Origin of the sequence: Pseudomonas sp. TMW22090 (genome assembly GCF_022496665.1) — a bacterium.
GTDB classification, from domain to species: Bacteria; Pseudomonadota; Gammaproteobacteria; order Pseudomonadales; family Pseudomonadaceae; genus Aquipseudomonas; species Aquipseudomonas gregormendelii.
Map to the genome: position 1 here is coordinate 283,039 of NZ_SCFH01000006.1, position 57,671 is coordinate 340,709.

41 protein-coding genes (2 of these 41 only partly in view) are annotated in these 57,671 nt (G+C 59.8%); 17 read left to right on the forward strand and 24 right to left on the reverse strand.

Annotated features, from left to right (window positions below):
• Positions 1-5,016, forward strand: partial view of an NEL-type E3 ubiquitin ligase domain-containing protein gene (locus EQV97_RS18640; protein ID WP_240889467.1) — the 3' portion only. The gene continues 2,292 nt to the left of window position 1, outside the view; 5,016 of the gene's 7,308 nt are visible here — the last part of the coding sequence; the start codon falls outside the window, past its left edge; its stop codon occupies positions 5,014-5,016.
• Between the two features lie 132 nt (positions 5,017-5,148).
• Here the strand turns inward: EQV97_RS18640 and EQV97_RS18645 are convergent, their stop codons facing one another.
• The 3 genes from EQV97_RS18645 to EQV97_RS18655 form a co-directional block, all read right to left on the reverse strand.
• Positions 5,149-6,369 (reverse strand): hypothetical protein, encoded by a 1,221-nt coding sequence (locus tag EQV97_RS18645; RefSeq protein WP_240889470.1) that lies wholly within the window; start codon positions 6,367-6,369, stop codon positions 5,149-5,151.
• Between the two features lie 270 nt (positions 6,370-6,639).
• Positions 6,640-7,257: a Pr6Pr family membrane protein gene (locus EQV97_RS18650; RefSeq protein WP_240889472.1), complete on the reverse strand. Its 618-nt coding sequence runs from the start codon at positions 7,255-7,257 to the stop codon at positions 6,640-6,642.
• A gap of 17 nt (positions 7,258-7,274) precedes the next feature.
• Positions 7,275-7,505, reverse strand: coding sequence for a VF530 family protein (locus tag EQV97_RS18655; protein ID WP_045058041.1), 231 nt, complete (start codon positions 7,503-7,505; stop codon positions 7,275-7,277).
• 384 nt (positions 7,506-7,889) lie between these two features.
• Between EQV97_RS18655 and EQV97_RS18660 the strand changes: the two genes are divergently transcribed.
• The 7 genes from EQV97_RS18660 to cmoB all read left to right on the forward strand — a co-directional run bounded on the left by EQV97_RS18660 (position 7,890) and on the right by cmoB (position 17,725).
• The gene (locus EQV97_RS18660) at positions 7,890-9,272 is read left to right on the forward strand and encodes a carbohydrate porin (RefSeq protein ID WP_276614316.1); all 1,383 of its coding nucleotides are present in this window, start codon (positions 7,890-7,892) and stop codon (positions 9,270-9,272) included.
• Between the two features lie 212 nt (positions 9,273-9,484).
• Positions 9,485-11,896 (forward strand): glucose/quinate/shikimate family membrane-bound PQQ-dependent dehydrogenase, encoded by a 2,412-nt coding sequence (locus EQV97_RS18665; protein WP_240889473.1) that lies wholly within the window; start codon positions 9,485-9,487, stop codon positions 11,894-11,896.
• A 300-nt stretch (positions 11,897-12,196) separates the two neighbouring features.
• On the forward strand, positions 12,197-14,614 hold the full coding sequence (lon, locus tag EQV97_RS18670) for an endopeptidase La (protein ID WP_240889475.1): 2,418 nt from the start codon (positions 12,197-12,199) through the stop codon (positions 14,612-14,614).
• 203 nt (positions 14,615-14,817) lie between these two features.
• Positions 14,818-15,210, forward strand: a complete 393-nt coding sequence (locus EQV97_RS18675; protein ID WP_122840715.1) for a protease inhibitor I42 family protein — start codon at positions 14,818-14,820, stop codon at positions 15,208-15,210.
• 2 nt (positions 15,211-15,212) lie between these two features.
• A complete protein-coding gene (locus EQV97_RS18680) occupies positions 15,213-15,854 on the forward strand; it encodes a lysoplasmalogenase (RefSeq protein WP_240889478.1) in 642 nt (213 codons plus the stop codon).
• A 138-nt stretch (positions 15,855-15,992) separates the two neighbouring features.
• Positions 15,993-16,772, forward strand: coding sequence for a carboxy-S-adenosyl-L-methionine synthase CmoA (gene cmoA / locus EQV97_RS18685; protein WP_177328525.1), 780 nt, complete (start codon positions 15,993-15,995; stop codon positions 16,770-16,772).
• The gene (gene cmoB / locus EQV97_RS18690) at positions 16,769-17,725 is read left to right on the forward strand and encodes a tRNA 5-methoxyuridine(34)/uridine 5-oxyacetic acid(34) synthase CmoB (RefSeq protein WP_225569509.1); all 957 of its coding nucleotides are present in this window, start codon (positions 16,769-16,771) and stop codon (positions 17,723-17,725) included. Before cmoA ends, cmoB begins: the two co-directional genes overlap by 4 nt.
• A gap of 133 nt (positions 17,726-17,858) precedes the next feature.
• On the opposite strand, the gene tadA is transcribed toward cmoB, so the two are convergent.
• The 6 genes from tadA to EQV97_RS18720 form a co-directional block, all read right to left on the reverse strand.
• On the reverse strand, positions 17,859-18,356 hold the full coding sequence (gene tadA, locus EQV97_RS18695; RefSeq protein WP_122840712.1) for a tRNA adenosine(34) deaminase TadA: 498 nt from the start codon (positions 18,354-18,356) through the stop codon (positions 17,859-17,861).
• A complete protein-coding gene (locus tag EQV97_RS18700; RefSeq protein WP_122840711.1) occupies positions 18,356-19,732 on the reverse strand; it encodes a multicopper oxidase family protein in 1,377 nt (458 codons plus the stop codon). Before EQV97_RS18700 ends, tadA begins: the two co-directional genes overlap by 1 nt.
• Before the next feature lie 283 nt (positions 19,733-20,015).
• The gene (guaA, locus tag EQV97_RS18705; RefSeq protein WP_045062146.1) at positions 20,016-21,593 is read right to left on the reverse strand and encodes a glutamine-hydrolyzing GMP synthase; all 1,578 of its coding nucleotides are present in this window, start codon (positions 21,591-21,593) and stop codon (positions 20,016-20,018) included.
• Positions 21,594-21,692: 99 nt separating this feature from the next.
• The gene (gene guaB, locus EQV97_RS18710; protein ID WP_045062144.1) at positions 21,693-23,162 is read right to left on the reverse strand and encodes an IMP dehydrogenase; all 1,470 of its coding nucleotides are present in this window, start codon (positions 23,160-23,162) and stop codon (positions 21,693-21,695) included.
• Between the two features lie 217 nt (positions 23,163-23,379).
• Entirely contained in the window at positions 23,380-23,928 is a 549-nt protein-coding gene (locus tag EQV97_RS18715) for a hypothetical protein (RefSeq protein WP_045062141.1), read from the reverse strand.
• A 162-nt stretch (positions 23,929-24,090) separates the two neighbouring features.
• A complete protein-coding gene (locus EQV97_RS18720; RefSeq protein WP_122840710.1) occupies positions 24,091-24,858 on the reverse strand; it encodes a sulfite exporter TauE/SafE family protein in 768 nt (255 codons plus the stop codon).
• 100 nt (positions 24,859-24,958) lie between these two features.
• Between EQV97_RS18720 and EQV97_RS18725 the strand changes: the two genes are divergently transcribed.
• From EQV97_RS18725 to EQV97_RS18735, 3 genes are all read left to right on the forward strand, one after another.
• A complete protein-coding gene (locus tag EQV97_RS18725) occupies positions 24,959-25,882 on the forward strand; it encodes a LysR family transcriptional regulator (protein ID WP_240889480.1) in 924 nt (307 codons plus the stop codon).
• 109 nt (positions 25,883-25,991) lie between these two features.
• A complete protein-coding gene (gene xseA / locus EQV97_RS18730; protein ID WP_122840722.1) occupies positions 25,992-27,371 on the forward strand; it encodes an exodeoxyribonuclease VII large subunit in 1,380 nt (459 codons plus the stop codon).
• A 3-nt stretch (positions 27,372-27,374) separates the two neighbouring features.
• Positions 27,375-28,196: a peptidoglycan DD-metalloendopeptidase family protein gene (locus EQV97_RS18735; RefSeq protein WP_122840708.1), complete on the forward strand. Its 822-nt coding sequence runs from the start codon at positions 27,375-27,377 to the stop codon at positions 28,194-28,196.
• Between the two features lie 15 nt (positions 28,197-28,211).
• On the opposite strand, the gene EQV97_RS18740 is transcribed toward EQV97_RS18735, so the two are convergent.
• The 7 genes from EQV97_RS18740 to purL form a co-directional block, all read right to left on the reverse strand.
• Positions 28,212-28,481, reverse strand: a complete 270-nt coding sequence (locus tag EQV97_RS18740) for a PAAR domain-containing protein (RefSeq protein ID WP_240889482.1) — start codon at positions 28,479-28,481, stop codon at positions 28,212-28,214.
• Positions 28,478-30,154 (reverse strand): DUF2875 family protein, encoded by a 1,677-nt coding sequence (locus EQV97_RS18745; protein ID WP_240889484.1) that lies wholly within the window; start codon positions 30,152-30,154, stop codon positions 28,478-28,480. The genes EQV97_RS18740 and EQV97_RS18745 overlap by 4 nt, the downstream gene beginning before the upstream one ends.
• Before the next feature lie 300 nt (positions 30,155-30,454).
• The gene (locus EQV97_RS18750) at positions 30,455-32,131 is read right to left on the reverse strand and encodes a DUF2875 family protein (protein WP_240889486.1); all 1,677 of its coding nucleotides are present in this window, start codon (positions 32,129-32,131) and stop codon (positions 30,455-30,457) included.
• On the reverse strand, positions 32,128-34,158 hold the full coding sequence (locus tag EQV97_RS18755) for a DUF3274 domain-containing protein (protein WP_240889488.1): 2,031 nt from the start codon (positions 34,156-34,158) through the stop codon (positions 32,128-32,130). Before EQV97_RS18755 ends, EQV97_RS18750 begins: the two co-directional genes overlap by 4 nt.
• Positions 34,155-36,716 (reverse strand): type VI secretion system Vgr family protein, encoded by a 2,562-nt coding sequence (tssI, locus tag EQV97_RS18760; protein ID WP_240889490.1) that lies wholly within the window; start codon positions 36,714-36,716, stop codon positions 34,155-34,157. Before tssI ends, EQV97_RS18755 begins: the two co-directional genes overlap by 4 nt.
• Positions 36,717-37,057: 341 nt before the next feature.
• Positions 37,058-37,369, reverse strand: coding sequence for a YqfO family protein (locus tag EQV97_RS18765; RefSeq protein ID WP_122838828.1), 312 nt, complete (start codon positions 37,367-37,369; stop codon positions 37,058-37,060).
• A 5-nt stretch (positions 37,370-37,374) separates the two neighbouring features.
• Entirely contained in the window at positions 37,375-41,271 is a 3,897-nt protein-coding gene (gene purL / locus EQV97_RS18770) for a phosphoribosylformylglycinamidine synthase (protein WP_225569514.1), read from the reverse strand.
• 274 nt (positions 41,272-41,545) lie between these two features.
• On the opposite strand from purL, the gene mltF reads away from it, so the two are divergent.
• Positions 41,546-43,006, forward strand: a complete 1,461-nt coding sequence (gene mltF / locus EQV97_RS18775; RefSeq protein ID WP_122838826.1) for a membrane-bound lytic murein transglycosylase MltF — start codon at positions 41,546-41,548, stop codon at positions 43,004-43,006.
• Positions 43,007-43,104: 98 nt separating this feature from the next.
• Here mltF and pdxJ read toward each other — a convergent pair whose 3' ends face one another.
• The 8 genes from pdxJ to lptF form a co-directional block, all read right to left on the reverse strand.
• Positions 43,105-43,851, reverse strand: coding sequence for a pyridoxine 5'-phosphate synthase (gene pdxJ, locus EQV97_RS18780; RefSeq protein WP_240889492.1), 747 nt, complete (start codon positions 43,849-43,851; stop codon positions 43,105-43,107).
• A gap of 51 nt (positions 43,852-43,902) precedes the next feature.
• The gene (gene recO / locus EQV97_RS18785) at positions 43,903-44,592 is read right to left on the reverse strand and encodes a DNA repair protein RecO (RefSeq protein ID WP_045062136.1); all 690 of its coding nucleotides are present in this window, start codon (positions 44,590-44,592) and stop codon (positions 43,903-43,905) included.
• A 170-nt stretch (positions 44,593-44,762) separates the two neighbouring features.
• On the reverse strand, positions 44,763-45,665 hold the full coding sequence (gene era / locus EQV97_RS18790) for a GTPase Era (RefSeq protein WP_059403406.1): 903 nt from the start codon (positions 45,663-45,665) through the stop codon (positions 44,763-44,765).
• The gene (gene rnc / locus EQV97_RS18795; protein WP_010463056.1) at positions 45,658-46,347 is read right to left on the reverse strand and encodes a ribonuclease III; all 690 of its coding nucleotides are present in this window, start codon (positions 46,345-46,347) and stop codon (positions 45,658-45,660) included. Before rnc ends, era begins: the two co-directional genes overlap by 8 nt.
• Before the next feature lie 184 nt (positions 46,348-46,531).
• Positions 46,532-47,386 (reverse strand): signal peptidase I, encoded by an 855-nt coding sequence (gene lepB / locus EQV97_RS18800; protein ID WP_225569515.1) that lies wholly within the window; start codon positions 47,384-47,386, stop codon positions 46,532-46,534.
• 5 nt (positions 47,387-47,391) lie between these two features.
• Complete coding sequence (gene lepA, locus EQV97_RS18805; protein WP_045062133.1) at positions 47,392-49,191, reverse strand: translation elongation factor 4; 1,800 nt, start codon at positions 49,189-49,191, stop codon at positions 47,392-47,394.
• A 171-nt stretch (positions 49,192-49,362) separates the two neighbouring features.
• On the reverse strand, positions 49,363-50,424 hold the full coding sequence (lptG, locus tag EQV97_RS18810) for an LPS export ABC transporter permease LptG (protein ID WP_122838823.1): 1,062 nt from the start codon (positions 50,422-50,424) through the stop codon (positions 49,363-49,365).
• Positions 50,417-51,535, reverse strand: a complete 1,119-nt coding sequence (gene lptF / locus EQV97_RS18815; RefSeq protein ID WP_122838822.1) for an LPS export ABC transporter permease LptF — start codon at positions 51,533-51,535, stop codon at positions 50,417-50,419. The genes lptG and lptF overlap by 8 nt, the downstream gene beginning before the upstream one ends.
• 400 nt (positions 51,536-51,935) lie before the next feature.
• On the opposite strand from lptF, the gene EQV97_RS18820 reads away from it, so the two are divergent.
• The 5 genes from EQV97_RS18820 to rlmF form a co-directional block, all read left to right on the forward strand.
• Complete coding sequence (locus tag EQV97_RS18820; RefSeq protein ID WP_240889493.1) at positions 51,936-53,426, forward strand: leucyl aminopeptidase; 1,491 nt, start codon at positions 51,936-51,938, stop codon at positions 53,424-53,426.
• A 149-nt stretch (positions 53,427-53,575) separates the two neighbouring features.
• Positions 53,576-54,004 carry a DNA polymerase III subunit chi gene (locus EQV97_RS18825; protein WP_122838820.1) on the forward strand — a complete coding sequence of 143 codons (429 nt, stop codon included), beginning with the start codon at positions 53,576-53,578 and terminating at the stop codon, positions 54,002-54,004.
• 8 nt (positions 54,005-54,012) lie between these two features.
• On the forward strand, positions 54,013-54,378 hold the full coding sequence (locus tag EQV97_RS18830) for a DNA polymerase III subunit chi (RefSeq protein ID WP_122838819.1): 366 nt from the start codon (positions 54,013-54,015) through the stop codon (positions 54,376-54,378).
• A 226-nt stretch (positions 54,379-54,604) separates the two neighbouring features.
• The gene (locus EQV97_RS18835) at positions 54,605-57,451 is read left to right on the forward strand and encodes a valine--tRNA ligase (protein ID WP_240889495.1); all 2,847 of its coding nucleotides are present in this window, start codon (positions 54,605-54,607) and stop codon (positions 57,449-57,451) included.
• A 154-nt stretch (positions 57,452-57,605) separates the two neighbouring features.
• Positions 57,606-57,671, forward strand: partial view of a 23S rRNA (adenine(1618)-N(6))-methyltransferase RlmF gene (gene rlmF / locus EQV97_RS18840; RefSeq protein ID WP_045062125.1) — the 5' end (the start) only. Its footprint extends 951 nt past the window's final position; only the first 66 of its 1,017 coding nucleotides appear in the window; it begins with the start codon at positions 57,606-57,608; the stop codon falls past the right edge of the window.

The window sequence follows — 57,671 nt, forward strand, 5'->3', positions numbered from 1 at the left end:
TTCGAGACGCAACGCCAGCCCTTGCAGCCAGCCTTGGCCGAAGCCTTTAAAATCGAGCTGCAACGGGCCGTGCTGGAAAGCAAGTTCAAGGGCTACTTGAGTGGCGATTCGTATATTCCGGGACTGCAGGTGATGACGGCGGCGCTTAACGACGACCCGCAGGTCGAGGTCGGCAGCCTGCAGCTGTCTGTCGGCGAGGGCGCGGATGCTGTCCTGCTGACCTTGCCGCAATTGCTGGTGTTTACCTTGCGTGATGCCCGCGGCGCGGAGGCCGGCGTGGTGTTGTACCGCCCTGAAGAGCGGCGGGTGCAGCCGTTCAGTTCGCAGCAGGAGATGTTCCAGCACCTGGATCACAAGCGCATGCGCCAGTCCCTGCATGCCGAGGTCCAGCCACCGGCAACGCCAGGCCCCGCTGCCAGTCGCCCAGCCTCACAGGCCGCGCCCGATCCTGCCCTCAAACCATTGCCCGAACTGGCCCTGGAGGCCGCATTACCCTCACAGCGGGCCGTGTTACGGCGAGCCTTCGCTGAACTCGGGCAACGCCCGGATGCCTGGACACCTGAACACTTGCCGGTCCGCACCTACCCCGGCGCCAGCCTGCAGGCAAAGCTTGAAGACCACGCCGCAGTGTGGCTGGACAGGGAGCAGGCACGGTTGCAAAGGCTGGACGCAAACCCTGAGCTCGCCCGCCTGAGCGCCGACGCCGCACACAGCGAACAGCAAACAGCAGCCTTCATCGACGAGTACCTGCCCACGTTGCGCGCGTTCACCTGGCGCAACGAAACCCGGCAATTGACCAAGGTCCTGCGCAAGCAGGGCGGGCTGGCGAGCAATGCCACCGTCGATGCCGACGCCGTCCTGATCACCTTCAATCACCAGACCCTGAGCTGGACCGATTGGGTCCTGGAAGGCTACCGCAAACACGGCGATAACCCGTTTGCGTCCAGCAACAACTTCCTCGCCGATGCCCGCTTCAAGCACGAGGATCCGGCCGTGGTCCAGGCACTGGGCAGCCCCGGCGTCAAGCAGAGCGTCCAGCAGCATCTGCGCGCCAGCTACGCGGGCGATCAGTACGTCAAATACCTGGAGCAATGGCGCGAGCCCAACGACCTGCGCGGGAAGAAATTCGGCGAACTGAAAACGGCCTTGATCGAGCAGCAACTGCGGGGGACGCTGGAGCAGGCGCGAGTCGATGGGATGATCGACTCGTACACCGCCGCAGAGTTCAAGACCCTGTTGGACGGCCTGCCCACGGTCACGGTCACGGGAACGGCCAGCCTGCAGACATTCCAGGTCGACGGGCGGCGGATTCCCGAGGTGCTGGTGTTGTCGTTGCGCCAGCGTGCTACGGGACTGCGCACCGCTGAAGCACGACGCAGCGATTACGTGTTTTTACAGGGGCCTTACGGCCTGGAACTGCTGAAGCTCTCGGACTACCAGCGACTGATAACAACCCCTGGCGCGTACTACGACGATTTGCTGGCACGCACCTTGATAAGGGACAAGACGATCATCGACGCGGTCCAACGCGGCCAACGCGACACCGGGGTGGCCAGCGCCCCGATCACCGACTTTACCCAACTCGTCGGCGACCAGTGGTTGCAGGACGGTATCGACAATATCCGCGAGGCCACCACCAGCCGCCACGAGGTGATAGCCGAGCAAATGGTCAAAGGCCTGCGGGGCGCGGCCGGCGGGGTCTGCATCGCGGGCAGCCTGGGAACCGCAGTGGTGAGCTGCGGGGCACTGACCTTGGGGTTGAGCGGCTATGACATTAGCAATGCGGTGCACCACTTCAAGCGTGGCCAGCTTAACGAAGGCTTGGAGCAGTTGATGTTCCTGGGACTGGATGGGCTGGATGTTGCCCCGGCCTTGCGCATAGGCGGGCGCGCACTCATGCGTAGCGGGTTGTTGCGTGCGGTCGACAAGTGGCGCCCCAACAGTCCCTCCGAAGTCCTGCGACACAGCACAGCCTTCACTCCGCTGGGCCTGCTCAACGACGCCCTGGCGTGCAGCGATGTGCCCCTGGACCAGTTGCAGAAACTCCCCTCACCTCCGGGCAAGGCCGCTGACGGCACCTTCTATAACCATGAAGGCAAGGTCTATATCACGAGTCTTTTCCAAAACCAGCGCCTGGTGTACGAAGTGAAATCCGACAATGCCTGGGCGACGGTGCGCGTGCGCGATCCGCTACAGCCGCATGGGCCGGGCGAGCCGGTGCATTATCGCGACGATCACTGGCGGGCCGACAAAGGGGGCTTGCGGGGCGGGGGCGTGGGGGCGTCGAGTCCCAGGAGCCCGGAGCAATTGCAGGAGTTTTTGCAACTATTCAACCTTATTGACCATCAAGGCAATCTTAATGCTGGAATCCATAATACGTTGAAGAAGGCGTTTCTTGAAAAAACCATGATTCCGCGACACTTTAACCTTTTTTTAAGAGATAGGCAGAATGTCTCGCAAGTATTTGGATTGCTGGGTGTGTTACCTCCCACCGGAAAAAAAATAGATAGCACTACCGGCAAAACATTGCTCAAGTCGTTTGATTTCTCGACGGCGCCCAAAGGACATACCTTGGGGCAATGGTTGGCTTACGACTGGCGGAAAAGCGCTGAGTTGGAACGTCGAAGGGCTTGGCCGATCTGGGCTGTCAAGTACAGCAGGTCCGAAGCCAAACTCGACCTGTACTCCGCATTGCAATTGCTGAGTGTCGAGAAGGAAGCGTTTCCCAGCGAGGACATTGCACGTGCTTACCTGAGGCAATTTGATGTCCTGGACCCGATGTCGCGTAATCGCCTGATTGCGAATCGGGTCCATGGCCACGATGGCCCTGACTTTATTGAGCAATTTCCCGAGCGCGCAAGGGTTCGCGCAAAGATCCAGATACTCGCCAGGACTGCCGACTTTGCTGACGAAAAAGCTGCGCGCAACTACCTGAGAAAATTCTCATTCCCGAACACGAATGACGGCCAGATATTGAAAATGGCATTGCTGTCAGATCGAATAGAGGGCGGCAGGACACCCGTATGGGCCGGTGAATTTTTGGAACATCAGGGCTGGAAGCGATACAAGGTTGCTCCCAGGGATACTAACATTGGGCGTGAGAGGGACTTGCATATTGTGCTAAATAACGAAGGCATGTTTTCCCATCCATCGCAAGTTTACGCCTATATGTATTCATTCAAAACCATAGATGACAACGGGGATATATTGTGGGATCTGCGAGAAGAACTGGTCCTTGACAAACTATTGGAACGAGACCGCCGCCCGGTATGGGCGTTCATGCATGCAGTGCCCTCAGCGGTGATGACGCTCTACAAGAGTGAAGATATCCCTGCGAATCTGAAGACTCTCAAAGTAATACTTGGTGAAGGATGTGAGACACATGTTCGCTTGCCCGAGGATATGCCCACCGTGCTAAACATTGATATTCAGGCCCTCCGGGGTGCGGCAAGCGGAACTGAGTTTACGGTGACCCTCCCGCAAAGAGCACGGCAGCTGAACGAACTGAAATTCAACAATGTTCGGTTCCGGCTTCCGTCAGTGCAGCTAAATGCGAAGGATATGCCTGAATTAAAAAAACTCACCATTACGGCTTGCAGTGAAACAAAAAGCATCGACTTGCGCGAAATGTCCAATCTGCAACGCATAGACATTAGCTCAAATGCGCAGTTATCCGACTTTCACACACCCGAGGTTTGGTCAAATGTAAGGCATCTGAGAATTTCAGGTAATCCGAGGCTGTCCTTGGGCGCGCGACATATTCCACGGCAACTACCAGAATTACGGACACTGCTTCTCGAAAACAATAACCTGAGAGAAGACTTGTCCGTGATGGAAACGTTGCATGCGCAAAATCTGCAACATCTGGATCTTAGAGGCAATCATTTACACGATCTTACTCCATTATCGGGGTTCGAACATTTGGACAGTCTGGAGCTGGCATCGAACGACTTCACGACGATTCCGGCATCTATTATGGACCTGAGCCCTCGCGTCAATGTCAACTTGCTCAACAACCGCTTCAGTGATCGTATTCAGCGGCAATACGAAGACGCCATGGCGGCTCCGGGTTATTCCGGTCCGAGACTGCGCTTCGTTCAAGACGATGACTCCGCGGTGGGGCTGGCGCGGCCAACCAGCGATGCAGTGTCGGCTTGGTACTCACCGGGCGAGGGGGAAAACGAGAAAGCCCTGTGGCTTGCCCATGACCATGAAGTACATGCGCAGCAATTCTCCGCCTATCTGGATAGATTGCACAGGTCGCGCAGCTCCGACATTGAGGTATTCAAAGAAGAGGTGCCGGCATTGCTAAAAAAACTGAGAACCGATGATGATTTGCGCGAGCGGATGTTTCTACTGGCGGATCAAGCCACTGCAACTTGCGATGACAGAGTTTCCTTGATATACAATAAAATGCAGGAACTGGAGCTATTATCCGACGTCACCAAGGGCAACTTCGACAATACACCCGACACACTTAAGTTGAAGTTACTCAACCTGTTTCGACTGCAGAAACTTGATAAATTTGCACAGATATTTATCAACAAAGCAATCCATAAAAATGAGTATATCGACGAGATCGAGGTTTACCTGGCATTGAGGGAGCAACTGCATCAGGATCTTGACTTGCCTGGAAAAACCTCCCACATGCTTTATCTTCCATCTTCCCGTTTGCAACCGGCAGACTTTGCCGACGCTAAAGCTTACGTATTGGACAACGAGAAAAAGACGAACGGCGGGTTTGATTCCTACTTGCTCAATTCAGAAGCGATGCGTGAGGTTCTGAAACGTCAGTTCCCGCAGGAGTATGAACAGGCCAGTGAGCACTTGAATGAGCTGATACTGGACACCGAGACCGGGGACTATGCGAAGGTTAGAGCCGCGATGCTCGCAGACAGAGGATTATCGGTAGAGGATGCGGATGCAGTGCGTAACGTTGAACCTGCTGTCATGGAATCGTTTTACAAAAAGTTTTACGGACCGCTGATGGACAGGTTTTTCAAGCCTGCCCGGTAACCTCGAACTCGCCGGCGTCGCTACGACGTCGGCGACCTGGGTCAAGCGCGCTCACTTGCAACGGGCGACCTTTAAAGGTTTGGTTCATGGTGCGTTGGCAAACCAGTCACTCTACGGTGGCTGGTTCTGCGTTCAAACCTGCGAATCCCAGATAACCGTGACAGTGCCGGAATACGTCGTTCCGGTCTGCATCGACGGGAATGCACTGGCCGGGATTTCAAAAGACAGGCTCCCCATCGCTCCTGAAACGTATTTGGAGACGCTAAATTTTCTGGGTTTCCACGCGGAGAGCCTATAACTGAATTCCGAGCCTCCGGCTTCATCCATAACGCCTTCAGGAGGGTAGAAAAAAGTACCGAGTTTTATAATTTTGCCTGTGCTACTTTTCAAACCGCAGTCACCTATCAAGGGCACCTCGCATTGCAATTTCACGGTGAACGGTGAAGAAGCATCGAGAAGGAATTCAGTTTTACCATGCAACAATGTTGGCGGTCGCCCAGTGCTCTCCCAGTGATCCCAGCCACCTGGAGGGAGAAGCACCACTTTATTGCCACCCACAATAAAAACCCGCAACACGTGGGTGACTCTCAGCGAGACCTTCACCTCGATCAAGGCCTTATAGGGTTTTAAAAAATAACCAGGATCAAACTCAGATGCTACATTATAAAAAATGACCCCCTCATAAAGACCTGCATCCATTTCATAAGGGTTGGGTGTATCGATCTCATAAATAAAATTCATCGAATCGAGAAGCAGCCTGGGAAGGCTGAACATTGTTTTTTTGCCACAGACCGAACCCTCCGGGCCGTACCAGAAAAAACTGTAAAAACCCATCGACATTCCCGAGTCAAGGCCAGGGATAGCGCGACATGGCGCATTGACAGCCTCAAACCATCCACCTGCCCACAGAGCCTTATGCCCCTCAGGGGGGGGTTTACCCGTGAGCGACAATACGGTCGCAGGACTAAGGTCATATCGGGCACCTACCCCGCGTATATGAAGTGTGACCGAGTATTCTTTTCCGTTAGCGCCTTTTACCCAGAACTTATTGGGTGACGGCATCCTGAACTGGATCGTATTTGCGCGAAAGTCATAGATGGGCCCACTGTCAAAGCGAACATTGACTTGCGAGCTTCCTGTATTCGGTGCGGCGCACTTATCCGGTTGCTGCGCGCAGATCCCAGTGATAGCCGATTTGTTAGTGAACATTTTATTGTTGGGGTTGCCAGCGTCTGGAACAAACTCAAAATCAAGATCAACATCAGCCGCACAGGCTGTCCCTGCAGCGCCCGCAAGGACAGCTACCAGTAACCCTCGAAGAAGTATTGAAGTAGAAACACGCGACAGGTCCATTTATCTTGCTTTCCTTTAAGTATTAAATACGACACCGACCGCCATTAATCAGTGCTTTCTTAGGGATGCAATTCTGACTGCAAAGTTAATGAGCAATCGGAAATCCGCCTGTGCATCTGCAATGAACGAACGACACTTATAAATAGACACGCCGCCCAATCAAGCGACATAGGAATACTCCCATTTTTTCAAAGCGAATCCGCACGCACCGTCATTATGGGCTGTTACGTAGCAACCTATTCAGGAGTTTTCATGTTGCCAAAGGTGCTGTCAGCGACGCCGATCCAACCACAATACGGCCAACGCGCTCGCCACGAACCCGGCCAATACTCCACTGGCGTTGATCAGCACTTGTGGGTAACCCAACGTGTCCACATTGATGAACGGATAGGGGTACACCGCCAACGCGTGTCCGCGAAACAGCACATACACGAAGTAAATGATCGGGTAAATCACCCACAGGCCAATGTGCCGCAGGCACAACGTGCCCTTGGGTACGCATAACCACCAATAGGCCAGGTACAGCAACGGCATCACGTCGTGCATCAGTTCGTCGGCCAGGAACTGCCAGCCTTCGGGGTGCCACAGATGTCGCAGCAACAGGCTGTACGCCACCCCGACCACGATGATGCTTACCATCACCCCGCTGCTCACCCACGGTTGCAGGAACCAGCGTCGCGTGGCTGATTCACGGGAAGTCAGCTCACAGGTCAGGACCGTGGCCACCAAGGTGTTGCTCAGCACGGTGAAATAACTGAAGAAGCTCACCAGCCCACCCATCAGACTGGCCTCGAGGGTGAAGCGCGAATAGAGAATCAGGTACAGCTGAATGCTCAGCCCCGACCAGCCAAGCACGGCTGCCACGGCGACGAAACGTCGCCTTGCCACGGCTTGGCCAAGCCTGTTCAAAGCGGTCGCTTGGTGCGCATCAGCCTGATGTACAACTGCTCGACTTTTTCCCGCGCCCAGGGGGTTTTGCGCAGGAACGTCAGGCTCGACTTGATGCTTGGATCGCTCTTGAAGCAGCGAATGTCGATACGCTCGGCCAGCCCCGACCATTCATAGTGCTCGACCAGGGCATTGAGGATCTGTTCCAGGGTCACGCCGTGCAGCGGGTTGTTGTTCTGTTCGGTCATGCCGGGCCTTTGCGCGAAGAAAGAATAAAAAGAAGCCGCGCACCTTAGCCGACGGCTTCAATGGGTGAAAGGGTTGAGTTAACTGTAGGCCAAGCAGAAAAGATCGCAGCCTTCGGCAGCTCCTGCGGTTTGCCGTACTCGCCTGACTCGCGATGCGCCGGGTGACTGCTCCCACAGGGTTGCTTTTGCCTGTTAAACCTCTGCGGCGAGAGGTCGCACACGACTGTTACCAAATCCGAAAGGATGCATCTCAGCGAAAGCCCTTTCTCTATTTGTAACAGAACATTATCCTTACGCCCTTCCCGGCTGAAACGCTTCTGCTGCCTGCTCCACCCTTGCGCCTTTCAGTTCACCCCCCAGAAAAAGATCAAAGAAATTTTTCCCATGCCCTATTTGCACGTTTCGCAAGACAGCGCTGTCTGCGCACCTGTCGCCCGCCTGAAAATGCTCCACCTGATCGGCGGCTTCACCGCGATGAGCCTGGTTACCTGTGCCCAGGCCGCTCCAGCCTTCGATAGCGAATCGCCCTGGATGCTGGGTGACTGGAACGGCAGCCGCACCGAGCTTGCGGAAAAAGGCTATGACTTCAAGGTCGATTACACTGGTGAAATGGGCAGCAACCTGCACGGTGGCTACGACCACGATCGCACCGCGCGCTACAGCGACCAGTTCGGGCTCGGCACGCACCTGGACTTGCAGAAGATTCTGGGTTGGAACGACGCCGAGTTCCAACTGACTATTACCGAACGCAGTGGCAACAACATCAGCAACGACCGCATCAATGACCCGCGCGTCGGTGGTTTCACTTCAGCCCAGGAAGTCTGGGGACGTGGACAGACCTGGCGCCTCACGCAGATGTGGTACCAGCAGAAATTCTTCGACCAGAAGCTCGACATCAAGGCCGGCCGCTTCGGCGAAGGCGAGGACTTCAACAGCTTCCCGTGCGACTTCCAGAACCTGGCGTTCTGCGGCTCCCAGGTCGGCAACTGGGTCGGTGGCATCTGGTACAACTGGCCGGTCAGCCAGTGGGCCCTGCGCGTCAAATATCACCTGACGCCAGAGTTGTACGCGCAGGTCGGGGCGTACGAGCAGAACCCGTCCAACCTGGACCGCAACAATGGCTTCAAGCTCAGTGGCAGCGGCACCCAGGGTGCGATCCTGCCGGTGGAGCTGGTGTGGTCACCCAAGGTCAATGGCCTGCCAGGCGAATACCGCGTCGGCTATTACTACAGCAACGCCAAGGCCACCGATGCCTACAAGGACAGCAATGGCCAGCCGGCAGCCCTGAGCGGCGAGGCCTACCGCAGTGCTTCGAGCAAACATGGCCTGTGGCTTGGCGTGCAGCAGCAACTGACCAGCCGTGCCAGTGACAACTCCCGGGGGCTGAGCGTGTTCGCCAACGGCACGATGCACGACAAGAAAACCAATGCCATCGACAACTATGTCCAGGCCGGAGTCGTCTACAAGGGCCTGTTCGATGCACGGGCCAAGGACGATATCGGTTTCGCCATGGCGCGGGTGCACGTCAACCCGGCTTATCGCAAGAACGCCGAGGCGACCAACCAGGCTCGCGCCGTGTCCGACTTCGACGATCCGTCCTACCTGCCGCCGCAGGACACCGAATACAGCGCCGAACTCTATTACGGCGTGCACGTCACCCACTGGCTGACCGTGCGCCCGAACCTGCAGTACATCCGCCACCCGGGTGGAGTGGACCAGGTCGATGACGCACTGATTGGCGGGATCAAGATCCAGTCTTCGTTCTGAACGACACCCTAACCCCACTGTAGGAGCGAACTTGCTCGCGATGGACCCGAGAACACCGCAGGGCACCAGGCACCCAGCGTCATCGTTAACGACCATCACGAGCAAGCTCGCTCCCACACAGGGCAGTTTTTTATCTGAACCATGCCCACGCCAGATCGTCATCTACAGTGAACTTGCGCGGGACTACTTAAAACGTCACGGAGAACCACACTATGAGCACTGATGGTGCTTTGAGTCGAAGCCGTCTATTGCCGACTCTGCTCGGCATTCTGCTTTTGCTAATGGGCCTGGCCATGCTGGCCGGGGGAATCAAGCTGAGCATGCTGGGCGGCTCGCTTTACTACCTGCTGGCCGGTATCGGCCTGACGCTGACCGGCGCACTGCTGATCGCTGCACGACGTGCTGCGCTGAGCCTGTACGCACTGGTGCTGTTCGCCAGCACCGTCTGGTCGCTGTGGGAAGTGGGCCTGGACTGGTGGCAACTGGTGCCACGCCTGGCGCTGCTGTTTGCCCTGGGCATCGTGATGTTGCTGCCGTGGTTCCGCCGTCCGATGTTGCGCGAAGGCACGGGCCCCATGACCACCGGCGTTCTGGCCGTGGCCGTGGTGATCGCCGGTGCAACCGCACTGGCCAGCCAGTTTACCAACCCGGGTGAAATCAAGGGCCAACTGGACCGCGACAGCGTGCCGGGCCTGGCCAACACCGCCCCGGCCATGCCAGACGGTGACTGGAACTCCTACGGCCGTAGCGCCCACGGTGATCGTTATTCGCCACTGGCGCAGATCACCCCGGAAAACGCCCACAAACTGGTTCCGGCCTGGGAATACCGTACGGGTGACATCCCGGGGCCGAACGATCCAGGCGAGACCACTGCGGAAAACACCCCGCTGAAAGTCAACGGCATGCTGTATGTGTGCACGCCACACAGCCAAGTGATCGCTCTGGATCCGGACACGGGCAAGGAAATCTGGCGTTTCGATCCGAAGCTCTCCACGCAGAACGCGGCGAACTTCAAGGGTTGGGCGCACATGACCTGCCGTGGCGTGTCGTATCACGACGACGCCGTCTACGCGTCCGAGCAAAGCCCGACCGGTACTGCCAGCCCGGCGCCGGCCAGCAACGCCTGCCCGCGTCGCATCTTCCTGCCAACTGCCGACACCCGCCTGATCGCCCTGAACGCCGACACCGGCAAGATGTGCGAAGACTTCGGTAACGGTGGCCAGGTCGACCTGAGCGCCAACATCGGCGGCTTCAATGCCGGCGGTTACTACTCCACCTCGCCACCCGCGGTCACCAAAGACCTGGTGGTGATTGGTGGTCACGTCACCGACAACGTTTCCACCGACGAGCCAAGCGGCGTGATCCGCGCGTTCGACGTGCACACCGGCAAGCTGGTGTGGAACTGGGACAGCGGCAAACCGGACGACACCACACCAATTGCCGAGGGCCAGGTCTACACCCGTAACTCGCCAAACATGTGGTCGATGTTCGCGGTCGACGAAAAACTCGGCATGCTCTACCTGCCAATGGGCAACCAGACCCCGGACCAATTCGGTGGCGATCGTACTCCTGAGTCGGAACTGCACGCTGCCGGCCTGACCGCACTGGATATCGCCACTGGCCAGGTGCGCTGGCACATGCAGTTCACCCACCATGACCTGTGGGACATGGACGTCGGTGGCCAGCCTACCCTGATGGACCTGAAAACCGCTGACGGCGTCAAGCCAGCGGTGCTCGCCTCCACCAAGCAGGGCAGCATCTACGTACTGGACCGCACCAACGGCAAGCCGATCGTGCCGATCAACGAAGTGCCGGTACCGCAAGGCGCTGTTGCGGGCGACCATACCTCGCCGACGCAGCCAAAATCCGACCTGAACCTCATGCCACCACCGCTTCAGGAACGTGACATGTGGGGCGTGACCCCGTTCGATCAACTGATCTGCCGGATCGACTTCAAATCCATGCGCTACGACGGCCCGTTCACGCCGCCTTCGCTGCAGGGTTCGATCGTCTATCCAGGCAACTTCGGCGTGTTCGACTGGGGCGGTATCTCGGTGGACCCGGTGCGCCAGATCGCCTTCGTGAACCCAAGCTACATGGCGTTCAAATCGAAAATGATCCCGGCCGCCGAAATCGCTGCCCAAGGCCCGCGTAAAAGCGAAACCGAAGGCGTGCAGCCAAACAAAGGTGCGCCATACGGCGTCGTCCTGGAAGCCTTGCTGTCGCCAATGGGCCTGCCGTGCCAGGCACCGGCCTGGGGCTATGTGGCAGCGATCGACCTGACCACCTCGAAAGTCCTGTGGAAGCACAAGAACGGCACCGTGCGTGACAGCTCGCCAGTACCGATCCCGCTGAGCATGGGCGTTCCGAGCCTGGGCGGGACCTTCGTCACCGCCGGTGGCGTGGGCTTCCTGAGCGGCACCCTCGACCAGTACCTGCGTGCCTACGACGTGAAGAACGGCAAGCAGCTGTGGGAAGGCCGCCTGCCTGCCGGCGCGCAAACCACGCCGATGACCTACACCGGCAAGGACGGCAAGCAGTACGTGCTGGTCATGGCCGGCGGTCATGGCTCGCTGGGCACCCGGCAGGGTGACTACGTCATTGCTTATAAACTGTCCGAGTAAGTATTAGCGGCGGTTAAACGAAAGGCGACCCCTGTGAGGGGGTCGCCTTTTTTGTGCCCCGGTAGCCATGTGAGGCCACTGAAGTTCTACTGTAGGAGCTGCCGAAGGCTGCGATCTTTTGACCTTAAAAATCAAGATCAAAAGATCGCAGCCTTCGGCAGCTCCTACGGGGGGTTCGTCCGGCATTCGAAGATTCCATGCTGGCAAAACAATGAACACATACCCTGAAATATCCCTCGCCATTGAAACCACCCCCTACCTGCCCCATCTAAGACCCATATCCCATTGCGCAGGTGCCCCATGAGCGACCAGCAAGAATTCCCTGAAGACCCGAGCGAGTACGCGGACCCCGAGAACGCCGAGCACCACTCCACCGGCAAAGGCCTCGCACTCCCCGGCCAGAACCTGCCGGACAAGGTCTACATCATCCCGATCCACAACCGCCCCTTCTTCCCGGCCCAGGTACTCCCGGTCATCGTCAATGAAGAACCCTGGGCTGAAACCCTGGATCTGGTCAGCAAATCCGAGCACCACTCCCTGGCCCTGTTCTACATGGACACGCCCCAGGAAGACCCGCGCCATTTCGACACCTCGGCCCTGCCGCTCTACGGCACGCTGGTCAAGGTGCATCACGCCAGCCGCGAAAACGGCAAACTGCAGTTCGTCGCCCAGGGCCTGACCCGCGTGCGCATTCGCACCTGGCTCAAGCACCACCGCCCGCCTTATCTGGTGGAAGTCGAATACCCGCACCAGCCCACCGAGCCGACCGACGAGGTCAAGGCCTATGGGATGGCGCTGATCAACGCGATCAAGGAACTGTTGCCGCTCAACCCGCTGTACAGCGAAGAGCTGAAGAACTACCTCAATCGCTTCAGCCCCAACGATCCATCCCCCCTGACCGACTTCGCCGCCGCCCTCACTTCCGCCACCGGCAACGAGCTGCAGGAAGTGCTCGACTGTGTGCCGATGCTCAAGCGCATGGAAAAAGTCCTGCCCATGCTGCGCAAGGAAGTCGAAGTCGCGCGCCTGCAGAAAGAAATCTCCGCCGAGGTGAACCGCAAGATTGGCGAACACCAGCGCGAGTTCTTCCTCAAGGAGCAGTTGAAGGTCATCCAGCAGGAGCTGGGCCTGACCAAGGACGACCGTAGCGCCGACATCGAACAGTTCGAACAGCGCCTGGAAGGCAAAGTGCTCTCGGCTCAGGCGCAGAAGCGCATTGCCGAAGAAATCAACAAGCTGTCGATTCTCGAAACCGGCTCGCCGGAATATGCGGTCACCCGCAACTACCTCGACTGGGCGACTTCGGTACCTTGGGGCGTCTACGGCAAGGACAAACTGGACCTCAGGCACGCCCGCAAGGTGCTGGACAAACACCACGCCGGCCTGGACGACATCAAGGACCGCATCCTCGAATTCCTCGCCGTGGGTGCCTATAAAGGCGAGATCAGTGGCTCCATTGTGCTGCTGGTCGGCCCGCCCGGTGTGGGCAAGACCAGTGTCGGCAAATCCATCGCCGAGTCCCTGGGTCGTCCGTTCTATCGCTTCAGCCTCGGCGGCATGCGTGACGAAGCCGAGATCAAGGGCCATCGGCGCACCTACATCGGCGCGCAACCGGGCAAGCTGGTGCAGGCGCTCAAAGACGTCGAAGTGATGAACCCGGTGATCATGCTCGACGAGATCGACAAGATGGGCCAGAGCTACCAGGGCGACCCGGCCTCGGCGCTGCTGGAAACCCTGGACCCGGAACAGAATGTCGAATTCCTCGACCATTACCTGGACTTGCGCATGGACCTGTCCAAAGTCCTGTTCGTGTGCACCGCCAACACCCTGGATTCAATTCCCGGCCCGCTGCTGGACCGGATGGAAGTGATTCGCCTGTCGGGCTACATCACCGAAGAAAAGATCGCCATCGCCAAGCGTCACCTGTGGCCCAAGCAGCTGGAAAAAGCCGGCGTCTCCAAGGGCAGCCTTTCCATCAGCGACAGCGCGCTGAAAGCGTTGATTGATGGCTACGCCCGTGAAGCCGGGGTGCGCCAGTTGGAAAAACAACTGGGCAAACTGGTGCGCAAGGCGGTGGTGAAGCTGATCGACGAACCCAAAGCGGTGATCAAGCTCGGCCCGAAAGACCTCGAAGCCTCCCTCGGTCACCCGGTGTTCCGCAACGAGCAAGTGCTATCCGGTACGGGTGTCATCACCGGCCTTGCCTGGACCAGCATGGGCGGTGCGACCTTGCCGATCGAGGCGACCCGCATCCATACGCTCAACCGTGGCTTCAAGCTCACCGGGCAACTGGGCGATGTGATGAAAGAATCGGCTGAGATTGCCTACAGCTACGTCAGCTCGAACCTGGAGTCTTTCGGCGGCGATCCGAAGTTCTTCGACGAAGCCTTTGTGCACCTGCATGTTCCAGAGGGCGCCACGCCCAAGGACGGCCCGAGCGCGGGTGTAACCATGGCCAGCGCCCTGCTGTCCCTGGCGCGCAACCAGCCGCCGAAAAAAGGCGTGGCAATGACCGGTGAACTGACCTTGACCGGGCACGTGCTGCCCATTGGCGGGGTGCGCGAGAAAGTGATTGCGGCGCGTCGGCAGAAGATTTTCGAATTGATCTTGCCGGAACCTAACCGTGGGAGTTTTGAAGAGTTGCCGGACTATCTCAAAGACGGGATCACCGTGCACTTTGCCAAGCGTTTTGCGGATGTGGCGAAGATATTGTTCTGATCATCCAGTAACGCCTGCAACACCGTCATCGCGAGCAAGCTCGCTCCCACAGGGATTGCAACCAACCAGTGGGAGCGAGCTTGCCGGCGATAGCGTCGGCAGCGACGCCGCCCTCTTCCTGGTCGCCTCCGAGCGACTGTCACACTTTGTCTCATCTTCAGTTATGCTCGCCGTTCGTCGTCACCGCCGGAGCCGCTGAGCCCATGTCCCCGATTCGCCTGCTTGTTCCCATGACCCTCGCTCTGCTTGCCGCCTGCTCCTCGCAACCGGGCCAGAACCTGACCGTGGAAAAACAGAGCCAATGCCCGGCCAAGCTGCATAACGGGCAGAACCTGATTGTGACGCTGCCCAGCAACCCGACCACGGGCTACCGCTGGGCGATTCAGGACTCGGCTGGCGGCGTGCTGCACGCCCTCGGCCCCGAGGTGTACAGCAACCCTGAAGACGCCGGCATCGTAGGCTCCGCCGGGATTTCGACCTGGCGCTTCCAGGCCTTCGCCACCGGCACCGGACGCCTGCGCCTGACCTCCCAGCAACCCTGGGCACCTGAAGTGTTGCCGGTAGACACCTTCGACTGCGCGATCTCGGTGAACTGACCGTGGGCTGGCTGATTCTGGCGCTGATGGGTGCGGTGACGTTCCTGTACGGCCTCAGCGTGCATGCCACGCTGCTGTGTCTGCTGGTCAAGCCAATGCCAATACTGGCCCTGCTGGGTTGGTTGCATGATGCGCCGCCCAGTGAGTATCGCCGCTGGATCAGCCTCGGCCTGATTTTCTCGCTGCTGGGCGATGTGTTGCTGGCATGGCCGATGGATTTGTTCGTTTTTGGTCTCGGGGCCTTTCTGGTCGCGCATCTGGCGTACCTGAAGGCGTATCTGAGTGATTGCCGCCGGTGGGCGGTGATGCCACTGATCCTGGCCCTGGTTGTCGGTGCCCTGTTGTTGGGGATTCTGATTGCCAGTGGTTTGGGGCCTTTGCTGATCCCGGTGATCGTCTACGGTCTGGCGATCAGCACGATGCTCTGGCGCGCATTGGCTCGCCTGGGCACCGATGTGCCGCGACGTTCGGCCCTGCTGGCGGCGGCCGGCGCAGTGGCGTTCGTGTTTTCCGATAGCATGATTGGCATCAGTCGCTTCGTGATGCCGTTCGAGGCGGCGCCGTATGTGATCATCCTGAGCTATTGGTTGGGGCAGTGGGGGATTGCGGCTTCGGCGTTCGCTACCGAACCGCGCCGCGCCTGAGAAAAAGATCGCAGCCTGCAGCTCCTGAAGGGGTTGAGTTCCAGGGTAGGAGCGGCCGAAGGCTCGGGCCGCGTTCGGACGATCTTTGATTTACGGTTTATCAGACAACCCGCGCATCCCCACGCCAAGTTGGCTAAAATGCCGGCCTTTTCCACCCATGCCGCTGGAACCGCCGTGAGCAAAGAACCCGATCGTCTTTTCGCCCAGCCGTTGGCCCAGGTGCCTGACTTCGCCTTCAACGAGGATGTGGTGCGGGTTTTCCCGGACATGATCAAGCGCTCGGTGCCGGGTTACCCAACCATCGTCGAGAATCTCGGAGTGCTCGCCGCTCAGTTTGCCCAGCCCGACAGCGTGCTCTATGACCTGGGCTCGTCCCTCGGTGCCGTGACCCAGGCGTTGCGCCGGCACGTGCGCACAGACGGCTGCCGCGTGATCGCTGTGGATAACTCGGTGGCCATGGTTGAACGCTGCCGCGAATACCTCAACGGCCAGGACTCGATGTTTCAGGAGTTGCTGCCGGTGGAGGTGATCGAAGGCGACATCCTGGCGCTCGAGTTCCAGCCGGCCTCGGTGGTGGCGCTTAACTTCACCCTGCAATTCATCGCCCCGGAGCAGCGCACCGCGCTGCTCGCGCGTATCCGCCAGGCTCTGGTTCCGGGAGGTGCGCTGATTCTGTCGGAAAAACTGCGCTTCAACGATCCTGAAGAACATGCGCTGCTCACCGACCTGCACGTCGCCTTCAAGCGCGCCAACGGCTACAGCGAGCTGGAGATTGCCCAGAAGCGCAGCGCCATCGAAAACGTCATGAAGCCCGACAGCCTCGAAGAACACCGGGAGCGCCTGCTCGCGGCCGGGTTCTCGAAAGTCGTGCCGTGGTTCCAGTGTCTTAACTTTGCCTCGTTGATTGCCTTACCATGATTGATCTGTCTCCCCTCGCCCGCCGTCTCGCCGGCACCCCGCTGGCCGATTGGGCCAACACGCTGCAAGCCCAGCTCGACAAGAAAATGGAGAAAGGCCATGGCGATCTGGAGCGTTGGCAAAGCGCGCTGGACGCCTTGCCGAAGATCCAGCCGAGTGAAGTCGATTTGCTCAACGGCCTGACCCTTGACACCGATTGCGACGACGAAACCCGCGCGCAGATGCGCACGGCGCTGATGGGTTTGTCACCGTGGCGCAAGGGGCCGTTCGATTTGTTCGGCGTGCACGTGGACACCGAGTGGCGCTCGGACTGGAAGTGGTCGCGGGTTGCGCCGCATCTGGATTTGAAGGGCAAACGCATCCTCGATGTCGGCTGCGGCAATGGCTACTACATGTGGCGCATGCTCGGCGCCGGTGCCGACAGTGTGATTGGCGTTGATCCGAACTGGCTGTTCTTCTGCCAGTTCCAGGCCGTGCAGCGTTACCTGTCCGAACCGAATGCCTGGCACCTGCCGTTTCCGTTCGAAGACCTGCCGCCGAACATGGAAGGCTTCGACACGGTGTTTTCGATGGGCGTGTTCTACCACCGCCGTTCGCCGATCGAGCATTTGCTGGCGCTGAAGGATTGCCTGGTCAAGGGTGGCGAACTGGTGCTGGAGACGCTGGTGATCGAAGGCGATCAGCAGCAGGTGCTGGTACCCGAAGACCGTTACGCTCAGATGCGCAATGTATGGTTCCTGCCGTCGGTTCCGGCGCTTATGCTCTGGTTGCGCCGCGCCGGTTTCACCGAAGTGAAGTGCGTGGATGTGAGCGTGACCACTGTCGAGGAACAGCGCGGGACGCAGTGGATGAAGTATCAGTCGTTGAGCGATTTCCTTGATCCCGAGGATCACAGCAAGACGATCGAAGGCCTGCCGGCGCCGATGCGTGCGGTGATTGTGGCCAGGAAGTAACCAGATCTCCGTCCGCTGAATAACCCTGTGGGAGCTGGCTTGCCAGCGATAGCGGTGGATCAGTCAACATTCATGTTTGATGTGCCGCCGCCATCGCTGGCAAGCCAGCTCCCACAGGGTTTGGTGTTGTTTTTTAGATTGCAGGCTTTGCCCGGCGCGCCTTGAAGAATTCGCTCAGCACCGCGCCACACTCCTGCGCCAACACGCCGCCTTCAAACAACACCCGGTGATTCAAAAAGCCCTGGGTGAAAAATTGCCCCTGGCTCTGCACAATCCCCGCCTTGGGCTCCAGGGCACCATACACCACCCGCGCAATCCGCGAATGCACGATCAACCCCGCGCACATGCTGCAGGGTTCAAGGGTTACGTAGAGCGTGCTGCCGGGCAGGCGGTAGTTGCTGGCGGCCAATGCCGCAGCGCGGATCGCGACCATCTCGGCATGGGCGCTGGGGTCGTTGCCGCTGATCGGGCAATTGAAGCCACGACCGATGATTTCTCCATCCTGCACCAGCACCGCACCGACGGGCACCTCTCCCAATGCCGCGCCCTGGGCCGCGAGGGCCAGCGCCTCGCGCATGAAATCCTGGTCACGGCTGCGATCGATGATCGCAGCAGGACGAATCTGCCGCATCACGCCACCTCGATGGCGGCCATCAGGCCGGTTTCCATGTGGTCGATCACATGACAATGAAACATCCACACGCCGGGATTATCCGCCACCAGGGCCACCTGTGCGCGCTCGTTCTTGCCCAGCAGGTAAGTGTCCGTGAAGTACGGAATGACCTTGTGACGGTTTGAGGCAATCACTTTGAAGCTCATGCCGTGCAAGTGGATCGGGTGCTGATACTGGGTCATGTTTTTCAGTTCGAAGATGTAGCTCTTGCCCTTTTCGAGCTTGGCAATCGGCCGGTCGGCGCAGGTTTTATCGGTGATGTCCCAGGCCTGGCCATTGATCTGCCAAAGGCTCGGCGGCTTGCCGTTGTCGACGTTCACCGACACCGAGCCCACCCATTCGAAATTGAAGTTGAGTTTCTCGGCATTGGCCAGGTCCGGCTCGGCCACCGGGTTGGCCGGCAGTGCGGGGGGCCATTGGCCCGGCGTGTCGGCGTTGGCCACCGAGCGCAATGTTCCCAGGCGGACCGGGCCGTTGCGCAGGGATAACTCTTCACCCGCGGCAGGCGCCTTGATCGCCAGGCAAATGCGCATGCCCGGGCCGAGCCAGTATTCCTTGCCCAGCGGGCGCGGTTCGATGGGGTTGCCATCCAGCGCGTAGATCTGCGCTTCAACGCCGGGAATGTTCAGTCGATAGGTCAGGGTGTTGTCGAGGTTCAGCAGGCGCACACGGGTGATCTGCCCGGCGGGCAAATCGATCACCGCCTGTGACACCCCGTTGATGGTCGACAGGCGCCCCGCGGTCCCGCCCCGGGCCGCTTCGCGAGGGATGCTGAATGCAACGAACGCGCCCTCTTCATCGACGTGCCAGCTCTTCAGGCTCAAGGTCTTTTCATATTTGAAACCGGTAGGCTCGCGCTCTTCCACGATCAGCGGGCCGACCAGGCCTCGACCGAGTTCTTCACTGCTGTTTACGTGGGGGTGATACCAGTAGCTGCCAGCATCGGGAACGCGGAATTTGTAGTCGAAGTATTCCCCCGGCAATACCGGAAGCTGCGACACGTAGGGCACCCCGTCCATTTCCAGTGGCAGGCGGATGCCGTGCCAGTGAATAGTCGTGGCGACCGGCAGGTGGTTGATGAAACGCACTCGCAGCCATTCGCCCTGGCGCACGCGCAACTCGGTGCCCGGCGCCGAAGGGCCGAACGCCCAGGCTTGGGTGGTGTGCCCAGGGACCAGTTCGACGTCCAGTGGCGCCGCAATCAATTCGTAGTCATGACCCGCGTCGGCGTCAGCCATCTTGCCCAGCCAGTACCGCGAGGCGCCACCCGCTCCGAGACCAACGACAACAAGACCGGACAGGCCACCGAGGATTTGGCGACGGGTAAAGGACATGAACTCAGCTACCTCACTTATCTGCACCGGCCCGGGGGCCGGTAAAAGGCGAATACGATACACCTGCGGTTGAGAAACAGTAAGGGTGGCGCGGCGGATGGCCGCAGCAGGAGGCGACGCCCACCGACCTGCACCAGTGGGTACTGCTGCAGATGAACCAAGAGGAGGCTTGCACCGAATTCATGAAACATTTTCCATCGAAGCAGTCAGCCCTGACAAAAAGGCCCCATGAACTCACGCTCATGGGGCCTTCGGGTGTTACGGGCGATCAGTCAGAGTGGGATCATTCCCACTCAATGGTCGCTGGCGGCTTGCTCGACACGTCGTAGGTCACGCGGGAGATGCCTTCGATTTCGTTGATGATCCGGCCGCTGACGGTTTCCAGCAGTTCGTAAGGCAGGTGCGCCCAACGCGCGGTCATGAAGTCGATGGTTTCTACGGCACGCAGGGCCACGACCCAGGCATAACGACGGCCATCGCCAACCACGCCAACCGATTTCACCGGCTGGAACACTACGAACGCCTGGCTGACCTTGTGGTACCAGTCGGCCTTGCGCAGTTCTTCGATGAAGATGTGATCGGCGCGACGCAGCAGGTCGGCGTATTCCTTCTTCACTTCACCGAGGATCCGCACACCCAGGCCCGGGCCCGGGAACGGGTGACGGTAGACCATGTCGTAGGGCAGGCCGAGTTCCAGGCCCAGGCGACGGACTTCGTCCTTGAACAGTTCGCGCAGGGGTTCAACCAGCTTGAGGTTCATTTCTTCCGGCAGGCCGCCCACGTTGTGGTGCGACTTGATCACGTGGGCCTTGCCGCTTTTCGCGCCAGCCGACTCGATCACGTCCGGGTAGATGGTGCCCTGGGCGAGGTACTTGATGTTGTCCAGTTTGTTGGACTGGGCATCAAACACGTCGATGAAGGTGCGACCGATGATCTTGCGCTTTTTCTCCGGGTCGCTTTCGCCAGCCAGGTTGTTGAGGAACTGGTCCTCAGCGTTGGCGCGGATCACCTTGACGCCCATGTTCTCGGCGAACATGGCCATCACTTGCTCACCTTCGTGCAGGCGCAGCAGGCCGTTGTCGACAAAGACGCAGGTCAGCTGGTCGCCGATGGCCTTGTGCAGCAGGGCCGCAACCACCGAAGAGTCGACACCGCCGGACAGGCCCAGCAGTACGTTGTCGGTACCCACCTGAGCGCGGATGTTGGCAATGGCGTCTTCGGCAATCTTCGACGGAGTCCACAGGGCTTCACAGCCGCAGATGTCGAGGATGAAGCGCGACAGGATGCGACCGCCCTGCTTGGTGTGGGTCACTTCCGGGTGGAACTGCACGCCGTAGTAGCCACGAGCGTCGTCGAACATGCCGGCGATCGGGCAGCTTGGCGTGCTGGCCAGGATGTGGAATTCCTGCGGCATCCGGGTGACCTTGTCACCATGGCTCATCCACACGTCGAGGCCGAACAGGCCGTCGGCGTCGATGTGGTCTTCGATGCCGTCGAGCAGGCGGCTCTTGCCGACCACGTCGACACGGGCGTAACCGAACTCACGCAGCTCGGACCCTTCGACCTTGCCACCCAGCTGTTCAGCCATGGTCTGCATGCCGTAGCAGATACCGAAGACCGGCACGCCGAGGTCAAACACCGCCTGCGGGCAGCGCGGGCTGTTGGCTTCGTGCACGGACTCGGGGCCGCCGGCGAGAATGACGCCTTTCGGAGCGAATTCGCGAATCGCGTCTTCATCCATGTCGAACGGATGCAGTTCGCAGTACACGCCGATTTCACGCACGCGGCGGGCAATCAGCTGGGTGTACTGGGAACCGAAGTCGAGGATCAGGATGCGGTGAGCGTGAATGTCGAGGGACATGATTCAGTCTCGTCTAAGTAATTCAGAAACAGTCGTGATTCAGAAACAACTCGGGGCTGAAGAAAACAGCCCCGGTTACTTAACTTTGTGCTTGAAGCCTCAACCTACGCGGTAGTTTGGCGCTTCCTTGGTGATCTGCACGTCATGCACGTGGGACTCGGCCATGCCGGCGCCGGTGATCCGCACGAACTCGGGCTTGGTGCGCATTTCTTCGATGTCGGCACTGCCGGTGTAACCCATCGAGGAACGCAAGCCGCCCATCAGCTGGTGAATGATGGCGCTCAGGGTGCCCTTGTACGGAACACGCCCTTCGATGCCTTCAGGTACAAGCTTCTCGGCGCCTGCCGAGGAATCCTGGAAGTAGCGGTCGGAAGAGCCCTGGGCCTGGGACATGGCGCCCAGCGAACCCATGCCACGGTAAGCCTTGTACGAACGGCCCTGGAACAGTTCGATTTCGCCCGGCGCTTCTTCAGTACCGGCGAACATCGAGCCCATCATCACGCAGGAAGCACCGGCTACGATGGCCTTGGACAGGTCACCGGAGAAACGGATGCCGCCATCGGCGATCAACGGAACGCCGGTGCCTTCAAGGGCTGCGGCGACGTTGGCGATGGCACTGATTTGCGGCACGCCGACACCAGCGACGATACGGGTGGTGCAGATCGAGCCAGGGCCGATACCGACCTTGACTGCGTCGGCGCCTGCTTCGGCCAGGGCCTTGGCGGCAGCGCCGGTGGCGATGTTGCCGCCGATGACCTGCACGTCAGGAAAGTTCTGCTTGACCCAGCGAACGCGGTCGATCACACCCTTGGAGTGACCGTGGGCAGTGTCGACCACCACCACGTCAACGCCGGCATTGACCAGCGCCGCAACGCGATCGCCCGTATCTTTACCGGTACCGACTGCCGCGCCTACGCGCAGACGACCTTGATCGTCCTTGCTGGCCAGCGGGTAAGCCTTGGCTTTTTCGATGTCGTTGACGGTCATCATGCCCTTGAGAGCAAACTTGCCGTCGACGATCAGGACGCGTTCGATGCGGTGTTTGTGCAACAGCTCGCGGACGTCGTTCTTGTCGGCGCCTTCCTTGACCGTGACCAGGCGCTCTTTAGGCGTCATCACTTCACGGACAGTGGCTTCCATACGATTTTCAAAACGCACGTCACGGGAAGTGACGATGCCGACCAGGTCGCCATCGTGCAGTACCGGAACGCCGGAGATGTTGTGCAGGCGGGTCAGTTCGAACAGTTCACGCACCGTGGCGTCAGCCTCGATGGTGATCGGATCCTTGACCACGCCGGCTTCGTAACGCTTGACCTTGCGCACTTCGGCAGCTTGCTGCTCGATGGTCATGTTCTTGTGGATAATACCGATGCCACCTTCCTGAGCCATGGCAATTGCCAGTCGGGCTTCAGTAACGGTGTCCATGGCGGCAGAAACCAGAGGAATATTCAGCTCGATGCCACGGGTTAGGCGGGTCTTGAGACTGACTTCGTTAGGAAGCACCTCGGAATAACCGGGCACTAGGAGAATGTCGTCGAATGTCAGAGCTTCTTGGCTGATACGCAGCATCGCGGGGGCTCCCGAGCGGGAAAATGGAAGCGCGCCATTATAGTCAGACACCCCCTCGGGTTCAATGTAAAACTCTGTCTATTATCGACCTTATAGATATACGGAACATATCGCCCCTGTAGGAGCTGCCGCAGGCTGCGATCTTTTGATCTTGCTTTAAGAAGATCAAAATCAAAAGATCGCAGCCTGCGGCAGCTCCTACAGGGGTGTGCAGGGATCAGAGTTCGACTTTTACCCAACTGACCGGCTGATCCAGCCAATCGGCAAACTCATCAATAAAGCTCTGCTTGAACCCTGCCTCGGCCCAATTGTTGAAGATAAACCCGAGGTTGGAAAACCCGCACTCCTGCAGGAACAGAAATCCGTTGATGTCATCTTCATGCCCGCATTCGGGGCAGGTGAAGTTATCGGTACGCCCCGGCATCCAGTCTTCCAGGCTTTCGAACAGCGCCTCGCCGACTTCCTTGCGGCACTCGGCGCAGCCCGCTTCTTCCAGAAAGCCCTTGGCCGGCGTGTAGATGCAGCGCTTGGTAATGATCTCCAGGCCATTGATCGGCTCACCGAACGGCAGCGCTTGCGGGTGCAGCACCACGGCACGGGCACCGTCGGCAATCGCATGGCCCATGCGGCTGCCGGTGCGGCCGCAGGTGGTGAGTTCTTCCTTGATGATGTTCTTGCGCACCAGCCACCGCACGACCGCCCTTGCTCGGGGTTCGTGCACCGGCAGGGTGGAGATTTTCGGGACGATGATGCTTTGAGAATTCATGGCACAAGCCTGCATGTTCTGAATGATCACCCTTGTGGGAGTGAGCCTGCTGGCGATTCGGTCGTTGCAGCCACTTTGAAGTTGCCTGACCCATCGCCATCGCGAGCAGGCTCGCTCCCACATGGATTTGCGGCCGGCAGCTTAATCCCTGACGCACTCAGGTCAAGTACTCAAATACCGCCCGATCAACGCGATCCCGCTGGCCAGCACCAGCCAGGTCACCAGCCGCACGAACGCCTCGCGGGACAACCTCAGGGTCAAACGCCGGCCAATCCACAAACCCACCGCCATGGCCGGCAACAAACACAGCGCCAGTAACAACAAGGGTAGCTCGGCGTACACCCCTGCGACAGTGAACAGGCTCAGGCGCACTACCGTGCTGCAACTGATCAGCGCGCTCTGGGTCGCGCGCGCCGCGTCTTTGGGCAGACGACTGTTGAGATAGATCGCATATAAAAAACCGCCGCTGCCAAATAACGCCCCGAACAGCCCGCCGATCGTACCTACCGGCACCGCCCAGGCGGCAGACAACCGGGTTGGACGGGTTTTGACCCACAGGCTGTAAATCCCGTAGGCGCTGATAAACAGCCCCATTAATAGCAACAGCAAGTCGGATTTGAGGTTCAGCAGAAAGACGACCCCAAGGGTGCAACCGACCGCCATGCAGGGCAGCAGCCGCAGCAACTCCGGTTGGGCCACATCCCGGCGCGACGGCAGCAGGTTGCCGAACGCGGCCACGAAATCCAGCAACACCAGCAACGGCACGATCTTGGACAGCGGCATGAACAGAATCAATACAGGCCCCGCCACCAACGCTGTCCCGAACCCGGCGATGCCGAACACGATGTACGCCAGGGCGATGCCAAGGCCAATGACCAGCCAATCCATCGCACCGAATGGCCATTGATGTAACAACTCCAGCACGTTCATCTGCACGCCTTCATCAAATACCTGTGCAGACTTTAGCCAGCGTGCAGCCTTGCGACTAATATCTTCAAAGCCAATCACCCATCTGAAAAAGGCATACCTGGTGCTTTCGACTCGCCAACTGCGTTACTTCGTGGAAATCGCCGAGTGCGGCAGCTTCAGTGCCGCCGCCGAGCGCCTGTTTATCGCGCAGTCAGCCCTGAGCAGGCAGATGAAGGCGATGGAAACCCGCCTGCAAACCCCGTTGTTCGAACGCACGGCGCGCCAGCCACGTCTGACTGCCGCCGGGCATGCGTTCCTGCCCCGCGCCCGTAGCCTGCTGAACGAACTGTCCAAGGCCAGTGAAATGGCGACCCAGGTTGGAAACGGCCATCTCGGGACCTTGCGCCTGAGTCACTCCAGCACCGTGCCCATGAGTGGACGCCTGTTGCGCGGCGTAGGTGACTACCTGGACAGCCACGCCGGGGTTTCGATGGACATCGTCAAGTTATCGTCCGAGGAACAACTGGAAGCCCTGGCCGAGGGGCAACTGGACGTCGGCCTGTTGCGCCTGCCGGTGTTGCGTCAGCGCGACGGGGTGCAGGTGATCCCTTTGTACAGCGAGCGGTTGCTGCTGGCGGTTCCACCGAATCATCCTCTGGCTGTGGATAACTTTGCCCGCGGTGTCGACCTGGCGCGGCTGAAAGATGAAGCCTTCATTTCCATTCCTCATCCTCAACGTGGCGGGCTGAGTTACCTGTCGGCCGAGTTGTGCATGCGCCAGGGGTTCTTTCCCAAGGCCGCGCGGGTGGTGTCGCGCAAAACCACGCAACTGCAGCTTATCCAGGCCGGATTTGGCATCGCGCTGCTGCCCGAATCAATGCAAGACATTGCACCGCCGGACATCCACTTCCTGCAGCTGACGGATCCGGATTGCCAGAGCACCGTCGCACTCGCGTGCCGGCAGAGGCCTGCTCCGCTGGTTCAACGCTTCCTCCAGCATTTCAACGGCACCCTGCAGGAGCTGCCGCAGGCTGCGATTTTTTGATCTGGATTTTCGGCGAGACCGGGATTTTTCAAAATCAAGAGATCGCAGCCTGCGGCAGCTCCTACGGGGATCGTGCATTGCGCAGGAGATTGCCTTTATCATGCGCCCCATGATTAAAGATCCCTTTGCAAGACTCGGCCTGGACCGTGAAGTCCTGACTGTCAGCCAGCTCAACGGCCGCGCGCGGGTGTTGCTGGAAGACGTGTTCAGCAACATCTGGGTCGAAGGCGAAATTTCCAACCTCGCCCGCCCGGCGTCCGGCCATGTGTATTTCACCCTCAAGGACAGCGGCGCCCAGGTGCGTTGTGCACTGTTTCGGCAAAACGCCGCCCGGGTCCGCCAGGCGCTGAAGGATGGCCTGGCGGTGAAGGTGCGCGGCAAGGTTTCGCTTTTCGAGGGCCGTGGTGATTACCAACTGATCCTCGACACCGTGGAGCCGGCCGGTGACGGAGCGCTGCGGTTGGCGTTCGATGCGCTGAAGGAAAAACTCAGCGCTGAAGGCCTGTTCAGTGCCGAACGCAAAGTGGCGCTGCCGGCGCATCCGCAACGCATCGGCATCATCAGTTCGCCGACGGGGGCGGTGATTCGCGACATCATCAGCGTGTTCCGCCGCCGTGCTCCGCAAGTTCAACTGACGTTGATCCCCACGGCCGTGCAAGGTCGCGAAGCCACGGCCCAGATTGTCAGGGCACTGAAGCTGGCGGATGCCCGAGGCTTTGACGCGTTGATCCTGGCCCGTGGTGGCGGCTCGCTGGAAGACCTCTGGTGTTTCAACGAAGAAGCCGTGGCCCGCGCCGTGGACGCCTGCGTGACGCCGATTGTCAGCGCGGTCGGTCACGAGACCGATGTGTCGATCAGTGACTTCGTCGCCGACGTACGCGCCCCTACCCCTTCGGCGGCTGCGGAGTTACTGGCGCCGGACTCCAGCGACCTGGTGCGCCGTGTCGAAAGCCTGCATCGGCGCCTGGTGATGCGCATTCGCGATCGCCTGATGCGCGATCGTCTGCGCCTGGAGGGCATGTCCCGGCGCCTGCGTCATCCCGGTGAGCGCCTGCGTCAGCAAGCGCAACGCCTTGACGACCTGGACATGCGCATGCGCCGGGCCTTCGAGCGCAGCCTCAACACCCGGCGCGAACGTTTGATCCGCCTGGAAACCCGCCTCGCCGGCCAGCATCCCGGGCGCCAATTGGCGATGCTGCGCCAGCGCCTCGACAGTCTCGCGGAGCGCCTGCCCAGGGCCATGCGCGAAGGACTCAAGGACCGGCGCATGCAGCTGCAAAACCAGATGCAAACGCTGCACGTGGTCAGCCCCCTGGCAACCTTGGGTCGCGGCTACAGCATTCTGCTGGATGAGCGCGGCCATGCGATTCGTAATGCCGCCCAGACCCACACCGGCCAGCGTCTCAAAGCCAGGCTGGGCGAAGGCGAGCTGCAAGTCAGGGTCGAAGACAATCACCTGACGCCCGTCACCCTTTCTTTACTGGATTGATCCATGCCGCGCATTCTCGCCTCGCTGTTTTTGTTGTGCCTGACCTTCAACGCCCACGCCGACAGCTACATCACTCGCTTGCTCAACAAACCGGTGCCGGGCGGCGTGGCGGTGGTGGACCTGGGCACCTCTGCGCAACCACCCAAGGCCAGCTATCAAGGCAAGCCGGTGCTGGTGGTAAAGGAACAGAACAACTGGCTGGCCATTGTCGGCGTGCCGCTGACGGTCAAGCCTGGCCCCCAGCAAGTCAGCAGCGGCGGGCGCAACCTGGCGTTCACCGTTGGCAACAAGAAGTACCCGGAACAGCACATCACCCTGAAAAACACCCAGCAGGTCAACCCGAACCCCGCCAACCTCAAGCGCATTGAGGGTGAGCTGGCCGAGCAGATCAAGGCCTACCGCACCTTCAGCCCGAACACCCCGAGCAACCTGCTGCTGGACAAACCGGTCAACGGCCCCCTTTCCAGCAAGTTCGGCGTGCGCCGCTTCTTCAACGGCGAGGAACGCAACGCCCACTCCGGCCTGGACTTCGCCGTACCCGCCGGCACCCCGATCAAGACCCCCGCCGCCGGCAAGGTGATCCTGATCGGCAACTACTTCTTCAACGGCAACACGGTGTTCGTCGACCACGGCCAGGGCTTTATCAGCATGTTCTGCCACATGTCGAAAATCGACGTGAAAGTCGGCCAGCAAATGCCTCGCGGCGGCGTAGTCGGCAAAGTCGGCGCCACCGGCCGCGCCACCGGCCCGCACATGCACTGGAATGTGAGCCTGAATGATGCGCGGGTGGACCCGGCGATTTTCATCGGGGCGTTTCAGCCCTAGCTGAAGTGGTCCGACTCAAATCACCCCCACGTTCAACGCATTGTTCGCCACACCATGGCAGCCGCAGGAAAGGAGATGACCTTCCAGCACCACGGGTATGCCATTCATGCGCCTGCGCGGATGACCTTCTACAAAAGTGAAAACGCCCAGATGTAATGGGCAGGTGGCCTTGTCACCTAACACTGTGGGTGTCTTGCCATTGAGCCGATGAGTGTTCGAAAGCCGGCAAGATACGACAGTGCCCCCGCTGCTGGTCGAGTCGCCGAGGCAGATGGGATGAGTCATGATCTCGGCCCCGGCATGCGGAAGACGAAGGGGTCGACGCCGTGGGTTTGCTCGTTTTTCGCTTTGCGGGCTACGTCCGGTGGGCGGACCATTTGTACGGTGACGCTATCGTCGTCCCCGGTGTAAACCACCGCGCTGACGCCGCCGTCCTTGTAGCTGGCAATGGTCGCCAGGTTGATTTCGACCAGGGCGCTGCTGACGCCTGTGTTGCCCAGGCGGCGACCGATGTCGTAACCCTCTTCGACGTTGCCCACCTCAAGGCCGTGTCCATCGGTGTTTAGCCCGTGCAGTGCGTTGGTGAGGGCGATTTCACCTTTGATGTTGTCGGTGCTGTCGTAAAAAACCCGTACGGGTTTGTCGCCTTCCGGCAGGGTGTCCACGGCCTGTAGCCAGCCGGCCTGGAGGGCTTTGGCCTGGAGCGCGGGCTTGAGTAGTTTGCCGGTTTCGTCTCGCATGGGGACTTTGATCGGGCGGTGCAGGTAACCAAGGACGGGAGCCTTGTCGAACTCTTTGACTTGATGGTTGGCCCAGCGTACCGGTAACCATGGGGAAGGTTCGAAGTAGCCGGGGCCCTGGTTGCTCAGGGTTTTCCAGAGTTTGGGGAGTTGGGAATGACAATAAGCTGATGACATGGTGCCGGGGCCGTAATGGGTCTTGATTCCCTCTGAGAGTTGAATGTATTTGTACCAATCGGTAAACGCGTCATCGCGATCCCAATAAAACGCCCACAGTTTTCCCATGTCGGTGTTTTTATTTTGGTTGTCTTCCGAATCTTGCGAAGCAAATGGACGGATGTAACGATCTATCCGATCCGAACGCGTGACCAAAAGACCAGTCGCACTTGTAAACACAGTCGGCACGACCTGTATTTGCTGCAATCCTGGCGTACCCGCCACCCGATAACCGTCGCGAGTGATATCACCATCCTCACTCACCAGCAGCGCTTGCGGAACCGTGGGATTGTCATCAAAGAACTTGAACAAACGATCGATCATGTTCTGGGCGTGGGTTGTATTGTCCGCGTCCTGCCACAGAAAAAGTGTGACCCCCAAGGTCGCTGCGTTGCGCCCATCCAGAATATTTGCTGCAGCCCCCACGTCTTCGGGCTGTTTGGGCGGAGCTATGGCAAAAACCGGTATTGGCCAATAGGCGACAGACTCGCTGGCGGAATATTTAAACGCCGCGCGAGTAGCGATCTCACTAGTGTTTGATCTGGACGTTAACGAAGCCCTGTAGTCACTGGGACTTCTCGAGTAAATGGAGGCGAAGTTATCGGCCTTCTCTCCAATTTTTCGCCACACGGATGATTGATGCCATCCCTGAACAGCCAGCCCCACGCCTCTGATTTCCAGTGAATAAGTGCGCTCCTGAGCAGCACTTGGCTCGGCAGTGTCAAACACTACCTTTGCCTTAAAGGCCGCGAGTTCGGCCTTTTCATAGACTACCGATTTGCTCCACCAGTGAGCGGTGTAGGCCAAGACCAGCACTCCAAGAATGCTTGCAACTCCCCATCGCATTACAGCTTCCATATCGATCAGCTCCCTGTTATCGGCATGCGCTTTGTAGATAATGATCAGCAAAAAACCTATCCAAACAGTCAGCAGTATTCCCGCTAACCACAAGTAACCCTTAAGCCTCGGTCGTTGCCGTATTTCGCGTGAGCGATCTCTCATTGGTCATCTCATCTTTTCGCGAAAGCGTTGACCAGTGCTGGCGCGCTCAACGACACCAGGTCGGGTGAAGAAAATTCGCCCTCTTCGTAGTAAACGCAACTGGCCTTAACCAATGCTTGGGCCGCGACACCAAGGCGCGTCCACCCATTCATCTTTTCAACTTCAATGAATCGCTTTTTTGTAACTTTCCAATCCGCAATCGTCTAACACTGCGGGTGTCTTGGCATTGGAGTGTTCGAACGCTTGCAGGACACGACTTTGCCTACGTTGCTGGTCGGACCGCCAAGGCAGATGGGTGAGTCATGATCTCGGCCCCGGCATGCGGAAGACGAAGGGGTCGACGCCGTGGGTTTGCTCGTTTTTCGCTTTGCGGGCTACGTCCGGTGGGCGGACCATTTGTACGGTGACGCTATCGTCGTCCCCGGTGTAAACCACCGCGCTGACGCCGCCGTCCTTGTAGCTGGCAATGGTCGCCAGGTTGATTTCGACCAGGGCGCTGCTGACGCCGGTGTTGCCCAGGCGGCGGCCGATGTCGTAGCCCTCTTCGACGTTGCCCACCTCAAGGCCGTGTCCATCGGTGTTTAGCCCGTGCAGTGCGTTGGTGAGGGCGATTTCACCTTTGATGTTGTCGGTGCTGTCGTAGAAAACCCGTACGGGCTTGTCGCCTTCCGGCAGGGTTTCCAGGGCCTGTTGCCAGCCTGTCTGGAGGGCTTTGGCCTGGAGCGCGGGCTTGAGTAGTTTGCCGGTTTCGTCTCGCATGGGGACTTTGATCGGGCGGTGCAGGTAACCAAGGACGGGAGCCTTGTCGAACTCTTTGACTTGATGGTTGGCCCAGCGTACCGGTAACCATGGGGAGGGTTCGAAGTAGCCGGGGCCCTGGTTGCTCAGGGTTTTCCAGAGAGCAGGGAGTTGGGAATGCCAAAAAGCTGAGGACATGGTGCCGGGGCCGTAGGGATTCTTGATCCCCTCGGCGCGTTTGGCATCTTCATAAACTTTTCTGAATAGCGGCGATTGCTTCCAGTAAAAAGCCCACAGCTTGCCCATATCGGTATCTTTGTTTTGATTGTCTTCCGATTCTTGCGTGGCAAAAGGACGGATGTATCGGTCTACGCGGTCCGAACGCGTGACCAACAGGCCCGTCGCGCTTGTATATATTGTCGGCACGACTTGTATCTGCTGCAATCCTGGCGTGCCAACTACTCGATAGCTGTCTCGAGTGATATCTCCGTCCTCGCTCACAATCAGCGCTTGCGGCACCGATGGGTTGTCATCGAAGAACTCGAACAAGCGACCGATCATGTTCTGGGCGTGGGTTGTATTGTCTGCATCCTGCCACAGAAAGAGTGTAACCCCCAAGGTCGCTGCGTTGCGCCCGTCCAGAATATTTGCCGCAGCTCCCACGTTTTCAGGCTGTTTGGGCGGAGCTATGGCGAAAACTGGTATTGGCCAATAGGCGACAGACTCGCCGGCGGAATATTTGAATGCAGCGCGGGTGGCGATCTCACTGGTGTTTAATCTGGACGTTAATGAAGCCCTGTAGTCAGAGGGATTTCTCGAGTAAATGGAAGCAAAGTTATCGGCTTTCTCTCCAATTTTTCGCCAAACGGATGATTGATGCCATCCTTGGACTGCCAGCCCAACTCCTCTGATCTCCAGTGAATACGTGCGCTCGTGAGCAGCACTTCGCTCGGCAATGTCAGACATTACTTTTGACTTATAGGCTGCTAGTTCGGCTTTTTCATAGGCTACCGATTTGCCCCACCAGTGAGCGGTGTAGGCCAAGACCAAGACGCCAAGAATGCTTGCAACTCCCCATCGCATTACAGCTTCCATATCGATCAGTTCCCTGTTATCGGCATGCGCTTTGTAGATAATGATCAGCAAAAAGCCTATCCAAACAGTCAGTAGTATTCCCGCTAACCACAAGTAACCCTTAAGCCTCGGTCGTTGCCGTATGTCGCGTGAGCGATCTCTCATTGGTCATCTCCTTTTTTCGACAACGCGCTGACCAGTGGTGGCACGCTCAACGACACCAGGTCGCTTGAAGGAAATTCGCCCTCTTGGTAATAAGCGCAACTGGCCGTAACCAATGCTTGGGCATCAGCCCCAAGTCGCGACCAGCCCTTCATCGCTAATATTTTCTCGAGTCGCTTTTTCGTAATTTTCCAATCCGCAATCGCCACCAACACTTCCCGCATATCAGGATCATCCAGACACTTCGCCTGCCCTATCGCGATATCCATCGCAGTGACCCAGCGATGATTCTCCGGACTGCGCAACACCGCCGAGTGATAGCTGTTTTCACTCCACTCCTTGGTATCAACCTCCATGCGCGCACGGATTTCGTTTGGCGTTTCCTCACGTTCATACCGGTAGTGATTCGTGGTGCCGATCAGCGCGATCCCGGACACCGCGGTTCGGCGGAAAGTCTGGGTTTGGTCGTCCGGCTCCCTGCCCTTGTTCCAGCGCTCGCGCACGACTTCCACATCAAGACGATCGGAAAGGTTCTGCACAAATTTCCATTGGAAGGCGGCGCTGGGATTGCCCAAGGCGGCGTTTTGCGACACGGCATCGGGACGGTCCATGCCGGCCTTGTCAGCGGAGCCAGTCAGCGCTTCGCCACCGAACATTTGCGGCGCGTGAGGAGGGTGCAGTTGCTCGGCATTGACGTTGCGCTCCTGACCTTGCTGGATGGGCGCCCGCGTAGCAACGGCCGCGGCCGACCACCCACCTGGATAGCGCGGTTCGCCCTTGGCTCGAATGCTTTCCTGTTGCGCAGCCTTACCCACCAGAACCGGCTGGCCATCGCGCAGGCGCCTGGTCCACAGGCGCTGGTAAAAGCGCACGGACTGCAATGCATTCATGGCGGGGGTGCCATCGGGTAACTCGTCCGGTACGCCATACGTGCCGATGCCTTGCACGTCGTCCAGGGCTACGGTGGTGTCGTCCGGGCAGAAGTACAGATACACCTTGCCGCGATTGTCGCGCTCGGGAAACACCACGATTTTACCGTCGGCACCCAGGCGCTGACCTTGCTCGGGTGACCAGCGCGGTCCGGTGCGTCCGCCATACCCCGGCACCCCACAACGCACTGAATTCAGAGGCGGGTGCGCATGGGGGTACTGAGTGATGTGTTGCACGATGTCTATCAGGACCTGGAGGGTTTTTGAATCCTCCGGAGTCGTACCTGGCAACACTGAATAAGGCGAGGCCACCATGATCACGCAGTCCGCGCAGCGTTCACCACGGTCGACCAGCATGGCTTGGGCGAGCAAGGTAATCAGCGTGCCCTGGCTATGGCCCATGATGGTGATGGTTTCATTGGGAGAGACGCGGCGAATTTCACTGACCAGCATCGCTAGGCGGGTTGCGGCTAACACAAAATAGCGCCGATGCGGTCCCTTGCCCATGTACAAAGGATTGTCCATGGCCGGTTGCACGAGAATGCGCACCCTGTCGGCAAAACCTTCCTTGTACATATCCAGCAAATTGTTGGTGGCGTTGGCAAAGAAACCACCGCCCTTGGCGAAGTGGCGGTCCAGGCGGTTATGAAATTTGTCCTGGAACTGATTTCGCAGCCTGGCGGGATCACCCTTGTCGTCGCGCTTGATTGCCGAGGGTTCGGCTCTGTAGCCCCAATAAAACGGGATCAACACGCTGCGGGTTTTGGGGTTTGCGGTGTCCCGCTGGTAGAGGTAGGTATCAGGATCGTCGAGGACGGTTTTATGCTCATCTTCGAGCTGCTCGGGCGGCACGGCTTGCGCCTGACTGTAATCGGCTCCATACCGCCCTGCCCTGAGATCCGGTCGATCCAGCCGTTCATTTACCCCCTGACACAACCCCGTTTCCACCGACTCGTATGCCGCTCCCGGGTCGTTGACCCCGTGCAGGAAAATCACCACACCGGGCAAATCGGCGGGCACCTCCAACGTGCGCTCGGTGGTGCAGTTGGGGATCAACCGAAAGGAAGCCCGCGCTACCGTATGAACCTTTGAGTCGGTCATTTGCGCTCTCCACCGGAGTCAGTGTTACGAGTCGCCTTCACCTTGCCGCGATGCATGACCTCCCGCTCTACCCGCTCGGTCAATCCCGCTGCATCCGTCAGCCCCTGCACCACGCTGCCATCCCCCACTTCGATCTGGTAGGCGTGGTCAGCCGCCATTAGCGAGCTGTCGCCAGCGTGGCTTGGGTAGTGAAAGGCCAGGCGTTGCGCGGCGGGATCCCGGGTGAAAGACGGGACGGAAACACTGTCGGTTTTCGGCCCGAGCCAGTCGTGGTCACTGGCGTGCACCAGGACTTTGTCGTTCGTGCCCATTTCGATGCCGCCACCGATCCTGATGTAGCTGCCGTCATCGGCCACCAGGCGGATGATCGGCCCGCTGATAACCACTTCGCCTTGAGTGGCCGACAGCCGCAGGTTCTTCTGCGCGTTCAGCGTGATGTCATCCTCCTGCGCCTGGACCAGCACCTTCCCGCGGTTGGCGATGGCACTGATGCCGGCATCCTGGGCAAAGGCGCTGATGCCGTTTCCCGCGTTCAGGTGCATGGCCGCGCCGCTGGTCAAATGCAGGTGGTCCTGGGCCGTGGTGTCGTGATTTTCACCGGCGTAATGCACTTGGGAACGCGGGGTGGCGCTGGTGATGCCGGCTTCGGCCGCCACGGCAAACAAGGGTTCGCCCGCGCTGTCGCTCTCTGGTGCAGGCCATTGGCTCAACGACTGGCGCAACGCTTCCATGCCCTGGCTATCGATCTGCTGGCTGCCACGGGACGCGGCGGTCTGGCCCAGCGCCTGGAACAACTCGCCACACTCGGCCAGCAGTTTCAGCAGTTCCTCGCGGTCCAGCTGCGAACCCTGCGCGTCGTGGCGGGCGTAGGTGGTCAACAACATGCCTTGTGCCGCCCGCAGGGCAATGGCGGCGTCGGTGCGAAGCTCGGCGCCATTGCCACGGGGCTGGGCTCGTCCATCAGTTCTGGGCGTGGTGAGTTTGCCTAGGTTCAGCGCAGTGGCGTGGTGGGTCGTGCCCAGGCGGGCACGCAAAGCGCCGGGGGTATCATCAAACAGCAGCTCGTTGAAGCCGTTGCCCTTGTGTTCCTGGGTCTGGATGCCCGACAGCGTTCGATTACCCGGCAACCCCATGGCGTTACTGAAGCGCGGGGGACGATGATCGGCGTTGTACAGCACCGAGGTCACCAGGGGCCGGTCAATGTCACCGCCCAGAAAGGTCACCAGTACTTCCTGGCCGATGCGCGGCAAAAACTGATGGCCAAAACCGGCACCGGCACTGGGCATTGCGACTCGCAGCCAGGTGGTGCATTGCGCCGGGTCCTGGTTGCGTTGCCAATGGAAGCGCACCTGCACGCGTGCCTGCTCATCGGTGAAGACTTCCTCACCTTCGGGGCCGATTACGATCGCGGTAAGAGCCCCTGCAATGGTCGGGCGAGCAATGGTCATCGGCGCGCGATAGGGAATTTTGCGGCGAATGCAGACGCAACGATTGAGGTACTGTGCCGGTTGCTGCGACAAGTAATTGTTGCAGCCACTGTGTTCGACCGCCAGCAACAGGAAGTGTCGATCGACCGGGGTATCACGGTCGTGATCGAAATGGCCGGTCAGTTCGAAGGTGCATCCGGGCAGCATTGCCCGACAGTTGCTGACGCCGTGGAATGTCTTGCCCTGCACCTCCAGGGCTTCGAGTCGATGCCGGACCAGGGTCTCGCCCCCCTCGGGCAGAGGGTGGCTGTAATGACCGGGGAAATCGTAGATTTCATAGGCAGGCACATCACCTTGCTCGTTCAGGCTGGGCATGCTGACGGGCAGCGGGTTGCGGGGTTGCCGGTAGTCGAATGTCTGGATGGCCATGCGCCCAGACTGCAGAATCCGGTTGCTGCTCCACTGGGTAATGGAGTCGGCGATCTCGGTGACCGACGCACTGTGGTAGCGGATCTGCGGTTGCTGCACGAGCGGCTGCAGGTCACTGGAGTGGTCGGTGATGATCAGCTCATGCCCTTCTTTCGAGTGATCGAAATAGAAGAACCAGCCCTCGCGCTCCAGCAGGCGCAGGACGAAATCCAGGTCACTTTCGCGATATTGTGTGAGGTAGCTGTGGGTCTTGAGCGGTAGCTCCAGACGAAACGCAAAGTTGGGGAGCGCACCATAAGCGGCAAAAACATGGCGAAGCACGTCCTCAATCGTCTGCTCTTGAAATATCCGCGAATCGAAACGTCGCGAGAGCATCCACAGCCAGGGGCTTAATGTTGCGCAGTAATGCGCCAGCCCCCCATCACTGCGTTGCAAGCTGAAGCGACTGATGCAGCCATGAATATAACGAGAGCCACCGCTGGCCAGTTCGATGTCCAGTAACGCGGGCTGGCCGATGAGGGTCTTGAGTGGAAGTTGCGCATCCTGGCTGATCAGCGCTAACTCAAAACCGAACAGGGTGGACAATCCCTCCCGGCCCGAATAGCGCTCCAACAGCAATTCCTGCGCGCCATCCGTGGCCGTTGTGAATTTGATCAGACGCCGATTCTGCGGCGAGAATATTTTTGCTAGTTCCATTAACAAGTTTCCTGCGGCCTGGGCTTTGGGTGCTTGGTTTGTTGTATTTCCTTGGAAACACGAGCACGCAAATTAGGCCGCTAATCGAAACTAGATGTATGTAGGACGCTTCTTTTTTTATATGGGGAAAAGGGGATAAACGAATAATGGCATCACACACTGCAATGGCTGATTGAAGGGTTTTTGATCAGGCTTCATGGGGTCGGTCACTCAGGTATTCAAACCCAGGAACCCTGTAGGAACCCTGTAGGAACCCTGCGAAGCACACGTCAGACGCGAGCTTACAGGCAACAAAAAACCCGCCGACCAAACTGGCCCAGCGGGTTTCCTGTCTCAGCAGCCAGAGATTAATAATCCTCCAGCCGCCACACCTCGTAAGCCGGTGTCTCATACGGGTGACTGAGCTTCAACGCGGCCACCACAGCCACGATCAGCTCATCCGCCACGACCAGCTCGACTTTCCATTCCTCGACCTGCTCGACCTCGCCAGCCTCGCCAATGAACGGCTGACTGCCGTCCAGCGGGCGGAACTGGCCCTGGCCCAGGACCTGCCACGAACAGTGGTCATAGGCACCGATTCGACCGCCACCGGCAGCGAACACAGCACTCTTGACCCCATCGACGTGGCTGGCCGGAACGAAAAAGGCGAGCTTGAACATGAGGCTTAGTTCACCCACACACGAGCGTTGCGGAACATGCGCATCCACGGCGCGTCTTCGTTCCAGTCTTCCGAGCGCCACGAGTTCTGCACAGCGCGGAATACACGCTCAGGGTGCGGCATCATGATGGTCACGCGACCGTCACGGCTGGTCAGCCCGGTGATGCCGCGCGGCGAGCCGTTCGGGTTGGCCGGATACTTCTCGGTGACCTTGCCGTGGTTGTCGACGAAACGCATCGCCACGCAACCCGACAGATCGGCTTCCAGCAACGCCTCTTCGCTGGCGAACTCGGCATGGCCTTCACCGTGGGCGATGGCGATCGGCATGCGCGAACCGGCCATGCCCTGAAGGAAGATCGAGTTCGATTCCTGGACCTGAACCATCGCCACGCGTGCTTCGAACTGCTCGGAACGGTTGCGCACGAAGTGCGGCCAGAACTCGCTGCCCGGGATCAGCTCGTGCAGGTTGGACATCATCTGGCAACCGTTGCACACACCGAGGGTGAAGCTGTCGTTGCGTTCGAAGAAGCCCTGGAACGCATCGCGAGCACGGCTGTTGAACAGCGCGGACTTGGCCCAGCCTTCGCCGGCACCCAGTACATCGCCGTAGGAGAAACCGCCGCAGGCTACCAGGCCCTTGAACTCGTTCAGGTCGACACGGCCGGCCAGGATGTCACTCATGTGCACGTCGATCGCGTTAAAGCCGGCGCGATCAAATGCCGCCGCCATTTCCACCTGACCGTTGACGCCCTGCTCGCGCAATACGGCAACCTGTGGACGAATGCCTTTCTTGATGTAAGGCGCAGCGACGTCCTGGTTGATGTCGAAGCTCAGCTTGACGCTCAGGCCCGGATTGTCTTCTTCCAGCAGCACGTCGAACTCTTGCTCGGCGCAGTCGGCGTTGTCGCGCAGGCGCTGGATCTGGTAGCTGGTCTCGGCCCACTGACGTTGCAGCAGACGACGCTGACCTTCGAATACGGTTTCGCCGTTGAAGGTGATGTTGATCTGGCCATTGTTCATTGGCTGACCAACCACCGAGACGCACTCGCCCAGGCCTGCGGCACTGAACTGCGCGAGGATATCCGGGGTGGCGTCCTGGCGCACCTGGATCACGGCGCCCAGTTCTTCGTTGAACAGGATCGCGGCGATGTCGGCGGAAGTCTCTGCCAGGCCGTCGAGGTTCAGGCTCAGGCCGCAGTGACCGGCAAACGCCATTTCCACCACGCTGGTCAGCAGGCCACCGTCGGAACGGTCGTGGTAAGCCAGCAGGTGACCATCGGCGTTGAGGCCCTGGATCACTGCGAAGAAGGCTTTCAGGTCTTCGGCATCGTCGACGTCCGGCGCTTGTTTACCGAGCTTGCCGTGAACCTGGGCCAGGATCGAGGCGCCCATGCGGTTCTGGCCACGGCCCAGGTCGATCAGGATCAGGTCGGTGGTGCCCTTGTCCATGCGCAGTTCCGGAGTCAGGGTCTGACGGATGTCAGCCACTGGCGCGAAACCGGTCACGATCAGGGACATCGGCGAGGTGACGGTCTTGTCTTCGCCGTTATCGTTCCAGCGGGTGGCCATGGACATGGAGTCCTTGCCCACCGGGATGGTGATACCCAGGTCCGGGCACAGTTCCATGCCAACCGCTTTCACCGTGTCGTACAGACGTGCGTCTTCACCCGGGTGACCGGCCGCGGACATCCAGTTCGCCGACAGCTTGATGTCGGAGATCTTGTTGATGCGCGAAGCGGCGATGTTGGTCAGGGTCTCACCAATGGCCATGCGGCCCGACGCCGGAGCGTCCAGCAGAGCCAGCGGAGTACGCTCGCCCATGGCCATGGCTTCACCGGTGTAGACGTCGAAGCTGGTGGCGGTGACGGCAACGTCGGCCACTGGAACCTGCCACGGGCCGACCATCTGGTCACGGGCCACGAGGCCGGTGATGGTGCGGTCGCCGATGGTGATCAGGAAGCTTTTGCTGGCGACGGCCGGGTGATGCAGGACGCGTTCAACGCAGTCGGCAATCTCGAGCGTCGACGGATCGAAGTCATCGCCCAGTTCGCTTTCACGAACAGCCGAGCGGTGCATGCGCGGAGCCTTGCCCAGCAGCACTTCGAGTGGCATGTCCACCGGGTTGTTGCCGAAGTGACTGTCGGTGACGGTCAGTTGCGGCTCGGCAGTGGCTTCGCCGACGACGGCAAACGGGCAACGCTCGCGTTCGCAGATCGCCTGGAAGCGTTCGAAGTCCGCAGGGCCAACCGCCAGGACGTAACGTTCCTGGGATTCGTTACTCCAGATTTCGTGCGGGGCCATGCCCGGCTCGTCGTTTGGAATGTTGCGCAGTTCGAAGCGACCGCCACGGTTGCCGTCGTTGACCAGTTCCGGGAAAGCGTTGGACAGGCCGCCGGCGCCGACGTCATGGATGAAGCTGATCGGGTTCTTGTCACCCAACTGCCAGCAACGGTCGATGACTTCCTGGCAGCGACGTTCCATTTCCGGGTTTTCGCGCTGTACGGATGCAAAGTCCAGGTCAGCCGAGCTGGTGCCGGTGGCCATGGACGAAGCCGCCCCGCCGCCCAGGCCGATCAACATGGCCGGGCCACCGAGGACGATCAGCTTGGAGCCGACAATGATCTCGCCTTTCTGTACGTGTTCGGCACGGATGTTACCCATGCCGCCGGCCAGCATGATCGGCTTGTGGTAACCGCGAACCTCGTCGCCACGGGGAGTGGTGATCGACTGTTCGAAGGTACGGAAGTAGCCGGTCAGGGCGGGACGGCCGAATTCGTTGTTGAACGCGGCGCCACCCAGTGGGCCTTCGATCATGATGTCCAGCGCGGTAACGATGCGCTCAGGCTTGCCGTACGGCACTTCCCAAGGCTGTTCGAAGCCCGGGATCTGCAGGTTCGACACGGTGAAACCAGTGAGGCCAGCCTTTGGCTTGGCGCCGCGACCGGTAGCGCCTTCGTCGCGGATCTCGCCACCGGAACCGGTGGATGCGCCCGGGAACGGGGCGATCGCGGTCGGATGGTTGTGGGTTTCCACCTTCATCAGGATGTGCACCGGCTCCTGCACCGCGCCGTACTGGCGGGTTTCAGGGTCCGGGAAGAAACGACCGGCGACGTTACCGACGATCACCGAGGCGTTGTCCTTGTATGCAGAGAGGACGCCTTCGCTGTGCATCTGGTAGGTGTTCTTGATCATGCCGAACAGGCTTTTTTCCTGGCTCTGACCGTCGATGTCCCAACTGGCGTTGAAGATCTTGTGACGGCAGTGCTCGGAGTTGGCCTGGGCGAACATCATTAGTTCGATGTCGTGTGGGTTGCGCTTCAAGCCGACGAAAGCGTTGACCAGGTAGTCGATCTCGTCTTCGGCCAGGGCCAGGCCCAGCTCGGTGTTGGCTTTTTCCAGCGCGGCGCGGCCGCCGCCCAACACGTCGATCGCGGTCAGGGGCTTGGGCTCGGCGTGGCTGAACAGACCTGCGGCCTGCTCCAGGTTGGCCAGGACGATCTGGGTCATACGGTCGTGCAAGGCGTCCGAGATAAGCTGCGCTTCAGTTTCGCTGAACTGGCCGGCGACATAGAAGGCGATGCCGCGCTCAAGGCGCTGGATCTTGCCCAGGCCGCAGTTGCGAGCGATGTCGCTGGCTTTGCTGGACCAGGGCGAGATGGTGCCGAAACGTGGCAACACCAGGAACAGACGACCGGTCGGCTCCTGTACTGGGACAGTTGGGCCGTACTTCAGAAGGCGCGCGAGCACCTGCTGTTCGTCGCCGGTCAGGACGCCGGTAACTTCGGCGAAGTGAGCGAATTCAGCATACAAGCCGCTGACAGCCGGGACGCATCGGCAAAGTTGCTCAAGGAGTTTGCTGTGGCGAAAGGCAGAAAGGGCAGGAGCGCCGCGCAGGATCAACATCTTCGGGACAGCCTCGGGAAGGGGTGTGCTTTGAGGCCGTGCATTCTAGCCTAAACCGCCCGCGACATCACCCGAAACGGTACGCACGGCCGTACCCGAACGTCGGGCCGGGGTTTCAGGGCAGAAACAGGAGGCGCTCAGCGCTTATTTTTTCCATCAAGATGCGCCGTAAAAGCCCATTCCTGCGGGTTGTGCGCCGTTTTTTGCGGCTCTAGCAGACTGGCCCGGTGCTGTCGAGATATGGCGCTCGTGGTCCTTTGCGTATACTGCGCAGATGTTTTCCCCAACGGCTTTGCGTCCGCGGTACGCCAAATGGCTGATCGCAACCGGACTCTTCCTGATGCTTGGTGGCTGTGTTGATAAACCCAACACACTCGAGCGTGTAAAGGAGGATGGCGTGCTGCGGGTGGTTACCCGAAACAGCCCCGCCACCTACTTCCAGGATCGCAGCGGTGAAACCGGCTTTGAATACGAGCTGGTGAAACGTTTCGCCGACGATCTGGGGGTCGAGCTGAAAATCGAGACCGCCGACAATCTGGACGACCTGTTCAATCAGGTGGGCAAGCCCAACGGCCCTGTGCTGGCTGCTGCCGGACTGGTCAGCAGCGAGCAACGCAAAAAGCAGGTGCGGTTCTCCCACTCCTACCTGGAAGTCACCCCGCAGATCATCTATCGCAACGGCCAGTCACGGCCTACCGATGCGGGGGATCTGGTGGGCAAGAAGATCATGGTGCTCAAGGGCAGTACCCACGCCGAGCAACTGGCGGAGCTGAAACGGAAGTTTCCGCGCATTGAATACGAAGAGTCCGACGCCGTTGAAGTCGTGGACCTGTTGCGCATGGTCGACGAAGGCCAGATCGACCTGACCCTGGTCGACTCCAACGAAGTGGCGATGAACCAGGTCTACTTCCCCAACGTGCGGGTCGCCTTTGACCTGGGTGACGCCAGCAACCAGAGCTGGGCCGTGGCAGCAGGCGAAGACAACAGCCTGCTCAACGAGATCAACGACTACCTCGACAAGGTCAAGAAGAACGGCACCCTGCAACGCCTGAAGGACCGCTACTACGGTCACGTCGACGTGCTCGGCTACATGGGTGCCACGACCTTCGCCCAGCATTTGCAGCAACGGCTGCCCAAGTACGAACAGCACTTCAAGGCCTACGCCAAGAAAGAAAAGGTCGACTGGCGCCTGCTGGCGGCGGTGGGTTATCAGGAATCCCTGTGGCAAGCGGCCGTGACATCCAAGACCGGCGTGCGTGGCCTGATGATGCTGACCCAGAATACTGCGCAGGCCATGGGCGTATCCAATCGCCTGGACCCCAAGCAGAGCATCATGGGCGGCGCCAAGTACCTGGCTTACATGAAGGAACAGCTGGACGACTCCATCAAGGAGCCAGACCGCACCTGGTTTGCCCTGGCGGCCTACAACGTCGGCAGCGGCCACCTGGATGACGCGCGCAAGCTGACCGCGAAGGAAGGGCTGAATCCGAACAAGTGGCTGGACGTGAAGAAAATCCTGCCGCGCCTGTCGCAGAAGCAGTGGTACAGCAAGACCCGCTATGGTTATGCCCGGGGCGGTGAGCCGGTGCATTTTGTGGCGAACATCCGCCGGTATTACGACATCCTGACCTGGGTGACACAGCCGCAGCTTGAGGGTGATCAGGTGGCTGAAGGCAATTTGCATGTGCCGGGGATCGACAAGTCCAAGCCGAACCAGGAATCGCCGCAGCTTTAAGGCAAAAAGATCGTCCGAACACGGCTCGAGCCTTGCGCAGCTCCTACAGGGTTATGCGCACACCCGTAGGAGCTGCCGAAGGCTGCGATCTTTTGATCTTAACCCTTCAACGCAGCAGCCAGAATCAGCGCCTTCATCTCGGAAACAGCCGACTTGAACCCCACAAACAAAGCATGCGCCACCAGCGCGTGGCCGATATTGAGTTCGTTGATGCCCTTGATCGCAGCCACCGCTTCAACGTTGTGGTATTGCAGACCGTGGCCGGCGTTGACGATCAAACCCTGGGCCAGACCAAAAGCCACGCCATCCGCTACACGCTTGAGCTCTTCAGCCACTTGCGTCGGCGTCTCGGCGTCCGCGTAACGCCCCGTGTGCAGTTCGATGGCCGGCGCACCCACTCGGCGGGACGCTTCGATCTGGCGCTCGTCCGCGTCGATGAACAACGACACCTCGCAGCCAATTTTCGCCAGGCGGTCCACCGCCGCCTTGATCCGGGCCTCCTGCCCCGCTACATCCAGCCCGCCTTCAGTGGTCAGCTCCTGGCGAGTTTCCGGGACCAGGCAAATGTGCGCAGGGCGGATGCGCTCGGCGAACACCATCATCTCTTCAGTGACGCCCATCTCGAAGTTCATGCGGGTCTGCAGCACATCCTTGAGCAGCAGCACGTCGCGTTCCTGGATATGGCGACGGTCTTCGCGCAGGTGCACGGTGATGCCGTCAGCGCCCGCCTCTTCCGCGTCCAGCGCGGCCTTGACCGGATCCGGGTAACGAGTGCCCCGGGCCTGACGCAGGGTGGCAACGTGGTCGATGTTCACGCCAAGAAGAATGCGATTGCTGGTGGTCACGGAAGCGCTCCTGAAGAGGGGAAAGTTCGGTGCACAGCATACACGGGGATTTTACGGCTTTCGAAACAACTCTCGGGAAACCAGGGGACGACCGCCCAGATGCACGGCAAGTGCCTGGCGCATCAACCGTTTTGCGGCCGATAAAGCACCCGGTGCCGACCAGTCCGCTTCGGCCATGGCCAGCAATTCGGTGCCGTTGAACAGTCCGGGCTGCAACAGGTACACCCGCTCCAGCCCCGCGTCCACCTGCAGGCGATACAGACCGTCCGGCGCTACAGGCTCACCGTGGATATCCGTGCCGAGTGCGAAGCCGTAGCCCAGATCATCGAGCAACCGCCATTCAAAGGAGCGCAGCAACGGCTCCAGCGGACGACCTTCGGCCAGCGCCAGCAACGTCGCGGCGTAGTGGTCGAACACACCCGGCAGCGGGTCTTCGGCGGGTAGCAGGCGAATCAGCAGCTCATTGAGGTACAGGCCACTGAACAGCGCTTCGCCGTTGAGCCAGGTGGAAACCCCCGAGGCTTCCATCCGCCCTACGTTCTTCAGCTCCCCTCGCCCGCGAAATTCGACTTCCAGGGGCACGAAGGGCCTGGCCAAGGTCCCGGCCTTGCCCCGCGCACTGCGCAACACCGCCCGTAGCCGCCCCTGGGGCGTAAGGAAGTCGACCAACGCGCTGCTCTCGCGGTAGGCGCGGGAGTGAAGTACGAAGGCGGGCTGGGGGATGGGTGGGGTTTGCGACATGGAAGTCAGGGTTCTCGAAGAAAGTGCGCAGCTCTGCAAACAACAAAAACCAATGTGGGAGCGGGCCTGCCCGCGATGGCGGACTTACATCCAACACATATATTGAATGTTACATCCTCATCGCGGGCAAGCCCGCTCCCACAGGTTCTGCGGTGCAGCGTCGATCGGGTTTACAGGTCGCCGTAACCCAGCGAACGCAGCGCGCGCTCGTCATCGGACCAGCCGCCTTTCACTTTCACCCAGAGGTTGAGCATGATCTTGGAGTCGAACAGCAGCTCCATGTCCTTGCGCGCCTCGGTGCCGATGCGCTTGATGCGCTCGCCCTTGTCGCCAATGATGATCTTCTTCTGGCCGTCGCGCTCGACGAGGATCAAGGCATGAATATGCAGGGTCTTACCCTGCTGCTTGAACTCTTCGATTTCGACGGTGATCTGGTACGGCAGCTCTGCACCCATCTGGCGCATGATCTTTTCGCGCACCAGTTCGGCGGCGAGGAAGCGACTGCTGCGGTCGGTGATCTGGTCTTCGGGGAAGAAGTGATCGTTTTCCGGAAGGTAGCCGGCAATCACCCGCTCCAGCGCTTCGAGGTTGTGCCCGTGCTGGGCCGAGATCGGCATGATCTGCGCGTTCGGCAGCTGCTCCTGCAACCAGCTCAGGTGCGGCATCAGCTCGGCTTTGTCTTCGATGCGATCGGTCTTGTTCAGCGCCACGATCAGCGGGCCGGTCACGTACTGGACGCGCTCCAGGACCATCTGGTCCTCGTCGGTCCACTTGGTGCGGTCGACTACGAAGATCACCACGTCCACGTCTTTCAAGGCTGCCGAGGCCGTCTTGTTCATGTAGCGGTTGAGGGCTTTTTCGCCACCTTTGTGCATGCCCGGAGTGTCGACGTAGATCGCCTGCACGGCGCCTTCGGTCTTGATGCCCAGCATGTTGTGGCGGGTGGTTTGCGGCTTGCGCGAAGTGATCGCGAGCTTCTGGCCGAGGATGTGGTTCAGCAACGTGGACTTGCCCACGTTGGGACGGCCGACGATGGCAACATAGCCACAGCGTGTTGCGGTTGAATCAGTCATTGCCATTCTCCACACCCAGGGCAATCAGTGCTGCGGCGGCCGCTACCTGTTCGGCAATACGACGACTCACACCCTGACCTCGGCTTTTTTCATTCAATAAGGTGATTTCACATTCGACGAAGAACGTCCGGCAATGCGGCTCACCCTGGATATCCACCACTTCGTAACGCGGCAGCTCACACCCACGCGATTGCAGGAATTCCTGCAGGCGGGTCTTTGGATCTTTGTTGGTGTCGACCAGCGTCAGGCCTTCGAACTCACCGGCCAGCCAGGCCAGCACGCGCTCGCGCGCCATGTCCATGCCCGCGTCCAGGTAGATTGCACCAATCAGCGCTTCCAGGGCATCGGCCAGAATCGACTCGCGACGAAAACCGCCGCTCTTCAACTCGCCAGAGCCCAGGCGCAGGTACTCGCCCAGATCGAAACCGCGGGCCAGTACCGCCAGGGTCTCACCTTTCACCAGGCGTGCGCGCAAACGCGACAACTGACCTTCGCGAGCCAGCGGGAAGCGATCGAACAGCGCCTCGCCAGCGACGAAATTGAGGATGGCATCACCGAGGAATTCCAGGCGTTCGTTGTTGCGCCCGGCAAAGCTGCGGTGAGTCAGGGCCAGGACCATCAGTTCCTGGTCCTTGAAGGTGTAGCCGAGCTGACGCTCTAGACGGCTTAAGGAAACGCTCACGGTGTACCCACGCTGAGTTCGTGGCTGGATTCCACCGCCATCGCCGGGGTGCGGCGCAGGCTTGGGACAATTAACGCTGTGTTCAAAAATTACGTCCTGAATATCATTGTTTTCATGCCTCGGGCGCCGATTGTAGCGGCTCCAGAAATGCATTCGGCGCTGTGTTCAACAGCGCCGTGTGTGATTACTTGATCAGGCCAACCCGCGAGAAGTTCGGCAGGTGACTGAGTTTGGGTTCAGGCCAGCTCATCCAGACCGCGAAGGCCTTGCCGACGATATTCTTGTCGGGGACCATGCCCAGCAGGTCCTTGGGAATGCTTGGATCATCCCAATAGCGACTGTCGTTGGAGTTGTCGCGGTTGTCGCCCATCATGAAGTAGTGCCCGGCGGGCACGGTCCACGAACGGTCCGGCGTTGCGCGATAGCGGCTCATTTCCTTGCGGATCAGGTGCTCGGCGACACCGAGTTTTTCCTTGTAGAGCTCGGCACTGCCCAGGGTGCCCGGCTCGGAGCCGACCAACTGCTCGGCAACGGACTCGCCGTTGACGAACAGGCGCTTGTCGGCGGTGTAGCGAATCTGGTCGCCCGGCAGGCCCACTACACGCTTGATGTAGTTGACGTTCGGATCGCTCGGATAGCGGAAAACCATCACATCGCCGCGCTGCGGGTCACCGATTTCGATGACTTTCTTGTCGATCACCGGCAAGCGGATCCCGTAGGAGAACTTGCTCACCAGAATGAAATCGCCAACGTCCAGGGTCGGTTTCATCGAGCCGGATGGAATCTGGAACGGTTCCACCAGGAACGAACGCAGCACCAGCACGATGAACAACACCGGGAAGAACGACTTGCCGTATTCGACCAGCAGCGGCTCCTTGTTCAGTTTTTCGACCACCATCCCGTCAGGCTGGCTGACGCTGCCCTGATAGGATGCAATGGCTGCACGCCGACGCGGCGCGAGAAAAACCAGATCGAGCAACGCCAACAGGCCGCAGACGAACACGGCGATGACCAGCAACAGCGGGAAATTTAGTGACATAGGACCTAACTATCCAACCTGAGCACTGCAAGGAAGGCTTCTTGTGGAATTTCCACGTTGCCGACTTGCTTCATGCGTTTCTTACCGGCCTTTTGCTTTTCAAGCAGTTTCTTCTTACGGCTGACGTCGCCGCCGTAGCATTTGGCCAATACGTTCTTTCTGAGTGCCTTGACGGAGGTTCGCGCAATGATCTGCCCGCCAATGGCGGCCTGGATCGCGACGTCGAACATCTGGCGCGGGATCAGTTCTTTCATCTTCTCGGTCAACTGGCGACCTTTGTAGTGCGCGTTATCCTTGTGCACGATCAGCGCCAGGGCGTCGACCTTGTCACCGTTGATCAGCACATCCAGTTTCACCAGGTTAGCCGACTGATAACGATCGAAATGGTAGTCCAGCGAAGCATAGCCGCGGCTGGTGGACTTCAGGCGATCGAAGAAGTCCAGGACCACTTCGTTCATCGGCAGATCGTAGGTCACCTGGACCTGGGTACCGAGGAACAGCATGTCGTGCTGCACGCCACGCTTCTCGATGCACAGGGTAATGACGTTGCCCAGGTGCTCTTGCGGCACAAGAATGTTGGCCCGCACGATCGGCTCGCGCATGTCTTCGATGGAAGACAGGTCTGGAAGCTTCGACGGGTTGTCGACGTAAATCGTTTCACCGGTTTTCAGCAACAGCTCGAAAATTACCGTCGGCGCCGTGGTGATCAGGTCCAGGTCATACTCGCGCTCCAGGCGCTCCTGGATGATCTCCATGTGCAGCATGCCGAGGAACCCGCAACGGAAGCCGAAGCCCAGGGCGTCGGAGCTCTCGGGGGTGTACTGCAGCGACGAGTCGTTGAGGGTGAGCTTTTGCAGGGCCTCACGGAAATCTTCGAAGTCGTCGGAGCTGACCGGAAACAGGCCGGCGTAAACCTGCGGCTGAATGCGTTTGAAACCCGGCAGGACGTCGACGTCCGGTGTCGAGCTCAAGGTCAGGGTGTCACCCACCGGCGCACCGTGAATGTCCTTGATGCCAGCGATGATGAAGCCTACTTCACCGGCCTTCAGGTCAGTGGTAGCGGTATGTTTAGGGTTGAATACACCAACGCTGTCCACCAGGTGGATCTTGCCGGTGGACTTGACGAGGATCTTGTCGCCCTTCTTCACGCGGCCATGGCGCACGCGTACCAGGGATACAACGCCCAGGTAGTTGTCGAACCAGGAGTCGATGATCAACGCTTGCAGCGGATCTTCGTAGTTGCCGGTCGGCGCAGGAATGGTGCGCACCAGACGCTCGAGGACTTCATCGACGCCCAGGCCGGTCTTGGCGCTGCACTCGACGGCATCAGTGGCATCGATGCCGATGATCTTCTCGATTTCTTCCTTCACGCGGTCCGGATCGGCCTGCGGCAGGTCGATCTTGTTCAGCACGGGCATGACTTCCAGGCCCTGCTCGATCGCCGTGTAGCAGTTGGCAACCGACTGCGCTTCCACGCCCTGGCCAGCGTCGACCACCAGCAAAGCACCTTCACAGGCAGCCAGCGAGCGGCTGACTTCATAGGTGAAGTCAACGTGGCCCGGGGTGTCGATGAAGTTCAGCTGGTACTTGATGCCATCGCGAGCGGTGTAATAAAGGGTGACGCTGTGGGCCTTGATGGTGATCCCGCGTTCACGCTCCAGGTCCATGGAGTCCAGTACCTGGGCTTCCATTTCGCGCTCGGCAAGGCCGCCGCACATCTGGATGAATCGATCGGCCAGCGTCGACTTGCCATGGTCAATGTGGGCGATGATGGAGAAATTGCGGATATGACTCAAATCACTCACGGATCAACACTCAAAAAGGCTGCAGGCATAGCCCGCCGAAAAATAGCCGGGAATTGTACCTGATCCACGGCGCAAGCGTCACCTGCGCAGGTCGGACGGCACTGACAAAAACGCCCCGGTCTCACGACAAGGGCGTTTTTCATTGGCTCGCTGCTCGGGAAATACCCGGAATCAACCGGCCCGGCGCAACAACCAGACCCCAGCCAGGGCGCACACGCTGGCAGGCACCAGCACCGCAAACAGCGGCGAGAAACCGAACACCAGGCTCGATGGCCCCAGCAGATCCTGGACGATTCGGAAGGTGAACCCCACCAGTACACCGGTGAACACCCGCTGACCGAGGGTCACCGAGCGCAGCGGACCAAAGATGAAGGAGATCGCCATCAGCACCAGTGCCGCAGTGACCAGCGGCTGCAACACCTTGACCCAAAATGCCAACCAGTAACGGCCGTTATTCAGCCCCTGGTCGGCCAGGTAATGGATGTATCCCCACAAACCGGAGATCGACAGAGACTCTGGCGCCATGACCACCGTGCTCAGCAGTTGCGGACTGAGGGCAACTTCCCAGCGCTCGACCGGGGCCGCGACCACTTCAGTGTTCTTTTCATGGAATACCGTGGTGGTGACATCGCTCAGCTGCCAGTGGTCCTTGTCGAACTCCGCGCGCTTGGCGAAGCTGGCCGACAGCATGTGACGCTCTTTGTCGAAGCGATAGCGGGTGACGCCGTACAGCACACCGTTGGGTTGCACCGAGTTGACGTGAATGAACTCGTCACCCTGGCGATGCCACAGGCCGTGGCGGGCACTTTGCGCGTCACCGCTGCCCTGGGCCAGCGAACGATTGGCCTGGGCAGCGCTTTCGGTGGCCGGCGCAACGTATTCGCCGATCAGGACTCCGACAACCATCAGCACCAGCATCGGCTTCATGACTGCCCAGACGATCCGGCCAATGGACACGCCAGCGGCGCGCATGATGGTCAGTTCGCTGTTGCTGGCCAGGCTGCCCAGGCCGATCAGACAGCCGATCAATGCCGCCATCGGCAACATGTCGTACAAACGTCGGGGGGCCGTCAACAGGACGTAGCTCAACACGTCCAGCAAGGTGTAGGTATCGCTGGCATCGCCCATCTCGTCGATGAAGGCGAACAGCGTCGCCAGACCGAGAATGATGCCCAATACGGCCAGAATGGCCACGAAAACACTGCTACCAATGTAGCGATCCAGCTTAACCACGGGCCACCTCCAGCGCGCTGCGGCGACTCGCCATCTTCAGGCGCAGGGGCTCCCAATAGAGCAAGCCCAACCCAATCGCCAGGAAGATCCCGTGCACCCACCACAAGCCGAGGGCCATCGGGATCTTGCCTTTTTCGAGCGCGCCGCGAGCGGCAATCAGGATGGTCAGGTAGGCCATATAAAGAAGAATCGCTGGCAGCAGCTTGAGGAACCGCCCCTGGCGCGGATTCACTCGCGACAGCGGTACCGCCATCAGGGTGACAATGAAGACCAGCAACGGCAGGGACATGCGCCATTGCAATTCGGTGCGCGAGCGAACGTCGTCGCTGCCTATCAGGCTACTGGTGGGCATGGCATCGCGGTCGGTGACTTCGTCGCTGACATCCGGCTTGGGCAGCAGCACGCCGTACTCGTCGTACTTGATGGCGCGATAGTCGGCCTGGCCCGGCTTGCCGTCGTAGCGATAGCCATTGTCGAGAATCAGGTAGCGGTTGCCGTCAGGGCGGATTTCCTGGCGACCCTTCTCGGCCACCAGCACGGAAATCCCGCGATCCTTCTGGTCGGTGCTGGTGTTCTTCTGGGAAATGAACACGCCACCGAGGTTGATGCGATCGTCCGTCAGGGTCTCGGTGTAGGTCACCCGCGTTCCGTCACGCAGGGCCTGGAAGCGGCCCGGTTCCAGGGTGTCGAATTCAGTCAGGGCGTCTTGCTTGTTCAGCAGCAACTGGAACTGGTTGGCCCCTTGTGGCGCAAGGCTCAGGCTCAGCCATGCCACCACCAATGCCACCAGGGTGGCCGGGAACAGGGTCATGGCGAACAGGCGTTGCTGACTCATGCCGGTGGCCGACAACACGGTCATTTCGCTTTCGAGGTACAGGCGACCGTAAGCCAGCAGAATGCCCAGAAACAGGCCCAGCGGCAGGATCAGTTGCAGAAAGCCCGGCAGACGAAACCCCATGATCAGGAACAGGGAGCCTGGATCCAGCAGGCCCGCAGCGGCCTGGGCGAGGTATTTGATGAAGCGTCCGCTCATGATGATGACCAGCAGCACGGCGCTGACGGCGCTCAAGGTCAACAGGACTTCGCGGGATAGGTAACGAAAGACAATCAAACCAGACACTCCAGGGTTGTCAGGCGAAGGCGGCCAAACAAGCAAACGTAGCAGGCGGACCGCAAAGCAGGGCCGCCGAAAAAGATGGCGCATTATCCTGTGATTGCATGCGCCTGTCACTGCGCGCGTTCGCCATGCGGGGGCTCACTCGCGATGCTCGTCAACGATTACGCGGGACGTCTGACACTCAACGGTGCTCTCAGGTTCATCAGCGCAACGCCGCCCGGATCCAATTCGCTCCTGCAAGCGCGGCCGGAACCGTGACGAACCTGCGACCCAGGGTTGTCAGGCGCCGCCGACGAGGTTCAAACTGCGGCCTTTGCCGCAAGCCTGCCTTGCGTACTCTATTTATGGCAAGTTCAGACACTTGCGTGTTGATCATTGATTCAGGGGCCCCGACATGGAACTGGTTGTAAAAAGCGTTAATCCGGAAACGTTGAAAACTGCCACGCTGGTGGTTGCCGTCAGCGAAGGCCGCAAGCTCGGCGCCGTGGCCAGCCAAATTGACGCACTGAGCGGCGGCGCGATCAGCGCCGTGCTCAAGCGTGGCGACCTCGCCGGCAAAGTCGGCCAGAGCCTGCTGCTGCACAGCCTGCCCAACCTCAAGGCCGAGCGCGTATTGCTGGTCGGCGTCGGCAAGGACGAAGAACTGGGTGATCGCCCATTCCGTAAAATCATTGCCGGCATTCTCAACACCCTCAAGGGCCTGAACGGCAGCGATGCGGTACTGGCACTCGACGAAGTCGTGGTCAAGGGCCGTGACAGCTACGGCAAGACCCGCCTGCTGGCTGAAACCCTGGTGGACGGCCAATACACGTTCGACCAGTTCAAGAGCCAGAAAGCCGAGCCGCGCGCCCTGAAGAAAATCACCCTGGTGACCATCAAGGCCGCCCAGGCTGAAGTCGAGCGTGCCGTGGCCCACGCTACCGCGATCGCCAACGGCATGGCGTTTACCCGCAACCTGGGCAACCTGCCGCCGAACATCTGCCACCCGACTTTCCTGGGCGAGCAGGCCAAGAGCCTGGGCAAGGAATTCAAGAGCCTGAAAGTCGAAGTCCTTGACGAGAAGAAGATCAAGGACCTGGGCATGGGCTCGTTCTACGCCGTGGGCCAGGGCAGCGCCCAGCCTCCGCGCCTGATCGTCATGCAATACAACGGCGGCAAGAAATCCGAGAAGCCGTTCGCCCTGGTCGGCAAAGGCATCACTTTCGACACCGGCGGCATCAGCCTCAAGCCGGGCGCCGGCATGGACGAAATGAAGTACGACATGGGCGGCGCCGCCAGCGTCTTCGGTACCCTGCGCGCCGTGCTCGAACTGAAACTGCCGATCAACCTGGTGTGCATCCTGGCCTGCGCCGAGAACATGCCGAGCGGCAACGCTGCGCGCCCAGGCGACATCGTCACCACCATGAGCGGCCAGACCGTGGAAATCCTCAACACCGACGCCGAAGGCCGCCTGGTGCTGTGCGACGCCCTGACCTACTCTGAACGTTTCAAGCCCCAGGCCGTGATCGACATCGCGACCCTGACCGGTGCCTGTGTCGTCGCCCTGGGCGCGCACACCTCCGGCCTGCTGGGCAACAACGACGAACTGATCGGCCAGCTGCTCAGCGCCGGTCAGTCCGCAGACGACCGTGCCTGGCAGTTGCCACTGTTCGATGAGTACCAGGAACAGCTCGACAGCCCGTTTGCCGACATCGCCAACATTGGCGGGCCGAGAGCCGGCACCATCACCGCCGCCTGCTTCCTGTCGCGCTTTACCAAGAACCTCAACTGGGCGCACCTGGACATCGCCGGCACCGCCTGGACCAGCGGCGGCAAGGACAAGGGCGCCACTGGCCGTCCGGTGCCCCTGCTGACCCAGTACCTGCTGGACCGCGCCAAGGCCTAAATATCGCTCACTGACGACTGTAGGAGCGAGCTTGCTCGCGAAAAACTCAAGATCACCGCGATTAACCTGGTTTTCCGCGTAATCGTTGACGACCTTCGCGAGCAAGCTCGCTCCTACAGATTCCGCGGAAGTTGATTCCAGGAACCGCAATGACCAAAGTCGACTTCTATATCCTGCCCAGCGCCGATCCGTCGGCGCGGCTGGATTTTGCCTGCAAGCTCACCGAAAAAGCCTGGCGCATGGGCCATCGCATCTACCTGCATTGCAGCGATGCGAGCCAGCGTGACGATCTCGATGCACGCCTCTGGGCGTTCAAGGGCGAAAGTTTCGTACCCCATGGCCCCGCCGAGAACGAGCCGCAGGGTTTGATTGTGCTGGGCCTGGGAGAGGACTGCGGTCAACATCAGGACCTGCTGGTCAATCTCGACCTGAAAGTGCCGACCTTTGCCAACAAGTTCGCCCGCGTGGCGGAAGTGGTGGTGGAAGACCCGGTGATTCGCCAGGCCGCGCGGGAGAGTTTCCGTTTCTATCGCGAACAGGGCTATCCTTTGCAAGACCACCGTTTACAGCGACTCTGAGTATTCCGATGGACACGCCAAAACAGCAACAGTCCGCGCATCTGCTGGACGACCTCGAGTCGATCCGCCAACTGCTCGGCGATGACAACCTGCAACCACCGTTGCTGACCGACACGGTCGAGGACGATGATCAGGAACAGATCCCCATGCTGTTCGAGGCTGCCGGCAACCCGCCAGCCGCCAGCGAACCGCCCCCTGCCCCAGTCGCCGAAGATAAAGGCCCGGACGCCTTGCTGCATCTGGACGGCGAACTGCGCGCCGCTGCGATGCTGATCATGCAAGACGTGATCGACGACTTTGCGCCGCACATCGAAACCGAAATCAAACGCCGACTGGCGGCGCGGATGGAGCGGTTGCTCAGCCAGTACGAGTAGCCCCACCCTGGCACTGCAGGAGCTGCCGCGGGCTGCGATCTTTTGATTTCGATCTTCGACTATTCCGGAAAAGATCAAGATCAAAAGATCGCAGCCTGCGGCAGCTCCTACCGTGTTCGCACCGCTCCTGAATACACGCCCTGTCCGCCCCTGCTCGCCCTTCGCCCCATGCCCCGCTATACTCGTCGGCTTTTCCTGAATTAATGCCAATAGGGTCCCGCCGCGCATGGATAAGACCTACCAGCCGCACGCCATTGAAACTTCCTGGTACAACACCTGGGAGTCAGAGAATTACTTCGCCCCGCAAGGCGCGGGCGAGTCCTACACCATCATGATCCCGCCGCCGAATGTGACGGGCAGCCTGCACATGGGGCACGGCTTCAACAACGCGATCATGGACGCCCTGATCCGTTTCCGCCGCATGCAGGGTCGCAACACTCTGTGGCAGCCGGGTACCGACCACGCCGGTATCGCTACGCAGATGCTGGTGGAGCGTCAACTCGAAGCCCAGGGTCAGAGTCGCCACGATCTTGGTCGCGAGAAATTCCTCGAGAAAATCTGGGAATGGAAGGATCAGTCCGGTGGCAACATCAGCCGCCAGATCCGCCGCCTCGGCTCGTCCGTAGACTGGAGCCGCGAGCGCTTCACCATGGACGACGGCCTGTCTGAAGCGGTCAAGGAAGCCTTCGTGCGCCTGCACGAAGACGGCCTGATCTACCGCGGCAAGCGCCTGGTCAACTGGGACACCAAGCTGCACACGGCGATTTCCGACCTCGAGGTGGAAAACCATGACGAGAAAGGTTTCCTGTGGAACCTCAAGTACCCGTTGGCCGACGGCGCGAAAACGGCTGAAGGCAACGACTTCCTGATCGTCGCGACCACTCGCCCGGAAACCATGCTCGGCGACGCCGCCGTGGCCGTTAACCCGAACGATGAACGCTACAAAGCCCTGATCGGCAAATTTGTCGAGCTGCCGCTGGTCGGCCGCCGCATTCCGATCATCGCCGACGATTACTGCGATCCTGAGTTCGGCACCGGTTGCGTGAAAATCACCCCGGCACACGATTTCAACGACTACGAAGTCGGCAAGCGCCACAATTTGCCGCTGCTGAACATCTTCGACAAGAACGCCGCCGTCTTGCCGGCCTGCCAGGTGTTCAACCTCGACGGCACACTGAACGAAAGCATCGACGGCAAGATCCCGGCTGAATACGCAGGCCTGGACCGCTTCGAGGCGCGCAAGCAAATCGTCGCCGCCTTCGACGCCGCCGGCCTGCTGGTCAGCGTCGACGATCACGCCCTGAAAGTGCCGAAAGGCGATCGCTCGGGCACCATCATCGAGCCGTGGCTGACCGACCAGTGGTACGTGTCGACCAAGCCTTTGGCCGAGCCTGCAATTGCTGCCGTTGAAGACGGCCGCATCCAGTTCGTGCCGAAACAATACGAAAACATGTACTTCTCCTGGATGCGTGACATCCAGGACTGGTGCATCAGCCGTCAACTGTGGTGGGGTCACCGGATCCCGGCCTGGTACGACGAGTCGGGCAAAGTCTACGTCGGTCGCGACGAAGCCGAAGTTCGCACCAAGCACAACCTCGGCCCCGACGTGGCACTGCAACAGGACAACGACGTACTCGACACCTGGTTCAGTTCGGGCCTGTGGACCTTCTCCACCCTCGGCTGGCCTGAGCAGACCGAATTCCTGAAAAAATTCCACTCCACCGATGTGTTGGTGACCGGTTTCGACATCATTTTCTTCTGGGTTGCCCGGATGATCATGCTCACCATGCATTTGGTGAAAAACGAAGACGGCACGCCGCAGGTTCCGTTCAAGACCGTGTATGTGCACGGTCTGGTGCGAGATGGCCAAGGCCAGAAGATGTCCAAGTCCAAGGGCAACGTCCTTGACCCGCTGGACATCATCGACGGCATCGAGCTGGAAGACCTGGTGCAGAAACGCACTTCCGGCATGATGCAGCCGAAACTGGCGAAGAAGATCGAGAAGCAGACCCGCGACGAATTCGCCGATGGCATCGCCAGCTACGGCACCGACGCCCTGCGCTTCACTTTCTGCTCGCTGGCCTCCACCGGTCGCGACATCAAGTTCGACATGGGCCGCGTCGAAGGCTATCGCAACTTCTGCAACAAGATCTGGAACGCGGCGCGCTACGTGCTGGACAAAGGCGAAGACTGCGGCCAGAACGGCGAAGCCTACGAACTGTCTCTGGCGGATCGCTGGATCATCTCGCAGCTGCAACGCACCGAAGCCGAAGTGACCCGTCAGCTCGATCAGTTCCGCTTCGACCTGGCCGCACAAGCCTTGTACGAGTTCATCTGGAACCAGTATTGCGACTGGTACCTGGAGCTGTCCAAGCCGGTGCTGTGGGACGAAAACGCGCCGGTCGAACGCCAGCGCGGCACCCGTCGCACCCTGGTTCGCGTACTGGAAGTTGCCCTGCGCCTGGCGCACCCGTTCATGCCGTTCATCACCGAAGAAATCTGGCAGCGCATCGCGCCGCTGGCCGGCATCGAAGGCAAGACAATCATGCTGCAGCCTTGGCCAGTGGCCAATGAAGAGCGCATTGACGCAGCCGCCGAAGATGACATCGAATGGCTGAAAACGCTGATGCTCGGCACGCGTAACATTCGCGCCGAAATGAACATTGGTCCAGGCAAGCCGCTTAACCTGTTCCTGAAAAACGTCAGCGCCGAAGACCAGCGTCGTCTCACCGAAAACGAGGCCCTGCTGAAGAAGCTCGCGCGCCTCGAGTCGATCACTGTGCTGGCGGCAGGCGAAGAAGCACCACTGTCCGCGACCGCCCTGGTCGGCGAGATGGAAGTGCTTGTGCCAATGGCCGGCCTGATCGACAAGGACGCCGAGCTGGCACGCCTGGACAAGGAAATCCTGCGCTTGCAGGGTGAAGTCCAGCGCGTGGGCGGCAAGCTGTCGAACGCCGGTTTCGTCGACAAGGCGCCGGCCGAAGTCATCGAGAAGGAACGCGCCAAACTGGCCGAAGCGCAACAGGCTTTGGGCAAACTGGCCGAGCAGCATGCGCGGATTGCCAGTTTGTAACGGCAAATCGCAATGAAAAGGGAGGCCCGAAATGGCCTCCCTTTTTTGTGCCTGCCCATTCCCACAAACACCAAACCCCCTGGATATGCGTCATCGGGTAGCTAATGTGGGACAATGCCCGTCACTTTCAGCCATACCCGAATCGATCACACCCATGAACGCCCCCCGCACACCAAGACCTGCGCGCAAGAAGCCCGAATCCGCGACCCCGGCCAAAGCC

Excerpts from the sequence above, each read along its gene's own strand:
- EQV97_RS18645 (WP_240889470.1), bottom strand. The coding sequence starts at position 6,369 with ATGGACCTGTCGCGTGTTTCTACTTCAATACTTCTTCGAGGGTTACTG.
- EQV97_RS18655 (WP_045058041.1), bottom strand. The coding sequence starts at position 7,505 with ATGACCGAACAGAACAACAACCCGCTGCACGGCGTGACCCTGGAACAG.
- EQV97_RS18660 (WP_276614316.1), top strand. The coding sequence starts at position 7,890 with ATGCCCTATTTGCACGTTTCGCAAGACAGCGCTGTCTGCGCACCTGTC.
- EQV97_RS18665 (WP_240889473.1), top strand. The coding sequence starts at position 9,485 with ATGAGCACTGATGGTGCTTTGAGTCGAAGCCGTCTATTGCCGACTCTG.
- lon (WP_240889475.1), top strand. The coding sequence starts at position 12,197 with ATGAGCGACCAGCAAGAATTCCCTGAAGACCCGAGCGAGTACGCGGAC.
- EQV97_RS18675 (WP_122840715.1), top strand. The coding sequence starts at position 14,818 with ATGTCCCCGATTCGCCTGCTTGTTCCCATGACCCTCGCTCTGCTTGCC.
- cmoA (WP_177328525.1), top strand. The coding sequence starts at position 15,993 with ATGCCGGCCTTTTCCACCCATGCCGCTGGAACCGCCGTGAGCAAAGAA.
- cmoB (WP_225569509.1), top strand. The coding sequence starts at position 16,769 with ATGATTGATCTGTCTCCCCTCGCCCGCCGTCTCGCCGGCACCCCGCTG.
- tadA (WP_122840712.1), bottom strand. The coding sequence starts at position 18,356 with ATGCGGCAGATTCGTCCTGCTGCGATCATCGATCGCAGCCGTGACCAG.
- EQV97_RS18700 (WP_122840711.1), bottom strand. The coding sequence starts at position 19,732 with ATGTCCTTTACCCGTCGCCAAATCCTCGGTGGCCTGTCCGGTCTTGTT.
- guaA (WP_045062146.1), bottom strand. The coding sequence starts at position 21,593 with ATGTCCCTCGACATTCACGCTCACCGCATCCTGATCCTCGACTTCGGT.
- guaB (WP_045062144.1), bottom strand. The coding sequence starts at position 23,162 with ATGCTGCGTATCAGCCAAGAAGCTCTGACATTCGACGACATTCTCCTA.
- EQV97_RS18715 (WP_045062141.1), bottom strand. The coding sequence starts at position 23,928 with ATGAATTCTCAAAGCATCATCGTCCCGAAAATCTCCACCCTGCCGGTG.
- EQV97_RS18720 (WP_122840710.1), bottom strand. The coding sequence starts at position 24,858 with ATGAACGTGCTGGAGTTGTTACATCAATGGCCATTCGGTGCGATGGAT.
- xseA (WP_122840722.1), top strand. The coding sequence starts at position 25,992 with ATGATTAAAGATCCCTTTGCAAGACTCGGCCTGGACCGTGAAGTCCTG.
- EQV97_RS18735 (WP_122840708.1), top strand. The coding sequence starts at position 27,375 with ATGCCGCGCATTCTCGCCTCGCTGTTTTTGTTGTGCCTGACCTTCAAC.
- EQV97_RS18740 (WP_240889482.1), bottom strand. The coding sequence starts at position 28,481 with ATGACTCATCCCATCTGCCTCGGCGACTCGACCAGCAGCGGGGGCACT.
- EQV97_RS18745 (WP_240889484.1), bottom strand. The coding sequence starts at position 30,154 with ATGAGAGATCGCTCACGCGAAATACGGCAACGACCGAGGCTTAAGGGT.
- EQV97_RS18750 (WP_240889486.1), bottom strand. The coding sequence starts at position 32,131 with ATGAGAGATCGCTCACGCGACATACGGCAACGACCGAGGCTTAAGGGT.
- EQV97_RS18755 (WP_240889488.1), bottom strand. The coding sequence starts at position 34,158 with ATGACCGACTCAAAGGTTCATACGGTAGCGCGGGCTTCCTTTCGGTTG.
- EQV97_RS18765 (WP_122838828.1), bottom strand. The coding sequence starts at position 37,369 with ATGTTCAAGCTCGCCTTTTTCGTTCCGGCCAGCCACGTCGATGGGGTC.
- purL (WP_225569514.1), bottom strand. The coding sequence starts at position 41,271 with ATGTTGATCCTGCGCGGCGCTCCTGCCCTTTCTGCCTTTCGCCACAGC.
- mltF (WP_122838826.1), top strand. The coding sequence starts at position 41,546 with ATGTTTTCCCCAACGGCTTTGCGTCCGCGGTACGCCAAATGGCTGATC.
- recO (WP_045062136.1), bottom strand. The coding sequence starts at position 44,592 with ATGTCGCAAACCCCACCCATCCCCCAGCCCGCCTTCGTACTTCACTCC.
- era (WP_059403406.1), bottom strand. The coding sequence starts at position 45,665 with ATGACTGATTCAACCGCAACACGCTGTGGCTATGTTGCCATCGTCGGC.
- lepB (WP_225569515.1), bottom strand. The coding sequence starts at position 47,386 with ATGTCACTAAATTTCCCGCTGTTGCTGGTCATCGCCGTGTTCGTCTGC.
- EQV97_RS18820 (WP_240889493.1), top strand. The coding sequence starts at position 51,936 with ATGGAACTGGTTGTAAAAAGCGTTAATCCGGAAACGTTGAAAACTGCC.
- EQV97_RS18825 (WP_122838820.1), top strand. The coding sequence starts at position 53,576 with ATGACCAAAGTCGACTTCTATATCCTGCCCAGCGCCGATCCGTCGGCG.
- EQV97_RS18830 (WP_122838819.1), top strand. The coding sequence starts at position 54,013 with ATGGACACGCCAAAACAGCAACAGTCCGCGCATCTGCTGGACGACCTC.
- EQV97_RS18835 (WP_240889495.1), top strand. The coding sequence starts at position 54,605 with ATGGATAAGACCTACCAGCCGCACGCCATTGAAACTTCCTGGTACAAC.